At 72.9% G+C, this 55069-nt stretch carries 61 protein-coding genes and 5 pseudogenes; 36 read left to right on the plus strand and 30 right to left on the minus strand.

All coding sequences use genetic code 11. The features are described 5' to 3' along the window. From ABD946_RS13475 to ABD946_RS13490, 4 genes are all read left to right on the plus strand, one after another. Positions 1 to 651 (plus strand): M24 family metallopeptidase (locus ABD946_RS13475; RefSeq protein WP_345283285.1); only part of this gene is annotated, 651 nt, incomplete at its 5' end. 70 nt (positions 652 to 721) lie between these two features. After that, on the plus strand, positions 722 to 1282 hold the full coding sequence (efp, locus tag ABD946_RS13480) for an elongation factor P (RefSeq protein WP_345283286.1): 561 nt from the start codon (positions 722 to 724) through the stop codon (positions 1280 to 1282). A gap of 2 nt (positions 1283 to 1284) precedes the next feature. Further along, positions 1285 to 1725 carry a transcription antitermination factor NusB gene (gene nusB, locus ABD946_RS13485; RefSeq protein ID WP_345283287.1) on the plus strand — a complete coding sequence of 147 codons (441 nt, stop codon included), beginning with the start codon at positions 1285 to 1287 and terminating at the stop codon, positions 1723 to 1725. 196 nt (positions 1726 to 1921) lie between these two features. After that, entirely contained in the window at positions 1922 to 2668 is a 747-nt protein-coding gene (locus ABD946_RS13490; RefSeq protein WP_345283288.1) for a thioesterase family protein, read from the plus strand. Here the strand turns inward: ABD946_RS13490 and ABD946_RS13495 are convergent, their stop codons facing one another. After that, positions 2669 to 2812 (minus strand): hypothetical protein, encoded by a 144-nt coding sequence (locus tag ABD946_RS13495; RefSeq protein ID WP_345283289.1) that lies wholly within the window; start codon positions 2810 to 2812, stop codon positions 2669 to 2671. 131 nt (positions 2813 to 2943) lie between these two features. Here ABD946_RS13495 and ABD946_RS13500 point away from each other — a divergent pair, with 131 nt between their 5' ends. Both ABD946_RS13500 and ABD946_RS13505 read left to right on the plus strand, forming a co-directional pair. Continuing rightward, positions 2944 to 3123 (plus strand): hypothetical protein, encoded by a 180-nt coding sequence (locus ABD946_RS13500; RefSeq protein WP_345283291.1) that lies wholly within the window; start codon positions 2944 to 2946, stop codon positions 3121 to 3123. 219 nt (positions 3124 to 3342) lie between these two features. Further along, on the plus strand, positions 3343 to 4200 hold the full coding sequence (locus ABD946_RS13505; RefSeq protein ID WP_345283292.1) for a hypothetical protein: 858 nt from the start codon (positions 3343 to 3345) through the stop codon (positions 4198 to 4200). Positions 4201 to 4282: 82 nt separating this feature from the next. On the opposite strand, the gene bldD is transcribed toward ABD946_RS13505, so the two are convergent. Beyond that, complete coding sequence (gene bldD, locus ABD946_RS13510) at positions 4283 to 4786, minus strand: transcriptional regulator BldD (protein ID WP_345283293.1); 504 nt, start codon at positions 4784 to 4786, stop codon at positions 4283 to 4285. Between the two features lie 301 nt (positions 4787 to 5087). On the opposite strand from bldD, the gene pyrR reads away from it, so the two are divergent. The 15 genes and pseudogenes from pyrR to ABD946_RS13585 all read left to right on the plus strand — a co-directional run bounded on the left by pyrR (position 5088) and on the right by ABD946_RS13585 (position 22526). Beyond that, a complete protein-coding gene (pyrR, locus tag ABD946_RS13515; protein WP_345283295.1) occupies positions 5088 to 5696 on the plus strand; it encodes a bifunctional pyr operon transcriptional regulator/uracil phosphoribosyltransferase PyrR in 609 nt (202 codons plus the stop codon). 75 nt (positions 5697 to 5771) lie between these two features. Then, on the plus strand, positions 5772 to 7076 hold the full coding sequence (locus tag ABD946_RS13520) for a dihydroorotase (protein WP_345283296.1): 1305 nt from the start codon (positions 5772 to 5774) through the stop codon (positions 7074 to 7076). After that, a pseudogene (locus ABD946_RS13525) lies at positions 7076 to 7643 on the plus strand (PH-like domain-containing protein). The gene ABD946_RS13520 and the pseudogene ABD946_RS13525 overlap by 1 nt, the downstream one beginning before the upstream one ends. Next, positions 7640 to 8815, plus strand: a complete 1176-nt coding sequence (gene carA, locus ABD946_RS13530) for a glutamine-hydrolyzing carbamoyl-phosphate synthase small subunit (protein WP_345283297.1) — start codon at positions 7640 to 7642, stop codon at positions 8813 to 8815. The pseudogene ABD946_RS13525 and the gene carA overlap by 4 nt, the downstream one beginning before the upstream one ends. A 3-nt stretch (positions 8816 to 8818) precedes the next feature. After that, entirely contained in the window at positions 8819 to 12127 is a 3309-nt protein-coding gene (gene carB, locus ABD946_RS13535) for a carbamoyl-phosphate synthase large subunit (RefSeq protein ID WP_345283299.1), read from the plus strand. Between the two features lie 87 nt (positions 12128 to 12214). Beyond that, complete coding sequence (locus ABD946_RS13540; protein ID WP_345283300.1) at positions 12215 to 13312, plus strand: quinone-dependent dihydroorotate dehydrogenase; 1098 nt, start codon at positions 12215 to 12217, stop codon at positions 13310 to 13312. A gap of 158 nt (positions 13313 to 13470) precedes the next feature. Continuing rightward, a complete protein-coding gene (locus ABD946_RS13545) occupies positions 13471 to 14256 on the plus strand; it encodes a dihydroorotate dehydrogenase electron transfer subunit (RefSeq protein WP_345283302.1) in 786 nt (261 codons plus the stop codon). Next, a complete protein-coding gene (locus ABD946_RS13550; RefSeq protein ID WP_345283303.1) occupies positions 14256 to 15215 on the plus strand; it encodes a dihydroorotate dehydrogenase in 960 nt (319 codons plus the stop codon). Before ABD946_RS13545 ends, ABD946_RS13550 begins: the two co-directional genes overlap by 1 nt. Positions 15216 to 15224: 9 nt before the next feature. Continuing rightward, positions 15225 to 16058: an orotidine-5'-phosphate decarboxylase gene (gene pyrF, locus ABD946_RS13555; RefSeq protein ID WP_345283305.1), complete on the plus strand. Its 834-nt coding sequence runs from the start codon at positions 15225 to 15227 to the stop codon at positions 16056 to 16058. Positions 16059 to 16350: 292 nt separating this feature from the next. Continuing rightward, positions 16351 to 16677, plus strand: coding sequence for an integration host factor, actinobacterial type (gene mihF, locus ABD946_RS13560; RefSeq protein ID WP_345283306.1), 327 nt, complete (start codon positions 16351 to 16353; stop codon positions 16675 to 16677). Between the two features lie 60 nt (positions 16678 to 16737). Further along, entirely contained in the window at positions 16738 to 17295 is a 558-nt protein-coding gene (gmk, locus tag ABD946_RS13565) for a guanylate kinase (protein ID WP_345283307.1), read from the plus strand. 48 nt (positions 17296 to 17343) lie between these two features. Next, on the plus strand, positions 17344 to 17610 hold the full coding sequence (gene rpoZ / locus ABD946_RS13570; RefSeq protein ID WP_030056185.1) for a DNA-directed RNA polymerase subunit omega: 267 nt from the start codon (positions 17344 to 17346) through the stop codon (positions 17608 to 17610). Between the two features lie 165 nt (positions 17611 to 17775). After that, positions 17776 to 18984, plus strand: coding sequence for a bifunctional phosphopantothenoylcysteine decarboxylase/phosphopantothenate--cysteine ligase CoaBC (gene coaBC, locus ABD946_RS13575; RefSeq protein WP_345283309.1), 1209 nt, complete (start codon positions 17776 to 17778; stop codon positions 18982 to 18984). Between the two features lie 149 nt (positions 18985 to 19133). Next, positions 19134 to 20342 (plus strand): methionine adenosyltransferase, encoded by a 1209-nt coding sequence (gene metK, locus ABD946_RS13580; RefSeq protein WP_345283311.1) that lies wholly within the window; start codon positions 19134 to 19136, stop codon positions 20340 to 20342. An 87-nt stretch (positions 20343 to 20429) separates the two neighbouring features. Beyond that, positions 20430 to 22526, plus strand: coding sequence for a primosomal protein N' (locus ABD946_RS13585; protein ID WP_345283312.1), 2097 nt, complete (start codon positions 20430 to 20432; stop codon positions 22524 to 22526). Here the strand turns inward: ABD946_RS13585 and ABD946_RS13590 are convergent. Continuing rightward, a complete protein-coding gene (locus ABD946_RS13590) occupies positions 22454 to 23146 on the minus strand; it encodes a DUF4386 domain-containing protein (protein WP_345283314.1) in 693 nt (230 codons plus the stop codon). The two genes, ABD946_RS13585 and ABD946_RS13590, sit on opposite strands and share 73 nt — an antisense overlap. A 107-nt stretch (positions 23147 to 23253) precedes the next feature. Here ABD946_RS13590 and ABD946_RS13595 point away from each other — a divergent pair, with 107 nt between their 5' ends. From ABD946_RS13595 to ABD946_RS13605, 3 genes are read left to right on the plus strand one after another with little or no spacing between them, the layout of a single operon-like run. Beyond that, positions 23254 to 23919, plus strand: coding sequence for a TetR family transcriptional regulator (locus ABD946_RS13595; RefSeq protein WP_345283315.1), 666 nt, complete (start codon positions 23254 to 23256; stop codon positions 23917 to 23919). A gap of 11 nt (positions 23920 to 23930) precedes the next feature. Beyond that, the gene (locus ABD946_RS13600) at positions 23931 to 24434 is read left to right on the plus strand and encodes an NUDIX hydrolase (RefSeq protein WP_345283316.1); all 504 of its coding nucleotides are present in this window, start codon (positions 23931 to 23933) and stop codon (positions 24432 to 24434) included. Between the two features lie 8 nt (positions 24435 to 24442). Continuing rightward, entirely contained in the window at positions 24443 to 24928 is a 486-nt protein-coding gene (locus ABD946_RS13605; RefSeq protein WP_345283318.1) for a hypothetical protein, read from the plus strand. A gap of 63 nt (positions 24929 to 24991) precedes the next feature. Here the strand turns inward: ABD946_RS13605 and ABD946_RS13610 are convergent, their stop codons facing one another. The 4 genes from ABD946_RS13610 to ABD946_RS13625 form a co-directional block, all read right to left on the minus strand. Continuing rightward, the gene (locus ABD946_RS13610; RefSeq protein ID WP_345283353.1) at positions 24992 to 25360 is read right to left on the minus strand and encodes a PIN domain-containing protein; all 369 of its coding nucleotides are present in this window, start codon (positions 25358 to 25360) and stop codon (positions 24992 to 24994) included. A gap of 5 nt (positions 25361 to 25365) precedes the next feature. Continuing rightward, a complete protein-coding gene (locus ABD946_RS13615) occupies positions 25366 to 25623 on the minus strand; it encodes a hypothetical protein (protein WP_345283319.1) in 258 nt (85 codons plus the stop codon). Between the two features lie 182 nt (positions 25624 to 25805). After that, entirely contained in the window at positions 25806 to 26255 is a 450-nt protein-coding gene (locus tag ABD946_RS13620; protein ID WP_345283321.1) for a DUF3237 domain-containing protein, read from the minus strand. Between the two features lie 22 nt (positions 26256 to 26277). Beyond that, on the minus strand, positions 26278 to 27447 hold the full coding sequence (locus ABD946_RS13625; RefSeq protein WP_345283323.1) for a flavin-dependent oxidoreductase: 1170 nt from the start codon (positions 27445 to 27447) through the stop codon (positions 26278 to 26280). Between the two features lie 116 nt (positions 27448 to 27563). Between ABD946_RS13625 and ABD946_RS13630 the strand changes: the two genes are divergently transcribed. Beyond that, positions 27564 to 28175: a hypothetical protein gene (locus ABD946_RS13630; protein ID WP_345283325.1), complete on the plus strand. Its 612-nt coding sequence runs from the start codon at positions 27564 to 27566 to the stop codon at positions 28173 to 28175. Beyond that, entirely contained in the window at positions 28172 to 28699 is a 528-nt protein-coding gene (locus ABD946_RS13635) for a MarR family winged helix-turn-helix transcriptional regulator (protein WP_345283326.1), read from the plus strand. The genes ABD946_RS13630 and ABD946_RS13635 overlap by 4 nt, the downstream gene beginning before the upstream one ends. Positions 28700 to 28862: 163 nt before the next feature. On the opposite strand, the gene ABD946_RS13640 is transcribed toward ABD946_RS13635, so the two are convergent. The 4 genes from ABD946_RS13640 to ABD946_RS13655 form a co-directional block, all read right to left on the minus strand. Next, positions 28863 to 29498, minus strand: a complete 636-nt coding sequence (locus ABD946_RS13640; RefSeq protein WP_345283327.1) for a hypothetical protein — start codon at positions 29496 to 29498, stop codon at positions 28863 to 28865. 162 nt (positions 29499 to 29660) lie between these two features. Further along, positions 29661 to 30386, minus strand: a complete 726-nt coding sequence (locus tag ABD946_RS13645) for a gluzincin family metallopeptidase (RefSeq protein ID WP_345283328.1) — start codon at positions 30384 to 30386, stop codon at positions 29661 to 29663. A 139-nt stretch (positions 30387 to 30525) separates the two neighbouring features. Then, positions 30526 to 31308, minus strand: coding sequence for an aminoglycoside phosphotransferase family protein (locus ABD946_RS13650; RefSeq protein ID WP_345283329.1), 783 nt, complete (start codon positions 31306 to 31308; stop codon positions 30526 to 30528). 9 nt (positions 31309 to 31317) lie between these two features. Further along, on the minus strand, positions 31318 to 32055 hold the full coding sequence (locus ABD946_RS13655; RefSeq protein WP_345283331.1) for a hypothetical protein: 738 nt from the start codon (positions 32053 to 32055) through the stop codon (positions 31318 to 31320). A gap of 332 nt (positions 32056 to 32387) precedes the next feature. Here ABD946_RS13655 and ABD946_RS13660 point away from each other — a divergent pair, with 332 nt between their 5' ends. Both ABD946_RS13660 and ABD946_RS13665 read left to right on the plus strand, forming a co-directional pair. Then, positions 32388 to 33041, plus strand: a complete 654-nt coding sequence (locus ABD946_RS13660; RefSeq protein ID WP_345283333.1) for a TetR/AcrR family transcriptional regulator — start codon at positions 32388 to 32390, stop codon at positions 33039 to 33041. A 72-nt stretch (positions 33042 to 33113) separates the two neighbouring features. Further along, positions 33114 to 34235 (plus strand): DUF7638 domain-containing protein, encoded by a 1122-nt coding sequence (locus ABD946_RS13665; RefSeq protein ID WP_345283335.1) that lies wholly within the window; start codon positions 33114 to 33116, stop codon positions 34233 to 34235. Positions 34236 to 34257: 22 nt separating this feature from the next. On the opposite strand, the gene ABD946_RS13670 is transcribed toward ABD946_RS13665, so the two are convergent. The 3 genes from ABD946_RS13670 to ABD946_RS13680 all read right to left on the minus strand — a co-directional run bounded on the left by ABD946_RS13670 (position 34258) and on the right by ABD946_RS13680 (position 35697). Continuing rightward, the gene (locus tag ABD946_RS13670) at positions 34258 to 34935 is read right to left on the minus strand and encodes a hypothetical protein (protein ID WP_345283337.1); all 678 of its coding nucleotides are present in this window, start codon (positions 34933 to 34935) and stop codon (positions 34258 to 34260) included. Between the two features lie 11 nt (positions 34936 to 34946). After that, on the minus strand, positions 34947 to 35123 hold the full coding sequence (locus tag ABD946_RS13675; RefSeq protein ID WP_345283256.1) for a hypothetical protein: 177 nt from the start codon (positions 35121 to 35123) through the stop codon (positions 34947 to 34949). A 430-nt stretch (positions 35124 to 35553) separates the two neighbouring features. Then, positions 35554 to 35697: a hypothetical protein gene (locus ABD946_RS13680; RefSeq protein WP_345283338.1), complete on the minus strand. Its 144-nt coding sequence runs from the start codon at positions 35695 to 35697 to the stop codon at positions 35554 to 35556. Positions 35698 to 36116: 419 nt separating this feature from the next. Here ABD946_RS13680 and ABD946_RS13685 point away from each other — a divergent pair, with 419 nt between their 5' ends. Beyond that, complete coding sequence (locus tag ABD946_RS13685; protein WP_345283340.1) at positions 36117 to 36794, plus strand: hypothetical protein; 678 nt, start codon at positions 36117 to 36119, stop codon at positions 36792 to 36794. 22 nt (positions 36795 to 36816) lie between these two features. Here ABD946_RS13685 and ABD946_RS13690 read toward each other — a convergent pair whose 3' ends face one another. The 3 genes and pseudogenes from ABD946_RS13690 to ABD946_RS13695 form a co-directional block, all read right to left on the minus strand. After that, positions 36817 to 37224 carry an NADAR domain-containing protein gene (locus ABD946_RS13690; protein WP_345283354.1) on the minus strand — a complete coding sequence of 136 codons (408 nt, stop codon included), beginning with the start codon at positions 37222 to 37224 and terminating at the stop codon, positions 36817 to 36819. 166 nt (positions 37225 to 37390) lie between these two features. Next, positions 37391 to 37939 (minus strand): annotated as a pseudogene (locus tag ABD946_RS42670) (DUF7638 domain-containing protein); the annotation flags it as partial. Between the two features lie 73 nt (positions 37940 to 38012). Beyond that, positions 38013 to 38666, minus strand: coding sequence for a TetR/AcrR family transcriptional regulator (locus ABD946_RS13695; RefSeq protein WP_345283333.1), 654 nt, complete (start codon positions 38664 to 38666; stop codon positions 38013 to 38015). Positions 38667 to 38996: 330 nt separating this feature from the next. Between ABD946_RS13695 and ABD946_RS13700 the strand changes: the two genes are divergently transcribed. The 4 genes from ABD946_RS13700 to ABD946_RS13715 all read left to right on the plus strand — a co-directional run bounded on the left by ABD946_RS13700 (position 38997) and on the right by ABD946_RS13715 (position 42189). Further along, on the plus strand, positions 38997 to 39734 hold the full coding sequence (locus ABD946_RS13700; RefSeq protein ID WP_345283331.1) for a hypothetical protein: 738 nt from the start codon (positions 38997 to 38999) through the stop codon (positions 39732 to 39734). 9 nt (positions 39735 to 39743) lie between these two features. Then, positions 39744 to 40526: an aminoglycoside phosphotransferase family protein gene (locus ABD946_RS13705; RefSeq protein WP_345283329.1), complete on the plus strand. Its 783-nt coding sequence runs from the start codon at positions 39744 to 39746 to the stop codon at positions 40524 to 40526. Between the two features lie 139 nt (positions 40527 to 40665). Then, positions 40666 to 41391 carry a gluzincin family metallopeptidase gene (locus ABD946_RS13710; RefSeq protein ID WP_345283328.1) on the plus strand — a complete coding sequence of 242 codons (726 nt, stop codon included), beginning with the start codon at positions 40666 to 40668 and terminating at the stop codon, positions 41389 to 41391. A 162-nt stretch (positions 41392 to 41553) separates the two neighbouring features. Beyond that, on the plus strand, positions 41554 to 42189 hold the full coding sequence (locus ABD946_RS13715) for a hypothetical protein (protein WP_345283327.1): 636 nt from the start codon (positions 41554 to 41556) through the stop codon (positions 42187 to 42189). A 163-nt stretch (positions 42190 to 42352) separates the two neighbouring features. Here the strand turns inward: ABD946_RS13715 and ABD946_RS13720 are convergent, their stop codons facing one another. After that, on the minus strand, positions 42353 to 42880 hold the full coding sequence (locus ABD946_RS13720; RefSeq protein WP_345283326.1) for a MarR family winged helix-turn-helix transcriptional regulator: 528 nt from the start codon (positions 42878 to 42880) through the stop codon (positions 42353 to 42355). Next, entirely contained in the window at positions 42877 to 43488 is a 612-nt protein-coding gene (locus ABD946_RS13725; protein ID WP_345283325.1) for a hypothetical protein, read from the minus strand. Before ABD946_RS13725 ends, ABD946_RS13720 begins: the two co-directional genes overlap by 4 nt. 116 nt (positions 43489 to 43604) lie before the next feature. Between ABD946_RS13725 and ABD946_RS13730 the strand changes: the two genes are divergently transcribed. The 3 genes from ABD946_RS13730 (at position 43605) to ABD946_RS13740 (ending at position 46062) form a co-directional block, all read left to right on the plus strand. After that, positions 43605 to 44774, plus strand: coding sequence for a flavin-dependent oxidoreductase (locus ABD946_RS13730; RefSeq protein ID WP_345283323.1), 1170 nt, complete (start codon positions 43605 to 43607; stop codon positions 44772 to 44774). A gap of 22 nt (positions 44775 to 44796) precedes the next feature. Then, positions 44797 to 45318, plus strand: coding sequence for a DUF3237 domain-containing protein (locus tag ABD946_RS13735; RefSeq protein WP_345283341.1), 522 nt, complete (start codon positions 44797 to 44799; stop codon positions 45316 to 45318). 402 nt (positions 45319 to 45720) lie between these two features. Continuing rightward, on the plus strand, positions 45721 to 46062 hold the full coding sequence (locus tag ABD946_RS13740; RefSeq protein ID WP_345283356.1) for a PIN domain-containing protein: 342 nt from the start codon (positions 45721 to 45723) through the stop codon (positions 46060 to 46062). Positions 46063 to 46125: 63 nt separating this feature from the next. Here the strand turns inward: ABD946_RS13740 and ABD946_RS13745 are convergent, their stop codons facing one another. The 11 genes and pseudogenes from ABD946_RS13745 to mihF (ABD946_RS13780) form a co-directional block, all read right to left on the minus strand. Then, complete coding sequence (locus ABD946_RS13745) at positions 46126 to 46485, minus strand: hypothetical protein (RefSeq protein WP_345283343.1); 360 nt, start codon at positions 46483 to 46485, stop codon at positions 46126 to 46128. Between the two features lie 135 nt (positions 46486 to 46620). Then, positions 46621 to 47061: an NUDIX domain-containing protein gene (locus tag ABD946_RS13750; RefSeq protein WP_425558608.1), complete on the minus strand. Its 441-nt coding sequence runs from the start codon at positions 47059 to 47061 to the stop codon at positions 46621 to 46623. Between the two features lie 4041 nt (positions 47062 to 51102). Continuing rightward, the gene (locus ABD946_RS42675; protein ID WP_425558609.1) at positions 51103 to 51297 is read right to left on the minus strand and encodes a hypothetical protein; all 195 of its coding nucleotides are present in this window, start codon (positions 51295 to 51297) and stop codon (positions 51103 to 51105) included. A gap of 254 nt (positions 51298 to 51551) precedes the next feature. Then, positions 51552 to 51716 (minus strand): hypothetical protein, encoded by a 165-nt coding sequence (locus tag ABD946_RS42680; protein ID WP_425558610.1) that lies wholly within the window; start codon positions 51714 to 51716, stop codon positions 51552 to 51554. A gap of 172 nt (positions 51717 to 51888) precedes the next feature. After that, on the minus strand, positions 51889 to 52113 hold the full coding sequence (locus ABD946_RS42685; RefSeq protein ID WP_425558616.1) for an S-adenosylmethionine synthetase N-terminal domain-containing protein: 225 nt from the start codon (positions 52111 to 52113) through the stop codon (positions 51889 to 51891). A 242-nt stretch (positions 52114 to 52355) separates the two neighbouring features. Beyond that, on the minus strand, positions 52356 to 52637 hold the full coding sequence (locus ABD946_RS42690) for a phosphopantothenoylcysteine decarboxylase domain-containing protein (protein ID WP_425558612.1): 282 nt from the start codon (positions 52635 to 52637) through the stop codon (positions 52356 to 52358). 10 nt (positions 52638 to 52647) lie between these two features. Beyond that, positions 52648 to 52914: a phosphopantothenoylcysteine decarboxylase domain-containing protein gene (locus ABD946_RS42695; protein WP_425558613.1), complete on the minus strand. Its 267-nt coding sequence runs from the start codon at positions 52912 to 52914 to the stop codon at positions 52648 to 52650. 785 nt (positions 52915 to 53699) lie between these two features. Further along, a pseudogene (gene rpoZ / locus ABD946_RS13765) lies at positions 53700 to 53967 on the minus strand (DNA-directed RNA polymerase subunit omega); the annotation flags it as partial. A 54-nt stretch (positions 53968 to 54021) separates the two neighbouring features. Beyond that, positions 54022 to 54342: a nucleoside/nucleotide kinase family protein gene (locus ABD946_RS13770; protein WP_425558615.1), complete on the minus strand. Its 321-nt coding sequence runs from the start codon at positions 54340 to 54342 to the stop codon at positions 54022 to 54024. A 56-nt stretch (positions 54343 to 54398) separates the two neighbouring features. Further along, positions 54399 to 54560: pseudogene (locus ABD946_RS13775) on the minus strand (guanylate kinase); the annotation flags it as partial. Between the two features lie 68 nt (positions 54561 to 54628). Next, positions 54629 to 54942 (minus strand): annotated as a pseudogene (gene mihF, locus ABD946_RS13780) (integration host factor, actinobacterial type); the annotation flags it as partial. Positions 54943 to 55069 lie beyond the last annotated feature (127 nt).

Genomic DNA, 55069 nt, shown 5'->3' on the forward strand with positions numbered 1-55069 from the left:
ATCGCCGACCAGGCGCTCGGCGAGCTGCTGGAGTCGATCCTGGTCGGCCGCACCGAGCGCCACCTGGCGATGGAGCTGGAGCGCCGGATGATCGACCACGGCGCGGACCGGGCCGCCTTCCCGGTCTCGGTCGGCACCGGCAGCCACTCCGGCCAGGAGGCCCACCTGCCCACCGACCGCCGGGTGGAGGAGGGTGACTTCCTCACCGTGGTGCTCGGCGCCCAGTACCGCGGCTACCGGGTCTCCACCGCCCGCACCTTCGTGATCGGCGCCGCCCCCGCCCCCTGGCAGGTCGACCTGCACCGCCTGGTCTTCCGCGCCCAGCGGGCCGGCCGGGAGGCCCTCCAGCCGGGTGTCCCGCAGCACGCACCGGACCTGGCCGCCCGCGAGATCCTCCAGTCCGCGGGCCACGCGGGCAACGCCGTGCACCCGCTCGGTCACGGCATCGGACTCGAGATCAGGGAGGCGCCGCGTCTCGGGCCCGCGGACATGGGTAAACTGGACAATCGCGTGCCGGTCACCGTCGGCCCCGGGGTGCACATCCCCGGAAAGGGCGGAGTCCGGATCGAGGACACGCTCGTGGTGCGCCCCCTCGAAGAGGGCGGGCCCGAGCTGCTCACCATCACGACCAAGGAGCTCCTCGCGCTGTAGCCGCCCCGGCGGCCGCGGCACGCGCAATCCCTTGGTTCCTTGACAGCTATATCCAGGAGTAAGTGCGCCCGTGGCTTCCACGAACGATCTCAAGAACGGCATGGTCCTCAACATCGACGGCAAGCTGTGGTCCGTCGTCGAGTTCCAGCACGTGAAGCCCGGCAAGGGCCCGGCCTTCGTGCGCACCAAGCTCAAGGAGGTCCTCAGCGGCAAGGTCGTCGACAAGACCTTCAACGCCGGCGTCAAGGTGGAGACCGCCAACGTCGACAAGCGCACCATGCAGTTCTCGTACAAGGACGGCGAGAACTTCGTGTTCATGGACATGGACACCTACGACCAGCTCACCATCGAGCCGTCCGTGGTCGGCGACGCCGCCAAGTACCTGCTCGAGGGCTTCGAGGCCCTGGTCGCGCAGAACGACGGCTCCCCGCTGTACGTCGAGCTCCCGGCCGCCGTCGAGCTCGTGATCGCCGAGACCGAGCCGGGCGTCCAGGGCGACCGCTCCACCGGTGGCACCAAGCCGGCCACCCTGGAGACCGGCACCGAGATCCAGGTGCCGCTCTTCGTCACCACCGGCGAGAAGGTCAAGGTCGACACCCGCGACGGCAGCTACCTGGGCCGGGTCAAGTAACCGTGTCCGCTGCTCGCACCAAGGCCCGCACCCGGGCCTTCCAGATCCTCTTCGAGGCCGACCACCGCGGGGTCGACCCCCAGCGGGTGCTCGCCGACTGGATCGCGCGGGCGCGCGACCCCAAGCCGGACGAGGGCATCCCGCAGGTCGGCGAGTACACCATGCAGTTGATCGAGGGCTACGTGCAGCACGCCCGCAAGATCGACGAGCTGATCTCGACCTACGCCGTGGGCTGGACCCTCGACCGGATGCCGATCGCGGACCGCAACGTCCTGCGCCTCGGTGCCTACGAGCTGATCTGGGAGGACGGCGTCCCGGACGCGGTCGTCCTGGACGAGGCCGTCGAGATCGCCAAGGAGTACTCCACGGACGACTCCCCGGCCTTCGTCAACGGCCTGCTCGCCCGCTTCCTGGAGCTCAAGCCGACCCTGCGTCGCGACTGAGCACCGAGCCACGGAGCCGCCGGCCCCTTCGGGGGTCCGGCGGCTCTGTCGTTCCCGGGGGCGGCTGGCCTATGGTGGCTACTGACGGGTAACTGCTCTGCGAAGGCGGCTCCACCGATGACCACCGCGATCCTCAGCGAGTTCGACCAGGGCATCGCCCTCAAGACCGACGGGCCCCGGGGCGTACCGGGCGGAGTTGGGCGAGGGCTGGCAGATCGGCGGCGGGATCAACGGGGGACTGCTGCTGGCGGTGGCGGGGCACGCGCTCTCGCTCGACCACCCCGAGCACCCGGATCCGGTCTCGATCAGCGGGTACTACCTGTCGGCCTCGGTGCCCGGGCCGGCGGAGGTGCGGACGGAGTCGGTGCGGCGGGGGCGTTCGCTCTCCACCGCGACGGCCTCGCTGAGCCAGGGCGGGGAGGAGCGGCTGCGGGTACTCGCCACCTACGGGGACCTGAGCACCCATCAGGGGGAGGTGCGGACCACCGCGGTGGCGCCGCAGCTGCCGCCGGTGGAGCAGTGCATCGGCGTGGAGCACGCGCCGCCGCAGCTGATCTCGCAGGCCGCGCTGCTGGAGCGGTTCGACCTGCGGCTGGACCCGGCCAGCGTCGGCTGGGCGCTCGGGCAGCCGTCCGGGCGGGGGCTGATCCAGGGCTGGTTCAAGCTGGCCGACGGGCGCGAGCCGGACCCGCTCTCGCTGCTGCTGGTGGCCGACGCGCTGCCGCCGGTCACCTTCGACCTCGGCATGCCCGGCTGGGCGCCCACCATCGAACTGACGGTCCATCTGCGGGCCCGGCCGGTGCCCGGCTGGCTCCGGGTGGTGCACTCGACCAGGAACCTGGCGGCGGGTCACTTCGAGGAGGACTGCGAGGTCTGGGACGCCTCCGGCCGGCTGGTCGCCCAGTCCCGCCAGCTGGCCCGGGCGCCGCGGCCGCCGAAGTAGTCAGCCGAAGTAGGACGGCTCGCGGACGGCGAGGCTGGTGGCCATGGCGGCCAGGGTCCCGTCCGTCACGTGCACGCCATCGGCGGTCAGGGTGACCATCGACCCACCGTGGCGGACGAAGAACGCCACGGTGCTGGACTGCATGACGGCCCGCCAGGTGGTGTCGGTGAGCGCGGTGCAGGCCAGGGACGGTCTGCGCGGCGACGAACCAGACGACCAGCGGCGCCGTGGTGACCACCCGGACGGCGGGGCGGACGTCGAGCAGGTGCAGGGCGATGCCGGCCAGCACCGAGAGGACGGTGACGGAGCCGAGGACGCCGAGGACGATCCAGTTCAGGCAGCCCCAGCCGTCGGCCGTGCACCAGCTGCGGTCGGCCCGGGCGGTCAGCCACCCCCGCGCCGAGCAGGGCCGCGCCACCCACCGATCCCACCAGGGCCGCCCGCAGCACCCGTGATCCGAACATCCCGCTTCCCCCCCGTCGGCGTGCCATCCGCAGAGCAGTGTGGGGGGCGCGGGTGAACCGCGCATGAGCACCCGTACTCAGGCGCTCGCGGTGGCGGATGCGTCACGGACGGTTACAGGCTTGTGACGTGCGGTACGTGTGCGCCCGCCGGGGAGGGGGAGGTAGAGGGGCAGCGGCACTCCGCCGCCGACGAACCATCAGGAGCCTCCGATGAGCCGTAACGGTCGCCCGTCCCGCGCCTCCCGCTGCACCTCCCACCAGCCGGCCCGACACGAGGACCAGGCGTTCGTGACCGGCATCCTGGCCGGCCCGGAGGACTTCGAGCGGGTGCGGGAGTGGCGGCTGACGGACGCTCCGGACTACGACGCCTACCTGCTGGACACCGCGGTGCTGCTCCAGGAGGCGCGGCGCAGTTTCGGGGTGGTGCAGGCCCGGGTGTTCCACCCGCAGGACTTCGCCGAGTTCTGCCTGCTGCACGGGCTGGACCCGGCGGAGCAGACCTCCCGGGACCGCTACCTGGTCAACCCGCCGCTGCAGACCCAACTGCTGCCCTACCAGGGCGAGGAGCTCTCGGGGGACTTCCTGCCGCGCCTGGTGCGGGCCCGGGAGAACGGGCTGACCCTGCGCCACGCGGACCTGCTGCTGGACGGCGGGCTGTACGCGGCGGAGGAGGACGCCGACCCGGCGGTGCGGCGGGCCTACCAGGCGGGGGCGGAGGTGTTCCGCCGGATGCTGGTGGGGGCCGGCCCGGGCACGTACGAGTTCCGCTGCGCGGTCGGGGCGCCGGGCGGGCGGCTGACGGCGGAGGCCCGGATCCTGCACTGGGAGGACGGCGTGGTGCGGATCAACGACGAGGACCTGGACCTGGTCTGCGCGGTGCTCTGCGCCGGGCTGTACCGGGAGCTCCCGGGAGCGGCGCTGCTGCACGGGACCCAGGGCTCGGCCTGCGGGGAGTACCGGCAGACGGCCTGGGGCTGGCAGGGCGGCGGGCACGGGTACGTGCCGGCGGCGGTGGAGCTGGACGGGGTGGCGTCCGGGCCGGGGTTCAGCCTGGGGACGGTGTGCTGACCGGGGGGCCGGGACGCGCGAACGGCGGAGCGGGCCCCGCGGGGGGCCGCTCCGCCGTGACGTTTCTGCAGGTGACGTCAGGTCAGTTGACGTCCTCCTCCCGGACGGCGCGGCGCGCGTCCGGGTTGAGCACGCCCCAGCTGATCAGCTGCTCGGTGAGGATCGAGGGGGACTGGTCGTAGATGACGGCCAGGGTGCGGAGGTCGTCCTGACGGATCGACAGCACCTTCCCGTTGTAGTCGCCGCGCTGGCTCTGGATGGTGGCCGCGTAGCGCTGCAGCGGGCCGGCCTTCTCGGACGGCACCTGAGTCAGTCTCTCCAGGTCGAGCACCAGGCGCGGCGGCGGCTCGGCCGCGCCGCCGGGGGTGCCGCCGGGCAGCAGCTCCTGGACCGGCACGCCGTAGAACTCCGCCAGCTCCGCGAGGCGCTGCACCGTGACCGCGCGGTCGCCGCGCTCGTACGAGCCGACCACCACGGCCTTCCAGCGCCCCTGGGACTTCTCCTCGACGCCGTGCAGGGAGAGCCCCTGCTGAGTGCGGATCGCCCGGAGCTTGGCCCCGAGCTGCTTCGCGTAGTCGCTGGACATTGGTCTCCCCGGACGAGATTGCTTCGCGTTGAAGGGTGAGCACGAGCGGGCTGGTGGTTCAGCTGCCGGACCCGGCTGCGTTACCGGTGGGTTCGGCGGCGGTCTCGTAACTCACTGTGAGGTTACGTAGAGTGAGGTAGTTGCGTCAAGCCGAATGGTGCACTCGTGCGATTGGGCCCCTGACCAGGCAGACATGATCCCCCTGTTAGGATGGCGGCGGCTTCCGGCGCAGCCCGGGGGTCGTTCCACAGACATCCTTTAAAGCCCGTCCTGTGAGGCGGGGAAGGAGGTCGGCTTCGGCATGACCACACGCACTGACTCAGCGCGTCCACCGCACCAGGTGCTGGACGCCACCGATGTGACCCGGGTGATCACCCGGATCGCGCACGAGATCGTCGAGCGCGCCAAGGGCGCGGAGGACGTCGTGCTGCTCGGCATCCACACCCGCGGGGTGCACCTCGCCCGCCGCCTGCAGGCCAAGCTGGCCCAGATCACCGGCCGCGAGATACCCATGGGCACCCTGGACATCACGATGTACCGGGACGACCTGCGGCTGAAGCCCGCCCGGGCCGCCGAGCACACCGAGATCCCGGCCGACGGGATCGAGGGCAAGCTGGTCATCCTGGTCGACGACGTCCTCTTCTCCGGCCGCACCATCCGCGCCGCGCTCGACGCGCTGAGCGACATCGGCCGCCCGCGCGCCGTCCAGCTCGCGGTGCTGGTCGACCGGGGCCACCGCGAACTGCCGATCCGTGCCGACTACGTGGGCAAGAACCTGCCGACCTCGCTGCGCGAGGCGGTCCAGGTCCGGCTCGCCGACGTGGACGGCCGGGACGCCGTGCTGGTCGGGGACCGCGACTACGCGGCCCGTTCCTCGCAGGCCTTCGCCTCCGAGCCCTCCGGGGAGTAGCGGCCGGGCGGTGCTCCGTGCCCGCCCCGCCGTGCTGCCTCGTACCCCCGTACCGAAGACCCCCGGAGCACAGTCATGACCACGTACCTGATCCGCAACGCCCAGATCCTGGGCGGCGCCCCGCAGGACCTCCTCCTCGCCGAGGGCGTCATCCAGCAGATCGGCACCGACCTGGACGCCACCGCCGACGTCGAGATCGACGCCCGCGGCCTGCTGGTGCTGCCCGGCCTGGTGGACCTGCACACCCACCTGCGCCAGCCCGGCAAGGAGGAGGCCGAGACCGTCCTGACGGGCACTCAGGCCGCCGCCATGGGCGGCTTCACCGCCGTGCACGCGATGGCCAACACCACCCCGACCGCCGACACCGCCGAGGTGGTCGAGCAGGTCCACCGCCTGGCCCTGGAGGCCGGCTACTGCGACGTGCACCCCGTCGGCGCCGTCACCGTCGGCCTGGAGGGCAAGGAGGCGGCCGACTGGGACGGCATGCACCGCTCCGCCGCCGCCGTCCGGGTCTTCTCCGACGACGGCAAGTGCGTGGACGACGCCGTGATGATGCGCGCCGCGCTGGAGTACGCCAAGAGCATCGACGGCGTGGTCGCCCAGCACGCCCAGGAGCCCCGCCTGACCGAGGGCGCCCAGATGAACGAGGGCACCGTCTCGGCCGAGCTCGGCATGCCCGGCTGGCCCGCCGTCGCCGAGGAGGCGGTCATCGCCCGCGACGTCGCGCTGGCCGCGGCCACCGGCGGCCGGCTGCACGTCTGCCACCTCTCGACCAAGGGTTCGGTGGAGATCGTCCGCTGGGCCAAGTCCCGCGGCCTGGACGTGACCGCCGAGGTGACGCCGCACCACCTGCTGCTCACCGACGAGCTGGTCCGCACGGGCGAGGCGGTCTACAAGGTCAACCCGCCGCTGCGCACCGAGGAGGACGTGCTCGCGCTGCGCGCCGCGCTGGCCGACGGCACCATCGACGCGGTCGGCACCGACCACGCGCCGCACCCCGAGGCGGACAAGACCTGCGCCTGGGCGGTGGCTGCGATGGGCATGGTCGGCCTGGAGACCGCGCTCTCGGTGGTCCAGCAGACCATGGTGGACACCGGCCTGATGAACTGGCAGGGCGTGGCGGACCGGATGTCGCACCGCCCCGCGCGGATCGGCCGTCTCACCGGGCAGGGCCGCCCGATCTCGGTCGGTGAGCCCGCCAACCTGGTGCTGTTCGATCCCGCGTACCGTGGGACCGTGACCCCCGACGCCTTCGCCACCCGCAGCCGGAACACCCCCTTCAAGGGCCTCGACCTGCCCGGGAAGGTGCACGCCACCTTCCTGCGCGGCACCGCCACGGTGCTCGCCGGGGCCCTGACCGAGCTGGGTGAGGACGCGTGATGCTCCTTCAGCTGGCCCAGGAGAAGGCGAAGATCACCGACTGGACCCCGTACCTGGGGTGGATGGCCGGCCTGGCGATCCTGGTCGGGCTCGTCTACTGGCTGATGCGCCAGGGCTGGAACTGGCGCCGCACGCTCCAGTCCGACCTGCCCCCCGCTGCCGGAGGTGCCCGCCGACCCGGGTGCGCCGCTGCTGGAGGCGAAGGGCCGCTACCACGGCTCGACCACCGCCGGGAACTGGCTGGACCGGGTCGTCGCGCACGGCCTCGGCACCCGCAGCCTGGCCGAACTCACGCTCACCGAGCGGGGCCTGCTGGTCCGCCGGCCCGGTGACGTGGACCTCTGGATCCCTGCGGGCAGCCTGACGGCCGCCCGGACGGACTCCGGGATCGCGGGCAAGGTCGTGCCCGCCGGACTCCTCGTCATCACCTGGGACAACCAGGGTGTCGCGCTGGATTCCGGCTTCCGGGCCGACCACCCTGAGGAGCACACCGCCTGGGTCGAGGCGGTCGAGGCTCTCGTGACACGACGTACGACGAAGAAGACGGAAGAAGAGGCCGCCAAATGACCGCACCTGCCCCCACCACCACGCGCCACAGGCGGGAGCGCATCCCCGCCGTGCTCGTCCTGGAGGACGGCCGGGTGTTCCGCGGCCAGGCCTACGGCGCGGTCGGCGAGACCTTCGGCGAGGCCGTCTTCAACACCGGCATGTCCGGCTACCAGGAGACCCTGACCGACCCGTCCTACCACCGCCAGGTGGTCGTCATGACGGCCCCTCAGATCGGCAACACCGGCTGGAACGACGAGGACGACGAGTCCTCGCAGATCTGGGTGGCCGGCTACGTGGTCCGCGACCCCTCCCGGGTCACCTCCAACTGGCGCTCCGAGCGCTCGCTGGACGAGGAGCTGGTCCGCCAGGGCGTCGTCGGCATCAGCGGCGTGGACACCCGCGCCCTGACCCGGCACCTGCGCGAGCGCGGGGCGATGCGGGTCGGCATCTTCTCCGGCGAGGCGCTGGCCGACGAGGCCGAGCTGCTGGCCCGGGTCGGCCGCGCGCCCGAGATGAAGGGCGCCGACCTGTGCGCCGAGGTCGCCACCAAGGAGACCTACGTCGTCCCGGCGATCGGTGAGAAGAAGTACACCGTCGCCGCGCTGGACCTCGGCATCAAGGGCATGACCCCGCACCGGATGGCCGAGCGCGGCATCGAGGTGCACGTCTTCCCGGCGAACTCCACCGCCGAGGAGCTGTACGCGGTGAACCCGGACGGCGTGTTCTTCTCCAACGGCCCCGGCGACCCGGCCACCGCCGACCACCAGGTCGCGGTCGCCCGCGAGGTGCTGGCCAAGAAGACCCCGTTCTTCGGCATCTGCTTCGGCAACCAGATCCTCGGCCGGGCGCTCGGCTTCGGCACCTACAAGCTGAAGTACGGCCACCGCGGCATCAACCAGCCGGTGCAGGACCGCACCACCGGCAAGGTCGAGGTCACCGCGCACAACCACGGCTTCGCCGTGCAGGCCCCGCTGGACAAGGTGAGCGACACCCCGTTCGGCCGCGCCGAGGTCTCCCACGTCTGCCTGAACGACGACGTGGTCGAGGGCCTCCAGTGCCTGGACACCCCGGCCTTCTCGGTCCAGTACCACCCCGAAGCGGCAGCGGGCCCGCACGACGCGGCCTACCTCTTCGATCGCTTTGTCGACCTGATGGCCGGTGCCCCGGCCCGCACCACCGCAGGGAGCTGACCCGTGCCGAAGCGCACTGACATCAAGTCCGTCCTGGTGATCGGCTCCGGCCCGATCGTCATCGGCCAGGCCGCCGAGTTCGACTACTCCGGCACCCAGGCCTGCCGGGTGCTCCGCTCGGAGGGCCTGCGGGTCGTCCTGGTGAACTCCAACCCGGCCACGATCATGACCGACCCGGAGATCGCCGACGCCACCTACGTCGAGCCGATCACCCCGGAGTTCGTCGAGAAGATCATCGCCAAGGAGCGCCCCGACGTGCTCCTGCCGACCCTCGGCGGGCAGACCGCGCTCAACACCGCGATCTCGCTGCACGAGAACGGCACCCTCGCCAAGTACGGCGTCGAGCTGATCGGCGCCAACGTCGAGGCGATCCACAAGGGCGAGGACCGCCAGCTGTTCAAGGGCGTGGTCGAGGCCGTCAACGCCAAGATCGGCCACGGCGAGTCCGCCCGCTCGGTCATCTGCCACTCGATGGACGACGTCCTCAAGGGCGTGGAGACGCTCGGCGGCTACCCCGTCGTCGTGCGCCCCTCCTTCACCATGGGCGGCGCCGGCTCCGGCTTCGCCCACGACGAGGAGGACCTGCGCCGCATCGCCGGCCAGGGCCTGACCCTCTCGCCGACCACCGAGGTGCTCCTGGAGGAGTCCATCCTCGGCTGGAAGGAGTACGAGCTCGAGCTGATGCGCGACAAGAACGACAACGTCGTGGTCGTCTGCTCGATCGAGAACTTCGACCCGATGGGCGTGCACACCGGTGACTCGATCACCGTCGCCCCGGCGATGACCCTGACGGACCGTGAGTACCAGACGCTCCGTGACATCGGCATCGCGATCATCCGCGAGGTCGGCGTCGACACCGGCGGCTGCAACATCCAGTTCGCGATCAACCCGGTCGACGGCCGGATCATCGTGATCGAGATGAACCCGCGCGTCTCCCGCTCCTCGGCGCTGGCCTCCAAGGCCACCGGCTTCCCGATCGCCAAGATCGCGGCCAAGCTGGCGGTCGGCTACACCCTGGACGAGATCCCCAACGACATCACCGAGAAGACCCCGGCCTCCTTCGAGCCCTCGCTCGACTACGTCGTGGTCAAGGTGCCCCGCTTCGCGTTCGAGAAGTTCCCGAGCGCCGACGCCACGCTGACCACGACCATGAAGTCGGTCGGCGAGGCGATGGCCATGGGCCGCAACTTCCCCGAGGCGCTGAACAAGGCGCTGCGCTCGCTGGAGAAGAAGGGCTCGCAGTTCAGCTGGACCGGCGAGCTCGGCGACAAGGCCGAGCTGCTGACGAAGAGCCAGGTCCCGACCGACGGCCGGATCAACACCGTCATGGACGCCATCCGGGCCGGCGCCACCCCGGAGGAGGTCTTCGACAACACGAAGATCGACCCGTGGTTCGTCGACCAGCTCTTCCTGATCAACGAGATCGCCGAGGAGCTCGCCGAGGCCGAGAAGCTCGACCCCGAGCTGCTCCGCCACGCCAAGCGGCACGGCTTCTCCGACCAGCAGATCGGCGAGATCCGCGGCCTGCGCTCCGACGTGGTCCGCGAGGTGCGGCACGCGCTGGGCATCCGCCCGGTCTTCAAGACCGTGGACACCTGCGCCGCCGAGTTCGCCGCCAAGACCCCGTACTTCTACTCGTCCTACGACGAGGAGACCGAGGTCGCCCCGCGCTCCAAGCCCGCCGTGATCATCCTGGGCTCCGGCCCGAACCGCATCGGCCAGGGCATCGAGTTCGACTACTCCTGCGTGCACGCCTCCTTCGCGCTCGCCGAGGCCGGGTACGAGACCGTCATGGTCAACTGCAACCCGGAGACCGTCTCCACCGACTACGACACCTCCGACCGGCTCTACTTCGAGCCGCTCACCCTGGAGGACGTGCTGGAGATCGTCCACGCCGAGCAGCAGGCCGGCCCGGTGGCCGGCGTGCTGGTCCAGCTCGGCGGGCAGACCCCGCTCGGCCTGGCCCAGGCGCTCAAGGACAACGGCGTGCCGATCGTCGGCACCCAGCCCGAGGCCATCGACCTGGCCGAGGAGCGCGGCGCCTTCGGCCGCGTGCTGCGCGACGCCGGCCTGCCGGCCCCCAAGCACGGCACCGCCTTCTCCTTCGAGGAGGCCAAGGCGATCGCCGACGAGATCGGCTACCCCGTGCTGGCGCGCCCCTCGTACGTGCTCGGCGGCCGCGGCATGGAGATCGTCTACGACGAGGCCTCGCTGGCCTCCTACCTGGAGCGGCACGCCGGTCTGATCTCCGAGCACCCGGTGCTGATCGACCGCTTCCTGGACGACGCGGTCGAGATCGACGTGGACGCCCTCTACGACGGCCACGAGCTCTACCTCGGCGGCGTGATGGAGCACATCGAGGAGGCCGGCATCCACTCCGGCGACTCGGCCTGCGCCCTGCCCCCGATCACCCTGGGCGGCTACGACATCAAGCGCCTGCGGGTCTCCACCGAGGCCATCGCCAAGGGCGTCGGCGTCCGCGGTCTGATCAACATCCAGTTCGCGCTGGCCGGGGACATCCTGTACGTCCTGGAGGCCAACCCGCGCGCCTCGCGCACCGTGCCCTTCACCTCGAAGGCCACCGCGGTGCCGCTGGCCAAGGCGGCGGCCCGGGTCTCGCTCGGCGCCACCATCGCCGAGCTGCGCGCCGAGGGCCTGCTGCCGAGCGAGGGCGACGGCGGCACGCTGCCGGCCGACTGCCCGATCTCGGTCAAGGAGGCCGTGATGCCGTGGAGCCGCTTCCGCGACATCCACGGCCGCGGCGTGGACACCGTGCTCGGCCCGGAGATGCGCTCGACCGGTGAGGTCATGGGCATCGACAAGGTGTTCGGCACCGCCTACGCCAAGGCCCAGGCCGGCGCCTACGGCGCCCTGCCCACCAAGGGCAAGGTCTTCGTCTCGGTCGCCAACCGCGACAAGCGCAACCTGGTCTTCCCGGCCCGCGCGCTGGTCGAGATGGGCTTCGAGGTGCTCGCCACCTCCGGCACCGCCGAGGTGCTGCAGCGCGGCGGCATCCCGTCCACCGTGGTGCGCAAGCACAGCGAGGGCGAGGGCCCGAACGGCGAGAAGACCATCGTCCAGCTGATCCACGAGGGTGAGGTCGACCTCATCATCAACACCCCGTACGGCACCGGCGGCCGTCTGGACGGCTACGAGATCCGCACCGCTGCGGTGTCGCGCGGCGTCCCGTGCCTGACGACCGTTCAGGCGATGGGCGCGGCGGTGCAGGGCTCCGACGCGCTGCTGCGCGGCGAGGTCGGCGTGATGTCGCTCCAGGAGCACGCGGCCCTGATCAACGCCGGGCGCAAGTAGCTCATCCCCGTGGGGGGCACACCGCAGGTTGGGGTGCCCCCCACACCCATGTCCGCTTTCTGTTCCGAGGAAGGGTGCGACCCCGTCGTGTACAAGCTGCTGTTCGATCTGGTCTTCAAGAAGATGGACCCGGAGAAGGCGCACCACCTGGCGTTCTTCTGGATCCGGCTGGCCGCTTCGGTGCCCGGGCTGCGGCAGCTGGTGAAGCTGGTGCTGGCGCCGCGTCACGCCTCGCTGCGCACCACCGCCTTGGGGCTGGACCTGCCCGGGCCGTTCGGGCTGGGGGCCGGCTTCGACAAGAACGGGATCGGGATCGACGGGCTGTCGATGCTGGGCTTCGACTACGTCGAGATCGGCACCGTGACCGGTGAGCCGCAGCCGGGGAACCCGGCGCCGCGGCTGTTCCGGCTGGTCGAGGACCGGGCGCTGATCAACCGGATGGGCTTCAACAACCAGGGCTCGGCGCGGGTCGCGGCGCGGCTGGCCGGACGGGCCCGGACCGGGCTCACGCCGGTGGTGGGCGTGAACATCGGCAAGACCAAGGTGGTGGAGGAGGCCGACGCCACCGCCGACTACGTGAAGAGCACGGAGCGCCTGGCCGAGCACGCGGACTACCTGGTGGTGAACGTGAGTTCGCCGAACACGCCGGGGCTGCGCAACCTGCAGACGGTGTCGACGCTGGCACCGCTGCTGGTCGACGTGCGGCGGGCGGCGGACCGGTCGGTGCCGCACCACGTGCCGCTGCTGGTGAAGATCGCGCCCGACCTGGCGGACGAGGACATCGACGCGATCGCCGACATGGCGATGGAGATCGGGCTGGACGGGATCATCGCGACCAACACCACCATCGGGCGGGAGGGGCTCAAGGAGTCCGCGGCCCGGGTGGAGGAGATCGGGATGGGCGGGCTGTCCGGGGCTCCGCTGAAGGCGCGGTCGCTGGAGGTGCTGCAGCGGCTCCGGGCGCGGACGGAGGGTCGGCTGGTGCTGGTCGCCGTGGGCGGCATCGAGACGGCGGACGACGCGTGGGAGCGGATCACGCACGGGGCCGATCTGGTGCAGGGGTACAGCGCGTTCATCTACGAGGGGCCGTTCTGGATGCGGAAGGTGCACCGGGGGCTGGCGGCGCGGTTGAAGGCGAGCGGGTACAAGAGCATCGCGGAGGCGGTCGGGACGGCGAAGGCCTGAGCGCCGGTCCGTGGGCGGGGGTGACTGCGCGGCGCGGAGTGCGGCAAGTGCCGTTCCCCTTCGCGCAGTTCCTCGCGCCCCTGCTGTCGCTGACCCTGGTTGCCGAATGGTCCGAGGCTCGTTCTTGGTTCTGGACGTTCCCGAGAAAGTGAGAACCGATGGCTCATCCAGTGGTGACCGAGGCGGAGCTGGTGGAGTCGGCGCCGGCCGGGGCGTACCGGCGGTTGGTGCTGCGGGCTCCGGAGGTGGCGCGGCGGGTCGGGCCGGGGCACTTCGTGATGCTGCGGGGGCGGGCGTTCTGGATCCACCGGGCGGATGTCGGGGGCGGGACGGTCGAGCTGGTGGTGGCCGAACGCGGGCCGGGGACACGGGAGTTGGTGCGCAGTCGGGTGGGGGACCGGTTGAGCCTGATCGCTCCGCTGGGGACGCCGTTCCCGGTGCCGGAGGGGCCGGTGAGTGCGTTGCTGGTGGCCGACGGGTACGGGAGCGCGGCGCTGTTCGGGCTGGCGGAGGGGATCCGGCGGCGGGGCGGGCAGGTCGGGTTCATCCTGGGGGCGGCGAGCGAGGAGCGGCTGTTCGGGACGGAGGCGGCCCGGGAGCTGACGCAGGACGTGCTGGTGGTGACGGAGGACGGTTCGGCGGGGCTGGCCGGGGTGGTGACCGAGGTGGTCGCGCAGGCGGTGAAGGCGATCGACGCCACCGTGGTGTACGCCTGCGGGCCGACCCCGATGCTGGCCGAAGTCGCGGCTGTCGCAGGTGAGTTGGGCGCACGGTGCTGGACGGCGGTGGAGGAGGCGATGGCGTGCGGGACGGGGCTCTGCGCGGCCTGCCTGCTGCCGGTGATCGGGGCCGACGGGGTGAGCCGGTCGGTGCGTTCCTGTACGGACGGGCCGGTGTTCGACGGGGCGCGGGTGCGCTGGGCGGAGACGGGGAAGGCGGCCTGATGGACCCTCGGGAGATCGACCTGACCGCCCCGCTGGGGCACCGTACGCTGCCGAACCCGCTGACCACCGCCTCGGGCTGCGCCGGGTACGGCCGGGAGCTGGCCAAGTTCGTGCCGTTGGACGCGCTGGGCTCGGTCACCACCAAGACGGTCATGCGGGAGCCGCGCACCGGCGGGCCCGCGCCGCGGACGGCCCGGACGCCCTCGGGGATGCTCAACGGCGTCGGCCTGCAGGGCGTCGGCGTCGCGCACCTGGTCCGGACCGAGCTGCCCTGGCTGGCCGAGCGCGGCGCCCGGGTGGTGGTCTCGGTCGCGGGGGAGCGCTTGGAGGAGTTCGCCGAGGTCACCGCCGCGCTGGACGGGCAGCCCGGGGTGGTCGGCGTCGAGGTCAACCTGTCCTGCCCGAACGCCGCCGACCGCGGCCAGGTCTTCGCCTGCAACCCCGCCACCTCCTACGACGTGGTCCGGGCGGTGCGCCGCGCGGCCGATGCCCAGCTGCCGGTCTACGCCAAGCTCTCCCCGGACGTCACCTCGGTCACCGAGATCGCCGCCGCCTGCGTGCAGGCCGGCGCCGACGGACTGTCCCTGATCAACACCCCCCTCGGGATGGCCATCGACCCCGTCACCCTGCGCCCGGTGCCGGGCGGCGCGGCCGGCGGGCTGTCCGGCCCGGCGATCCGGCCGCTGGCCGTGCGCTGCGTGCACCAGGTGCACGCGGAGATGCTGGCCGGACGGATCCCGAGGGTGCCGATCCTCGCCATGGGCGGGCTCCGGACCGGGCTGGACGCCCTGGAGTTCACCCTGGCCGGTGCCGCCGGCGTCGCCGTCGGCACCGCGCTGTTCCACGACCCCACCGCCCCGCTGCGCATCCTCGACGAGCTGCGCACCGAGCTGGCGGCGAGGGGCTTCGCCTCGTACACGGACGCGGTGGGGTACGCCCACCGCGCGGAATCCACCTGAAAGGCCGTCATGACGCTCGCTCCCTTCGGTACCCGCCTCGCCGCCTCCCTGGAGGCCCGGGGCCGGCTCTGCGTGGGCATCGACCCGCACGCCTCGCTGCTCACCGCCTGGGGCCTGAACGACGACATCGCCGGCCTGGAGACCTTCAGCCGCACGGTGGTCGAGGCGCTGGCCGGTGAGGTGGCGGTGCTCAAGCCGCAGGCCGCGTTCTTCGAGCGGTTCGGCTCCCGGGGCATCGCGGTGCTGGAGCGGACCGTCACCGAGGCCCGCGAGGCCGGCGCGCTGGTGCTGATGGACGCCAAGCGCGGCGACATCGGCTCCACCATGGCCGCCTACGCGGAGACCTTCCTGTCGCCGGACCGGGCGCTGTTCTCGGACGCGCTGACCGTCTCGCCGTACCTGGGCTTCGGCTCGCTGCAGCCGGCCGTGGACCTGGCGAAGGCGAACGGCTGCGGCCTGTTCGCGCTGGCGCTCACCTCCAACCCCGAGGGCCACGAGGTCCAGCGGGCCGTCGGCGCCGACGGGCTGACGGTGGCCCAGGGCGTGCTGAACCGGCTGAAGGCGGAGAACGCGGGCGCCGAGCCGCTCGGATCCTTCGGCGCGGTGGTCGGCGCCACCCTGGCCGAGGCCGGGGCGGACCTGGCGATCAACGGCGCGCTGCTGGCCCCCGGGGTCGGCGCCCAGGGGGCGACGGCGGCCGACCTGCCGCGGGTGTTCGGCGACTCGGTCGGGAACGTCCTGCCCAGCGTGAGCCGGGACGTGCTCAAGCACGGGCCCTCGGTGGCGGCCCTGCGGGCGGCCTCGGAGCGCTTCGTCGAGGAGATCGCCGCCGTGGTGAAGTGACGCAGTTCATGACGGGCGCCCTGTGAGGCGCGTCACAGCGGCCCGGCGGATGGGTCGTCAGGGCGGCTGATTTGCCCGGAAAAGTCCTGGTCGACCTTGGCTGACCAGGACTTTTCGTGTTCTTTTCCTGACGTGCGGCCTCAAGTTGGGTAGTGTCCGGCGAGAGGTCACCGAGGGGCGGCGGAACCGTTGCTCTCGCAGGTCAGAGCCGTGAGGTTCTGCGCTCGGTGCGCTTCGAAGGCACCACCCAGTCATAGCTCATTTCCTTCCATCTACACCTGAGGTGAACGGCGTGGCTCTTCCGCCCCTTACCCCTGAACAGCGCACCGCCGCGCTCGCGAAGGCTGCCGAAGCCCGTCGGAAGCGCGCCGATGTGAAGAACAAGCTGAAGCACTCCGGTGCCTCGCTGCACGACGTGATCAAGGCGGGCAAGGCCGACGACGAGGTCATCGGCAAGATGAAGGTCTCCGCACTGCTGGAGTCCATGCCCGGCGTCGGCAAGGTCCGCGCCAAGCAGATCATGGAGCGCCTGGGGATCTCCGAGAGCCGCCGCGTCCGCGGGCTCGGAACGAACCAGATCGCTTCGCTGGAGCGGGAGTTCGGCTCCACCGCCTCCTGACCTCGGCCGAAAGCCGACCCGGTGGTCCCCGGATCGTCCGCGATCCGGGATAATCGGTGCATGAGTGAACGTCCGCGGCTGACCGTGCTCTCCGGCCCTTCGGGGGTCGGCAAGAGCACGGTCGTCGCTCATCTGAGGAAGCAGCACCCCGAGCTCTGGCTCTCGGTGTCGGTCACCACCCGGCACCCGCGGCCCGGCGAGAAGAACGGGGTCCACTACTACTTCGTCGACAACGACGAGTTCGAGAAGCTGGTCGCCAACGGCGAACTGCTGGAGTGGGCCGTGTTCGCCGGGAACCGCTACGGCACCCCGCGCGCGGCCGTGCTGGAGAAGCTGGCGAGCGGGAAGCCGGTCCTGCTGGAGATCGACCTCCAGGGCGCCCGGCAGGTCCGGGAGTCGATGCCCGAGGCCCAGCTGGTCTTCCTCGGCCCGCCGAGCTGGGAGGAGCTGGTCCGCCGGCTCACCGGCCGCGGCACCGAGCCGCAGGACGTGATCGACCGCCGGCTGGAGGCCGCCAAGGTCGAGCTCGCGGCCGAGCCGGAGTTCGACACCACGCTGGTCAACCACTCCGTCGAGCAGGTCTCGGCCGAACTGCTACGGTTGCTCGGTGTAGCCTGAGCAGACAGTTCTGCTCAGGATTTGTTTCTTCTTTCGGAAGGTTTTCGCGTGTCCTCTTCCATGACCGCGCCCGAGGGCATCATCAACCCGCCGATCGACGAGCTGCTCGAGGCGACCGACTCGAAGTACAGCCTGGTCATCTACGCCGCCAAGCGCGCGCGTCAGATCAACGCGTACTACTCGCAGCTCGGTGAGGGCCTGCTCGAGTACGTCGGCCCGCTCGTCGACACCCACGTGCACGAGAAGCCGCTGTCGATCGCGCTGCGCGAGATCAACGCGGGCATGCTGACGGCCGAGGCCGTCGAGGCCGCCTGAGTCTCCCGGTACGTCACCGCAGGGCCCGTCGGAGCTGATGCTCCGACGGGCCCTGCGGCGTTCCCGGGGGCTCGCGCGGTGTGTCGCGGGCCATGGTGCGACGGGCTTCTGATGGGTCGTAGGGTGGGGCTCGTCCCCGCCCGACCGGCAGAGAGAGCCACCGCGATGAACGCCAGCCCGCCCAGTGTCGTCCTCGGCGTGAGCGGCGGCATCGCCGCGTACAAGGCGTGCGAGCTGCTGCGCCGGTTCACCGAGTCCGGCCACGCCGTGACCGTGGTGCCGACCGCCGCCGCGCTGCACTTCGTCGGCGAGGCCACCTGGGCCGCCCTCTCCGGCCGGCCGGCCGCCACCGAGACCTGGGAGCGGGTGCACGAGGTCCCGCACGTGCGGATCGGCCAGCAGGCCGACCTGGTGGTGGTGGCCCCGGCCACCGCCGACCTGATGGCCAAGGCCGCCCACGGCCTGGCCGACGACCTGCTCACCAACACCCTGCTCACCGCCCGCTGCCCGGTGGTGCTGGCCCCCGCCATGCACACCGAGATGTGGGAGCACCCGGCCACCCAGGAGAACGTGGCCACCCTGCGCCGCCGCGGCGTCATCGTGCTGGAGCCCGCCGTCGGCCGGCTCACCGGCAAGGACACCGGCAAGGGCCGGCTGCCCGAGCCGGCCGCGATCTTCGAGGCCTGTCGCCGGGTGCTGGAGCGCGGCGGCCTGGAGGCCGACCTGACCGGCCGTCACGTGGTGGTCTCGGCCGGCGGCACCCGCGAGCCGCTGGACCCGGTGCGCTACCTGGGCAACCTCTCCTCCGGCAAGCAGGGCTACGCGCTGGCCACCACCGCCGCCGCCCGCGGCGCCCGGGTCACCCTGCTCTCCGCCAACGCCACCCTGCCGGACCCGGCGGGGGTGGACGTGGTGCACGTCTCCACCGCGCTGGAGCTGCGGGACGCGGCGCTGAAGGCGGTGGCCGACGCCGACGCCGTGGTGATGGCGGCCGCGGTGGCCGACTTCCGCCCGGCCGAGTACGCCACCGGGAAGATCAAGAAGGTGGACGGGCAGGACCCCGCGCCGGTCGCCCTGGTGCGCAACCCCGACATCCTGGCCGAGCTCTCCGCCCACCGGGCCCGCCCGGGCCAGGTGGTGGTCGGCTTCGCCGCCGAGACCGACGACGTGCTCGCCAACGGGCGGGCCAAGCTGGCGCGCAAGGGCTGCGACCTCCTGGTCGTCAACGAAGTGGGCGGCGGTAAGGCTTTCGGTCAGGACACCAATGCGGCGGTTCTGCTGAGCGCGGACGGAACCGAGACCGAGATCGCCGACGGGCCCAAGGAATCGCTGGCCGACGCGGTCTGGGACGCGGTCGGGGCCCGCTTGGGCTGAGCTGGAGGCGTGGTCGAATACGTCTCAATCTTTGAGGGGGGAGTGCCGCCACCTGGTAGCGGACCGTTACACTCGCGGAATCAAAGTCTTTCCGGATGTCCGGACACCCGGGCATTCAGTCAGCAGCCGCTGCAACCCCAGGGAGCGCTGTGTCTCGCCGCCTGTTCACCTCGGAGTCCGTCACCGAGGGGCACCCCGACAAGATCGCTGACCAGATCAGCGACACCATCCTGGACGCGCTCCTCGCGGCCGACCCCACCTCGCGGGTCGCCGTCGAGACGCTGATCACCACCGGCCTCGTGCACATCGCCGGTGAGGTCACCACCAAGGCGTACGCGCCGATCGCGCAGCTCGTCCGGGAGAAGATCCTGGAGATCGGCTACGACTCCTCGAAGAAGGGCTTCGACGGCGCCTCCTGCGGCGTCTCGGTCTCGATCGGCGCGCAGTCGCCCGACATCGCGCAGGGCGTCGACACCGCGTACGAGGCCCGCGTCGAGGGCGACGAGGACGACCTCGACAAGCAGGGCGCCGGCGACCAGGGTCTGATGTTCGGCTACGCGAGCGACGAGACCCCCGAGCTGATGCCGCTGCCGATCACCCTGGCGCACCGCCTCTCCAAGCGGCTGTCCGAGGTGCGCAAGAACGGCCAGATCCCGTACCTGCGCCCCGACGGCAAGACCCAGGTCACCATCGAGTACGACGGTGACAAGGCCGTCCGCCTCGACACCGTGGTGGTCTCCTCGCAGCACGCCAGCGACATCGACCTGGACTCGCTGCTGACCCCGGACATCCGCGAGTTCGTCGTGGAGCCGGAGCTCAAGCGCCTGGCCGACGACGGCATCAAGCTGGTGACCGACGGCTACCGCCTGCTGGTGAACCCGACCGGCCGCTTCGAGATCGGCGGCCCGATGGGCGACGCCGGCCTCACCGGCCGCAAGATCATCATCGACACCTACGGCGGCATGGCCCGCCACGGTGGCGGCGCCTTCTCGGGCAAGGACCCGTCCAAGGTGGACCGTTCGGCCGCCTACGCGATGCGCTGGGTCGCCAAGAACATCGTCGCCGCGGGCCTGGCCTCGCGCGCCGAGGTCCAGGTCGCCTACGCGATCGGCAAGGCCGAGCCGGTCGGCCTGTTCGTGGAGACCTTCGGCACCGAGACCGTCCCGGTGCTGAAGATCCAGGCCGCGGTCTCCGAGGTCTTCGACCTCCGCCCGGCCGCGATCATCCGCGACCTCGACCTGCTCCGCCCGATCTACGCGAAGACCGCCGCGTACGGCCACTTCGGCCGCGACGACGCTGACTTCACCTGGGAGCGGACCGACCGGGTCGAGCAGCTGAAGAAGGCCGTCAGCGCCTGACGCTTCTCCTCGGAGCGGCGGTCACCCCTCGCGGGGTGGCCGCCGCTTCGTCGTGTCGTCGGTGCGGTCTGGTAGATGTGGGGAACGATGAGCAGCACAGACGACGGCAGCACAGACAACGGCGCTGTGGCCGGCACCGGGGAGCAGCTGGCCTTCATCCGGGACACGGTCCGCAGGGCCAAGCCCCGGACGTGGCGCGGCGCGCAGCTGGCCGAGCAGCTGCCGGTGGCCCGGGTGGTGGTGGACAAGGGGCTGCTCAGCCTGGACAAGTTCTTCGACTACGCGGTGCCCGCCAACCTGGCGGACGAGGCCCAGCCCGGCGTCCGGGTCCGGGTCCGCTTCGGCGCCCGGGTCGGGACCAACGGGCGGCGCGAGGGCGGTGAGCTCCACGACGGCTTCGTGGTGGCCCGGCTGGAGCACTCCGACTTCCCCGGCGTGCTGGCCCCGCTGGCCCAGGTGCTGTCCCCGGAGCGGGTGCTGACGCCCGCGCTGCTACGGCTGTGCCGCACCGTCGCCGACCGCTACGCGGGCTCGCTGGCCGACGTGCTCCAGCTGGCGGTGCCGCCGCGGCACGCCCAGGCCGAGGCGGAGGCCTCGCCGGAGCCGCTCCCCGCACCGCCGTTCCCCTCGGCGGAGAGCTGGGCCCGGTACGAGGAGGGCCCGGAGTACCTGACGGCCCTTCGGGACGGGGTGGCCCCGCGCGCGGTCTGGACGGCGCTGCCCGGGCCCGACTGGCCGGGGGAGATCGCCCGCGCGGTGGCCGCCACCCTGGCCGGGGGCCGCGGTGCGCTGGTGGTGCTGCCCGAGGGCCGCTCGGTGGCCCGGGTAGACGAGGCGCTCACGGCGCTGCTCGGCGAGGGCCGGCACGTCGCGCTGGCCGCCGACCTCGGGCCGCGCGAGCGGTACCGGCGCTGGCTGTCCGTCAGCCGGGGCTCGGTGCGGGCGGTGATCGGGACCAGGGCCGCGATGTTCGCCCCGGTGCGTGACCTCGGGCTGGTGGTGGTGTGGAACGACGGCGACGGCAACCACAGCGACCAGCGCGCCCCGCACCCGCACGTGCGCGAGGTGGCGCTGCTGCGGGCGGCGGAGGAGAAGGCCGGGGTGCTGCTCGGCGGGCTGTCGATGACGGTGGAGGCGGCGCAGCTGCTCTCCACCGGGTGGGCCCGGCCGCTGGCGGCGCCGCGGGCGGTGGTGCGTGCGACGGCTCCGCGGGTGCGGACCGTGACCGACCAGGACCAGGGGCGGGACGAGGCCGCGCAGTTCGCCCGGCTGCCGAGGCCGGCCTGGGAGGCGGCCCGGGACGCGCTGGCGCACGGGCCGGTGCTGATCCAGGTGCCCCGGCGCGGCTACGTGCCCAGGCTGGCCTGCGGGCGGTGCCGGACTCCCGCGCGCTGCCGGACGTGTGAGGGACCGTTGGCGGCGGGCGCGGCCGGGGCGGTGCTGAGCTGTGCCTGGTGCGGGCGGGAGGAGCCGGACTGGCACTGCGTGGAGTGCGGCTCGTTCCGGCTGCGGGCGCAGGTGGTCGGGGCGGGGCGGACGGCGGAGGAGCTGGGCAAGGCCTTCCCCCGGGTGCCGGTGCGCACGTCCGGGCGGGATTCGGTGCTGTCGGTGGTGTCGGGGGAGCCCGCGCTGGTGATCTCCACGCCGGGGGCCGAGCCGGTGGCCGAGGGCGGGTACGCGGCGGCGCTGCTGCTGGACGGCTGGGCGCTGCTCGGCCGTCCCGACCTGCGGGCGGGCGAGGAGGCGCTGCGGCTGTGGATGGCGGCGGCGGGGCTGGTGCGGCCGGCGGAGGAGGGCGGTGCCGTGGTGGTGGTCGCCGAGCCGACCGCCCGGCCGGTGCAGGCGCTGGTGCGCTGGGACCCGGCCGGGCACGCGGGGTTGGAGCTGGCGGAACGGGCCCAGCTGCACTTCCCGCCCGTCTCCCGGATGGCCTCGGTGACCGGCTCCGCGCAGGCGGTCGAGGACCTGCTCGGGCTGATCCGCCTGCCGGAGGGCGCGGACGTGCTGGGGCCCGTACCGGCTTCGGGCGGGCGGGGCGTCGAGCTGGAGCGGGCGCTGCTGCGGGTGGCGCCCGGTCAGGGGGCCGCGCTGGCGGCCGCGCTGAAGGCGGCTCAGATCGCCCGGGTGGCGCTGCGGCCGCCGGACTCGGTGAAGATCCGGGTGGATCCGCTCGACATCGGCTGAGGCTCCTTGAACCCTCGGGCGAGCAGGTGGACGGCGAGGGCGAGCTCCCAGGCGAGGACCGGGAGGGCGGCGAGCGAGCCGGCGGCCGAGACCTGCTGGTACGCGCCGAACAGGACGGCGACGGCGGAGGCGAGGATCAGCGGGCCGCCGAGCAGGCCGAGGACGGTGATCGGGCGGGGGAGCAGCCGGGCCCGGTGGAGCGCGTACGCCAGCACGGTGGTGTTGAGGCCGAGGGCGACGTTCGGACCGAGCAGGAAGGTCCTGGCGTGGAGGGCGGTGAGCAGCTCGCGGGCGGGGCCGGGCTGCTGAGGGAGCGTCACCAGGGTGAGCACGGCCAGGATGCCGACGGCGATCACCGCGCCTTCGAGCAGCCGTCCGGCCAGGTAGGCGTGGGCGGCCGCCGCGCTGCGCCTGCTGAGCACCGGGTGGAGCGCGGTGGCGGTGCCGACCACGGCGGTGACCAGGACGATCTCGGCGAGGGCGCCGGACAGCGCGCGCTGTCCGGCGCCCTCCCGGCCGTCCAGCAGCGGTTGGTAGAGCAACAGGCCCGCGACGGCGGCGACTTCGGTGAGCAGGAACAGTGCGCCGGTGATGACGGCGGTCTTCCGGTCTTGGTGCATGACGGCCCCCTCGACGAGGTGTACGGCGTACACCTGCTGATGGCCCGCCACGGTAGGCGTACGCCGTACACTCGGTCAAGCGGCGCTGATGAGAGGGGTGGTGCGGGGTGGCCGGTGCGGGGCGGCGGGAGCCGTTGAACCGGGGGCGGGTGCTGGCGGCGGCGGTCGAGCTGGCGGACGCGATCGGGATCGACGCGCTGAGCATGCGGCGGCTGGCCCAGGAGCTGGGCGTGGTGCCGATGGCGCTCTACAAGCACGTCGCCAACAAGGAGCAGCTGCTGGACGGCATGGTCGACGCGGTGCTCGCCGAGATCGACCCGGTGGGGGAGGGGCCTTGGCGGGGGGTGGTGCGGGCGCGGGTGCTCTCGGCCCGGGCGGCGCTGCTGCGGCACCCCTGGGCGGCGCGGGTGATCGAGACCCGGCCGGTGCCGACGGCGGCCGTGCTGGCGTACCTCGACGCGATGGCGGGCGCGTTCCGGGGCGGGGGGCTGTCGGTGCAGCTGACGCACCATGTGATGCACGCGATGGGGAGCCGGCTGCTGGGCTTCAGTCAGGAGCTGTTCGAGGCGCCCGGGGGCTCCGGGTCGCCACCGGCCGCGTTCGTCGAGGCCTTCCCCCGGCTCGCGGAGCTGGCGGAGGGCGGTCATGACGAAGCGTCGGTGGTCGGCGGCGGGTGCGACGACCAGTTCGAGTTCGAGTTCGCGCTGGACCTGCTGCTGGAGGGCTTCGCCCGGCTGCACGAGGCGGGCTGGGCTCCGCCGGTGCGGGGGTAGGGTCGGTGGCCGTGGAGCTGCGCAGGCGCGAGGCGTCGAGGGTGCTGCTGGTCGACGAGGCCGAGCGGCTGTTGCTGCTGTGCGGGGGCGACCCCCGCCGGGCGGGCCACCGGTGGTGGTTCACCGTCGGCGGCGGGGTGGGCCGGGGAGAGGACCATCTCGGCGCCGCCGTGCGGGAGTTGCGGGAGGAGACCACACTGGCGCTGCCCGCCGGGCGGTTCGGCCCGGTGGCCTGGACCCGGCGGGCGTTCTTCACCTACGACGGGCAGGCCTACGACCAGCGCGAGGAGTACCGGCTGGTGAGGATCACCGCCGCCGAGGCCGGGCGGATCCGCGTCGACTCGACGGAGGCCACCCACGGCCACCACTGGTGGACCCTCGACGAGCTCGCGGCCACCGAGGAGACCGTCTACCCCGAGCGGATGGCCGTGCCGCTCGCCGAGCTGCTCCGCGCGGGGCCGCCCGAACTGCCCTTGCACCTGGGCGACTTCACCGAAGGGGTCGATCCGGAGTGACCGGGAACATGCACTGGACCGACGCCGTCAAGGCCTTCACCCGAATCCTCCGGACCCACGGGCTCGACCCGGACGCGGTGGTGGACGTGGGGCGGGCGTGGGAGGCGTTCCGGGAGTTCGTCCAGCTGCCACTGGGTGGGGTCGCGCCGGTGGAGGAGGACGGCGACGGCTTCATCGTCCAGTGGGGGCGGTGGAGTTGGGACGACGGACAGCCGTCGCTGGGCTTCACCCGGCAGGTGGGGGTCTGGGAGGAGGGCGAGGTGGAGCTCTGGGGCGTGGAGCTCACGCTGTACTACGGCGAGGACCCGGCCTGGGCTGGTCTCGGGTCCCTTGCCTGGAACGACAGCATGGGGTTCGACTTCGACCCGATCGGCCCCGAGCGATCCGTGGCACTGGACGGGATCGCGGCGTTCGTCGCGACGATCCCGGAGGTCCGTGCGCTCTGGCAGGCCGTCCCGGTGTCGAGCGCGCTCAAGATGGAGCGGGCCGGCTGAGGGCGCTGCCGGGCGACCTCGGAAGTCTGATCCGGCCCATCCACGCACGAGGAGGCGTTGCGTTCAGGGGGTCAGGTCGATGACTCGGACGGGCTCCCCCTTCCAGCGGGACGGGTCCACGGTGGCGACGACCGCGCCGTCGGGACGGTCCGGCGTGGGGGATGCGGCGTAGCGGGTGTGGGCCTGCGCCCACGTCGTGTCCGTGGCGACGGCCATGGCGGCGGGGAGGTCCAGCTCGAGGACGGTGACGGCCGGAAGGGCCGCGAGGTGAGCGGCGGTGCCGGGGCGTTCGCGGTCCGCCTCGACCAGTGCGCAGGCAGGTGCGTAGAGGTACCAGCCCGGCTCGGTGTGCGCGCGGTGGATCAGGCGTGACGCGAGGAGGTTCCCGCGGCCGGCGGCGACCATGGCCGTGTCGTCGAGGACGACGTGCAGGCCGGTCACCGGAGCTCGGCCTGCGCCAGGCGGCGGTCGAGCTCGGCGTCGAGGCGATCGGTGTCGGTGGTGTCGGGGTCGTAGCCGTTCCAGGCCTGGAGCTGTTGCCGGGCCTGCTCGGCGCGCTCGGCGCGCTCGGCGGGGGTCAGAACGGTTTCGGCCAGGCGGGCGAGGTAGGCCCGTAGGGAGAGGTGCTCGGCGGCGGCGACCTCGGCAAGACGGTCGCGAGCCTCGGCGGGGATGCGGACGTTGGCGTCGGCCATGGGGCCTCCTCGGGATCGACTCCGGGACGGCGGTGCGTACCTGTGGGCCATTGTAGCGGGTACGGCTGCGTACCCGTACCCGGCTGAGAGGCTGCGGTGTTGATGGCGGTGTCAGGTGGCGAGGCACAGGGCAGCGGCGACCGGGGTGGTCGTGCGTTGGTCGCCGCAGGTGCATCGGGTGCTCAGGTGAGGGCGTAGGCCGTGTAGTGGACGGCCTCCGGGGTGCGGGCGGCGGTGGCGACGGCGAGGGTGCGGGTCAGCCACCGGTAGCGGGGGTCGCCGGACTCGAAGCGGCAGAAGAGGCGGAAGTAGTAGGCGGTGGAGGGGACTTGGTGGCCGGCGGCGAGGGCGGCGAGGATCTCGGGTGGGCCGGTGCGCAGGCCGGTGGTGGTGAGGTGGAGGTGGGCGCCGTCGTCGGTGTGCAGGGTGTAGCGGGTGTCGATGGCGATGGTGCCGTCCGGGTGGAGGAGCTGCCAGTCCGCGCCGCCGGGGAGGATCTCGCCGCGCAGGCCGGGGCCGGTGAAGCGGCCGCCGGTGATCGGGACGATGCGGCGGTGGCCCTGGGGGGAGGGGCCGAGGTCGAGCGGGGTGGCGACCTGGACGGTGAAGTCGGCGAGGGGTTCGAGGTTCATGCTGAGGTGCTCCGGGTGAGGGCTACTGCGGGACGGTCCAGGAGGGGCGGGAGTTGAGGACGGCCGGGTCGAAGCCGGCGGTGCGCTTGTAGGCCTCGGCGATGGCGGTGCGTTCGGCGAGCGGGACGACGGCCTCGATGTCCTCGAAGCCGAGCGGTGCGCGTTCGTGGGCGAGTCGCATGACCACCTCGGGGCCCTGCTGCCGGTTGGCGAGCTGGAGGGCGGTGGTGGCGGGGCGCCGGTTCTCCTCGTACGCGGTGGTGGAGCCGGTGGTGGCGAGGGAGTGGGCGAGGGCGCGGGCGTCCAGGATGGCCTGGGAGGCGCCGTTGGAGCCCACCGGGTACATCGCGTGGGCGGCGTCGCCGAGCAGGACGACGCCGTCCGCGCTCCAGGAGGCGAGCGGCTCGCGGTCGACCATGGGGTACTCGTAGACGGCCTCGGCGCCGGTGATCAGGGCGGGGACGTCCAGCCAGTCGAAGCGCCAGTCGGCGAAGTGGGCGGCGACGGCGGCCGGTTCTGCCGGGCGGTTCCAGTTGCCGCGGTCGGGGGCCTCGCCAGCCAGGGGCTGTTCGGCGATCCAGTTGACGCGGGTGCCGTCGCCGATCGGGTACGCGACGAACTTCTGGGTGCCGTCGCCCGCCATGATCATCGAACGGCCCGTCAGGAAGGGCGGGGCGACGGTGGTGCCGCGCCAGAGGACCAGGCCGTTCCACGGGGGCGCGCCCTCGCCGGGGTTGAGGGCGGCCCGGACCGTGGAGTGGATGCCGTCGGCGCCGATGAGGAGGTCGGAGTCGTGGTCGAGGGTGGCGATGCGGCTGCCGGTGCGGACGGCGTCGGCGCCGAGGCGTTCCCGGACGGCGTCGAGGAGGAGCATCTGGAGCTCGCCCCGGTGGACGGAGTACTGCGGCCAGCGGTAGCCGGCGGCGAGGCCGCGGGGCTCGGACCAGACGGGCCGCCCGAAGCGGTTGAAGTAGGCGAGTTCGGCGGTCGGGACCGCCATCGCGGCGAGGCGGTCGGCGAGGCCGAGTTCGGTCAACTCGCGGACGGCGTGCGGCAGGAGGTTGATGCCGACGCCGAGCGGGCGGATCTCGGGGGCGGCCTCGTGGACGGTGAGGTCGGTGAGGCCGGCGGCGTGCAGGCTGAGGGCGGTGGCGAGGCCGCCGATGCCGGCGCCGGCGATGGTGATGCGCACGTGCTTCGCTCCTTCGGAGAATGTTATGGCCGTAACAATCTCCTGTCGGAGCCGTCCGCGCAAGACCTGTCGGCTGTCGGAGGGCTGCTGCATGATCGGTGGCGGAGGTGGCAGGCGTGGATGGTGGCGCTGATGAGGTGGAGGGCCTGGTCTCCGACGGGCTCGCGGTCCTGCGGGCGCTCGAACGAGCCCTCGGCCGGAGGTACTCGGACCGGACCCCGGTGTGGGCGGAGCTCGGCTTCCCGGTGGTCGAGCGGGGGAGGTACGCGATCTTCCCCCTGGCGGTGGTTCCGTCGGCGGGGAGTGGCGAGCGGGCGGCGCTGCGGCTGGCGGAGCTGAGGCACGGTCTGCAACGCGCCTGCGTGCACTTCTACGGCGGCGACGACTTCCACGCGGAGCTGGAGCTCGACGTCGGGGAGGGGTACGGGCGCAAGCTCGTCGAGGCCGGAGCCGTCGCCGCCGGGCCGTGCCTGTGGCGCATCGAGCGGTTCGGGGTGGTGCTCGCGCACGTGGTCGACCGGGGGCGGGCACGGGAGACCCTGGCCCTGCACATCGTCCCCGTCGACTGGGTCCACTACCGCCCGATCGGTACGGGGACGAAGCGCGAGGCGTCGCGCCACCGACGGACCGTCAGAGAGCGGGACGCCGCCGACGTGGTGTGGTCGTGGCCGCCCGTCGGCCCGGGGAGTGAGGCCATGGGGGCCGGTGGATCACCGGAGCCGGGATGAGCGAGACTCGGGGCGTGGAGAGCACTGATCGTCCGGACCTCAGGTACGCCGAGTTCGCCCGGGAGCGGTTGGCGGGGATGCCGCCGCCGGCCGATCCGGAGGCGTTCGCGCTGGCGCACCACCTGCTGCACCTGTCGTACCTGGTGGTGGCCGACCTGGAGAGCCGGATCCACCGGCCGCGGGGGTGGACGCTGCCGGGGTTCCGGCTGATGTTCAAGCTGTGGCTGCTCGGGCCGACGCAGCCCGCCCGGCTGGCGGAGCTGTCGGCGATGTCGCGGTCGGCGGTGACCAACGCCGTCAACACGCTGGAGCGGGACGGGCTGGTGGAGCGGCGGCCGCTGCCGGAGGACAGGCGGGCGGTCACGGTGGCGCTGACGGAGGCGGGGGAGGCGGCGGTCCAGGAGGCCTTCGGCGAGCAGACCCGGCGGGAGCAGGAGTGGTTCGCCGGGCTGGACGACGATGAACGGGCCGTGCTCACACGGCTGTTGGGCCGGATCCTGGCCGCCCGGCCCGAGGGGGCCTGAGCCTGCGGGGATGGGCCGGGACCTCGGGCCTGGCGACCGGACCTCCGGGCTCCGTCACCCGACGGGCGGGCAGGCCGAGCCGTTCTCGGCGCCGGGCCGGGCCGGACCGCGATCGGCTGGATCGGCCGGGAGGGGTGTGCCGCGCCGCCGGGCACGGTTGGTGTCACTCGTCGAACCAGACGACCAGGCGGACGGCGTCCTCGCCGTGGACGTCCGCGAGGGTGCGCATGGTTGACCAGACGGGTTGCCAGGGGCCGTCGGTGGGGACGGCGTCGCGGCGGAGGGCGCGTTCGGCGCGGAAGAGGGTGCGGCCGGTGTCCCATTCGGTGCCCTCGGGCCAGAGGTCGGGGATGCGCGCCGGGTCGGTGGTGAGGGTGTCGATGCCGCTGACGTGGGCGAAGCCTCGGCTCCAGTCGTCGCGGTGGCGGCGTTCGAGGGTGCCGTCGGGGAGGCGGCGGTAGCGGGTGATGTGGGTGGCGCGGGGGAGGGCGGGCTCGTCCCAGTCGATGGCGAGGACCTCGGGCCAGGTGAGCCAGGTGGCGCCGAAGGCGGCTTCGCCCCAGGCGGCGTGGGCGGTGCGGGTGGTCTCCGAGGCGTCGGCGGGCAGGCCGCGGCCGGCGGCGACCGGGCGCCAGTGGTGGCCGATGTCGCGGACGCCGAAGAGGCAGGGGAAGCCCGCGTAGTCCCTGGTCATGCCGAGCATGGAGAGCTCGATGGCGGTGAACCAGGCCCGCTGGTCGTAGGCGAGGCCCGGGCCCCAGGTGCGGCACTCCAGGTAGCCGTGAATGTCTGTTCCCACGGCTACGACCCTGCCCGGGCGGGCGGCGGGTCGGCAAGCGGATTGCCGTTCGCGGCCGAGCCGGCGTCGCGCTCGCGTCGCGTTCGCGGGTGATGTCCATCGCTTCGCGAGGCGTGCACGATCCGGCGCGGGACCACCAGCCCTGCCGGGACGGCCGCCCTCTCAGGACGTGGCGCGCAGGTAGCGGAGGCTCTGCCGGAGGTAGCCGCGGGGGTTGGTGTCGAGGTGGCGGGCCCAGGCCGGGGACGGGTCGCCGCGGAGGAGTGTCCAGCGGGCGAGGGCGTAGCCGTACTGCTCCTGGGAGAGGTAGCCGAGGCGGCTCCTGGTCAGGCGGTCGCCGTCGGTGACGCGCGTGAAGACGGAGTTGGCGTTGAAGACGCCGAAGCCGAAGTACACCGTGAGCAGGTCGGTGAGCTCCTCCCCGTCCGGGGCGTCCCAACTCAGGCGGCCGGTGTCGAGCAGGGCGACGTGGCCGAGCTCGTGCGCGATGGTGGCCACCAGGGAGACCGGGCGGCGGGCCTGGGCGCGGTCGATGCTCACCACCGGGCGGCCGGTGGCGTCCCGGCGGAAGTGTCCCGCTGCGCCGCGGCTTTCGAAGGTGGCCCCGATGGCCGCCGCCAACTGGCGCTCGGCGTCCGCCTCTTCGCTGTCCTCCACCTCGACGACCAGTCGCTCCGGATCGACCTCGAAGCGGTCGCAGAACCGCCGCACCAGCCCCCGGATCTCCTCCGGCGTCCCGCCGAACGTCCCCGGAAACTCCTCGGCCGTCGGCAGGACCGGTGCGCGCCGTGCCGGCGCCGTGCCGAACTCCGCTTCCAACCAGGCCAACGACCGGTCCAGCCAGGCCCGTTCGGTCTCCCCGACCGGGCACTTCACTCGTCCGAACATCCGCTCCCCCGTTGCGTGTGCCGTGCCTCCCAGAATGGCCCGGTGGAGAGGCACCGGCGATGCGGAGCGCTCCCTGAAGGCACTGAACATGCTGCCGTTCCTGAACAGGAGGCGCCGGCGGTGTGGACCCGGCCGGTGGTCAGGGGTGGGTGAGGAGGGCGGTGCGGCGGGACAGGGCCCAGGTGCGTTCGGCTTCGATGTCGGGGACGAAGTCGCGGTGCAGGAAGGTGGCCCAGGGGTCGGTGCCGGTGGGGCCGAGGCGGGTGATGCGGGTGGTCTCCTCGCGCTGGAGGTCGGCAAGGGTGTCGAGGACGGTGGCCGGGGTGGCGCCGTAGGCGGTGCAGAGGAGGTGGAGACGGCGGGCGAGGGGTGCGCCGGTGGGGCCGAAGCCGGCCCGGCGTTGGCGTTCTGGGGAGCGCAACGGGACGGTGTACCAGGCGAGTTGGGCGAGGTCCTGGAGGGGTGTGCCGGGGAGGGCGAGGTCCCAGTCGATGACGCCGGTGAGACGGCCGTCGGACCAGACCGTGTTCCAGGGGGTGAGGTCGCCGTGACGGATGATCAGGCCGGGGCGCCACCGGGCGCCGGGGTCGCACCAGACGGCGTCCGGCGGGGGACGGAAGTCGCGGACGGCCTCGTGGTAGTCGCGGAGCCAGTGGCCGAGGGCGGTGATGCCCTCGTCGGTGCGGAGGGCCTCCGGCCAGGGGGCGAGGCCGACCTCGCCGGGGAGGAAGGAGAGCACCTCCTCGCCGAAGTCGGCGCTGCCGCCGAGGACGCGCGGGGCGCCGGTGAAGCCGGCGTTCTCCAGGTGGCGGAGCAGCTCGTGCACGGCGGGGGTCCAGTCCCGCCAGGGGCGGCGGATGGTGTCGCCCTGGCGCCGGACGAGGGAGAGGCCGCCCTGCATCGATTCGCCGTCCTGGATCACGGTGGGAGCCTACGCCGTGCGGGCGCCGCCATGGACGGAGGGCTGACGGGCCGTCGCGGTGCCGAGTTCGTGGATGAGGCGGCGGTAGGTCGCGAAGGCGGGCTTGGGGGAGTAGTCGTCGTGGAGCAGGCCGAAGTGGTGGAAGAGGCCGCCCGCGTGGCTGTCGGCGTCGCGCAGGGAGAAGAGGGAGTAGCCGTCGACGTTGAGGGTGGCGGCGGAGGCGGCGACGGTGCGGATGACGGTTTCGAGGGTGGCGGCCTGCTGGGCTTCGTTGCGGCCGGGGCCGGTGGGCCAGCCGTTCTCGCAGACGCGGATCGGGACGGTGTCGGGGATGCCCGCCTGCGGGAGGCTGGTGCGGCGGAAGCCGGTGAGCACGGCGCCCACGGCGGCGGCGAGTTGGCCGGCCGGGATCGGGCGGAAGACGTCGGGGAAGAAGTCCAGGCCGACGTAGTCGAGGCTCGGCCGGAAGCGCGGCTCGGTGTCGGTGAGGGCGCCGAGGTCGGGCCAGAAGGTGTCGGCCGGGTCGAAGGTCGGGACGGCGTTGAAGCCGACGGCGACGGGGTGGTCGAGGGCGTCGGCCTCCTGGCGGGCGGCGAGGACGCCTTGGACGAGGGCGTTCAGGACGTTGGGCCGGCTGCCGTCGACGGTGGGGAGGTCGAGGTTGGGCTCCTCGCAGATCTGGACGGAGGCCAGGTGCGGGCCGCCGGTGCGGACGGCGTCGCGGACGAACTCCGCCCAGCCGTCCAACTCGCCGGAGGGTTCGCGGAATTGGAGGACCAGGTCGAGGGTGCGGCCGTCGCCGAGGTAGCGGTGCGGGTCGGCCGGGGTGGGGGACCGTCTCGGGGGTCGTGGTGGCGGCGAAGGAGCGGTAGGCCCGGACGGAGAGGGTGCGGGCGTCGCCCTGTAGTTCGGCCAGGGCGGCGGCGATGTGCTCGGGGGAGTCCGGGGTGGCCGGGTGGATGATGCCGCGCTCGTCACCGAGCATCCCGCCGGGGTAGATGCCGAAGGTCAGGGTCGTCATGGAGGCCTCCAGAATTTTGGTGTCACACCAAATTTGTGGTGACACTACCATGGGGGCCATGGGCCTTCGAGAGACCAAGAAGCGGCAGACCCGGACGGCCATCGCCGACGCGGCGCTGGGGCTGTTCCTGGAGCGCGGCTTCGACCGGGTGACGGTGGCGGAGGTGGCGCGGCAGGCGGGGGTGTCCACCAACACGGTGTTCAACTACTTCCCGGCCAAGGAGGACCTCTTCTTCGACCGGCAGGAGGAGGTGGAGGGCCGGCTCGCCGCGCTGGTGCGCGACCGGGCGCCGGGCGCGTGTCCGGTGGCCGTCGTCCGGGACGACCTGCTCGAGGCGCTGCGGCGGGACGATCCGATGCTCGGACTCCAGTCCGGTGCGGCCGCGTTCTGGGAGGTGGTGCTGGAGAGTCCGGCGCTGCGCGCCCGGGAGCGGGAGATCGGCGAGCACGTCGAGGCGGCACTGGCGCGGGCCCTGACGGAGCGTCCGGTGGGGGCGCCGTACCGGGAGGGCGCAACGGCGGCGGCCGTCCTGGCGGGCGCGGTGGCCGGGGTGCACCGGGCGGCACTGGGGGAGCTACGGCGGATGGTCATGGCGGGAGAGGCGCCCGGGCGGGCGCGGGACGAGGTGTTGGGCGTGGCGCGGCAGGGGTTCGACCTGCTCTGCACCGGGCTGCACGGCGAAGGTGACCCGGCGTCACACGGACACGGGTAGGGGCGCAGTGATCACCGGCGGGCCCTGCGGAAACCGGTGGTCCGCCGGTGATCACTGCGCCAGACTCCCGGGATGAGCGGCAACCGGATCATCCATCGCACCGCGGACGGCGTCCGCATCCCCGGCACCTGGCGGCACGTCTTCATCTGCAACGGCGGCCAGTACTTCCTCACCGACCTCTTCGTCTACGCGGACGGGCTCGTCGACTGCTGGGGCCTGGTCACGTTCGAGGAGTTCGAGGAGAAGCTGCGCACCGGCTGGGTGGCCACCACCCTCCCGGAGGGTGGCGAGGCGTCCGCGCACGAGCTGGCCGACTGGACGTTCGGCGAGCCGGAGAGCTGGCTCACGCCCGAGGAGCTCGCCGCCGAAGTCCGGGACACCATCGAGGAGTTGAACGGGCGGCCCGACTCGACCGGCCGCTGCCTGGCCGCCGTCGACGCCTTCCTCGCCGACCGGACCGAGGAGAACCGGGCCGTGGCCCGCGCCGCGTACCTGGCGATCCCGGAGACGCAGCGCCACTTCGCCCTGGGCGACATGGACGCCAAGGACTGGCCGCTGCGCGTCCTGGTGGCCGGGCCCGGCGGCCGGGTCTTCGTGGAGTCCGGCGAGGTGATCACGAAGGAGGGCTACGACGAGGCCGTCGCGTACTTCGAGGACCGGGCCCGCCGGCGGGCCGAACGGGCGCAGGCCCTCCCCGCGGACGGACCGGTGCGGTCTTACGCGCCGGCCGTCCAGCTCGGCCACTGGTTCCCGCGCGAGCCGCAGGCCGATCCCGGCAAGCTCGGCCTGCGCCACGACTACCCCGCCCCGATCACGGTCGCGGACGCGGTCCACCCGTCCGCCGCGCACGCCTACTGGGCGCTGTCGGCCGCCGAGCCCGACGACCGTCGGGCGATCTCGGCTGCGGGGAGCGCCGCCGCCGCACGCACGCTCGCGGGCGGGGTGGCCCGTCGCGAGGGCTGGGAGGGTGTCCGAACCGCCGTCATGACGAGCCTGCTGCGCGCCAAGTACGACCAGCACCCCGGGCTGGCCGAGATCCTGCTGGCGACGGGCGACGCCACGGTGATCTACGACGACATGGACTCGGAGTACTGGGGTGACAACACCGGCCGGGGCCGCAACTGGTCGGGGCGGCTCCTCGAACTCGTGCGCTCGGAGCTCCGGTTGCGGCGTTCGGGGATCCTCGCGGAGTGAGGCCGGGAGGCCTGGCCGGACCTCACCACCGTACGGGGATGCTCCGGGCGACGAGGCGGCGGTAGGCGCGGGCTGCGGGGGTGGTGGGCTCGGTGAGGTGGTGGGGGTCGGGGAAGGCCTGGCTGCCCGCGGTCGGGGGGTGGGGGCCCGGGCCGAAGGCGTTGCCCTGGAGGCGGCCGGTGACCAGGCGGTGGCGGTGATGGGGGAGCGGCCTGGGGCAGCCTGCGAGGGCCGGGCCGCGGTTGACCTGGAACCACACCTCGCGGCCGTCGGCGAAGCGCAGGACGCTCTCGCGGAGGTCGTTCCGGTCGGTGTACACGGTCCAGGCCCGGCCGCCGGGGGCGTGGTGCGTGCGGAGGCGGTGCAGGAAGCGCGCCAGGTCGACGGCGGCGCCGAAGGGGATCAGCGCGTCGGCGTAGGGCTCGCCGCCGAGGAAGTGGAGCCGGAACTCCAGGCCGTACGGCCGCCCGTGGACCGTGCGGCGGACGGGGAGGGAGAAGGTGTCCGCGTCCTCGTGGCGCCAGTGGTGCTCGGGGCGGACGTGCCGGAGCAGGTGCTCGTAGGAGAGTCCGCCCTGACCGGCCGTCAGGCCCGGGATGCGGTCGGCCGAGCCGTGCAGCAGGTAGAGGCACATCAGGTCGACCGGATGGGTCTCGTGGGCCGGCCGGCCGAGGAGCCCGTCGGAGAAGGCGTCGCGCACGGGGCGCCGCCTCAGAAGCTGCGGACGATGAACCAGATGGCGGTCCCCGTGACCGCCAGGCCCCCGCCGATCGTGACGGTGCGGCCGAGGCCTTCGTGGACGTACTCGGCGAGGAGGTTGCCGGTCAACGCGATCAACGGCGTGCCGATGACGAGCAGAGCGATGCCGATCACGTGGTAGATCATCATGGGAGCCCCCCGGAACGATCACCCGAGTGGTGATCCGGAGGCAAGATCGTAGAGCGGTGCGGCACGCGGGGAAAGCGGGTTGCCGAGGGGGTCGGCGGAACCGTGCGGCGGGGGCGGGGCGTCTCCGGGCGGAACAGGTGATCAAGGTCGGACGGTGGGAGTGCCCGTGGCGGGTGTGGTGACGGAGACGGTGGCGGCGGGAGGCGGCGCGGGGCGTGGCGGCGGGTGGGATACGTGCTCTGCGGGCTGGCGGCGCTGCCGGCGCTGGTGCTGGCGGCGGTGCGGCTCGGGGGCTTCGACGACGGGACGTACTGGGCGGTGCCGATGGCCACGCTGCCGTACGCGGCGCTCGGGGCGGTGCTGGGGGCGGCCGGGCTGCTGGGGCTGCGGGCGTGGCGGACGGCGGTGCCGGCGGTGCTGCTGGTGGCGGTCAAGTGCCCGGCGCACAGCACCGCCCGAGCGCCGCGTACGGCAGCGTGGCCATCGGCACCGCCCAGTACGTCCCGTCGTCGAAGCCCCCGAGCCGCACCGCCGCCAGCACCAGCGCCGGCAGCGCCGCCAGCCCGCAGAGCACGTATCCCACCCGCCGCCACGCCCGCGCCGCTCTCCGGCCGCCACCGTCTCCGTCACCACACCCGCCACGGGCACTCCCACCGTCGACCTTGATCACATGTTCCGCCCGGAGACGCCCCGCCCCCGCCGCACGGTTCCGCCGACCCCTCGGCAACCCGCTTTCCCCGCGTGCCGCACCGCTCTACGATCTTGCCTCCGGATCACCACTCGGGTGATCGTTCCGGGGGGCTCCCATGATGATCTACCACGTGATCGGCATCGCTCTGCTCGTCATCGGCACGCCGTTGATCGCGTTGACCGGCAACCTCCTCGCCGAGTACGTCCACGAAGGCCTCGGCCGCACCGTCACGATCGGCGGGGGCCTGGCGGTCACGGGGACCGCCATCTGTTCATCGTCCGCAGCTTCTGAGGCGGCGCCCCGTGCGCGACGCCTTCTCCGACGGGCTCCTCGGCCGGCCGGCCCACGAGACCCATCCGGTCGACCTGATGTGCCTCTACCTGCTGCACGGCTCGGCCGACCGCATCCCGGGCCTGACGGCCGGTCAGGGCGGACTCTCCTACGAGCACCTGCTCCGGCACGTCCGCCCCGAGCACCACTGGCGCCACGAGGACGCGGACACCTTCTCCCTCCCCGTCCGCCGCACGGTCCACGGGCGGCCGTACGGCCTGGAGTTCCGGCTCCAACTTCCTCGCGGCGAGCCCTACGCCGACGCGCTGATCCCCTTCGGCGCCGCCGTCGACCTGGCGCGCTTCCTGCACCGCCTCCGCACGCACCACGCCCCCGGCGGCCGGGCCTGGACCGTGTACACCGACCGGAACGACCTCCGCGAGAGCGTCCTGCGCTTCGCCGACGGCCGCGAGGTGTGGTTCCAGGTCAACCGCGGCCCGGCCCTCGCAGGCTGCCCCAGGCCGCTCCCCCATCACCGCCACCGCCTGGTCACCGGCCGCCTCCAGGGCAACGCCTTCGGCCCGGGCCCCCACCCCCCGACCGCGGGCAGCCAGGCCTTCCCCGACCCCCACCACCTCACCGAGCCCACCACCCCCGCAGCCCGCGCCTACCGCCGCCTCGTCGCCCGGAGCATCCCCGTACGGTGGTGAGGTCCGGCCAGGCCTCCCGGCCTCACTCCGCGAGGATCCCCGAACGCCGCAACCGGAGCTCCGAGCGCACGAGTTCGAGGAGCCGCCCCGACCAGTTGCGGCCCCGGCCGGTGTTGTCACCCCAGTACTCCGAGTCCATGTCGTCGTAGATCACCGTGGCGTCGCCCGTCGCCAGCAGGATCTCGGCCAGCCCGGGGTGCTGGTCGTACTTGGCGCGCAGCAGGCTCGTCATGACGGCGGTTCGGACACCCTCCCAGCCCTCGCGACGGGCCACCCCGCCCGCGAGCGTGCGTGCGGCGGCGGCGCTCCCCGCAGCCGAGATCGCCCGACGGTCGTCGGGCTCGGCGGCCGACAGCGCCCAGTAGGCGTGCGCGGCGGACGGGTGGACCGCGTCCGCGACCGTGATCGGGGCGGGGTAGTCGTGGCGCAGGCCGAGCTTGCCGGGATCGGCCTGCGGCTCGCGCGGGGAACCAGTGGCCGAGCTGGACGGCCGGCGCGTAAGACCGCACCGGTCCGTCCGCGGGGAGGGCCTGCGCCCGTTCGGCCCGCCGGCGGGCCCGGTCCTCGAAGTACGCGACGGCCTCGTCGTAGCCCTCCTTCGTGATCACCTCGCCGGACTCCACGAAGACCCGGCCGCCGGGCCCGGCCACCAGGACGCGCAGCGGCCAGTCCTTGGCGTCCATGTCGCCCAGGGCGAAGTGGCGCTGCGTCTCCGGGATCGCCAGGTACGCGGCGCGGGCCACGGCCCGGTTCTCCTCGGTCCGGTCGGCGAGGAAGGCGTCGACGGCGGCCAGGCAGCGGCCGGTCGAGTCGGGCCGCCCGTTCAACTCCTCGATGGTGTCCCGGACTTCGGCGGCGAGCTCCTCGGGCGTGAGCCAGCTCTCCGGCTCGCCGAACGTCCAGTCGGCCAGCTCGTGCGCGGACGCCTCGCCACCCTCCGGGAGGGTGGTGGCCACCCAGCCGGTGCGCAGCTTCTCCTCGAACTCCTCGAACGTGACCAGGCCCCAGCAGTCGACGAGCCCGTCCGCGTAGACGAAGAGGTCGGTGAGGAAGTACTGGCCGCCGTTGCAGATGAAGACGTGCCGCCAGGTGCCGGGGATGCGGACGCCGTCCGCGGTGCGATGGATGATCCGGTTGCCGCTCATCCCGGGAGTCTGGCGCAGTGATCACCGGCGGACCACCGGTTTCCGCAGGGCCCGCCCGGTGATCACTGCGCCCCTACCCGTGTCCGTGTGACGCCGGGTCACCTTCGCCGTGCAGCCCGGTGCAGAGCAGGTCGAACCCCTGCCGCGCCACGCCCAACACCTCGTCCCGCGCCCGCCCGGGCGCCTCTCCCGCCATGACCATCCGCCGTAGCTCCCCCAGTGCCGCCCGGTGCACCCCGGCCACCGCGCCCGCCAGGACGGCCGCCGCCGTTGCGCCCTCCCGGTACGGCGCCCCCACCGGACGCTCCGTCAGGGCCCGCGCCAGTGCCGCCTCGACGTGCTCGCCGATCTCCCGCTCCCGGGCGCGCAGCGCCGGACTCTCCAGCACCACCTCCCAGAACGCGGCCGCACCGGACTGGAGTCCGAGCATCGGATCGTCCCGCCGCAGCGCCTCGAGCAGGTCGTCCCGGACGACGGCCACCGGACACGCGCCCGGCGCCCGGTCGCGCACCAGCGCGGCGAGCCGGCCCTCCACCTCCTCCTGCCGGTCGAAGAAGAGGTCCTCCTTGGCCGGGAAGTAGTTGAACACCGTGTTGGTGGACACCCCCGCCTGCCGCGCCACCTCCGCCACCGTCACCCGGTCGAAGCCGCGCTCCAGGAACAGCCCCAGCGCCGCGTCGGCGATGGCCGTCCGGGTCTGCCGCTTCTTGGTCTCTCGAAGGCCCATGGCCCCCATGGTAGTGTCACCACAAATTTGGTGTGACACCAAAATTCTGGAGGCCTCCATGACGACCCTGACCTTCGGCATCTACCCCGGCGGGATGCTCGGTGACGAGCGCGGCATCATCCACCCGGCCACCCCGGACTCCCCGAGCACATCGCCGCCGCCCTGGCCGAACTACAGGGCGACGCCCGCACCCTCTCCGTCCGGGCCTACCGCTCCTTCGCCGCCACCACGACCCCCGAGACGGTCCCCACCCCGGCCGACCCGCACCGCTACCTCGGCGACGGCCGCACCCTCGACCTGGTCCTCCAATTCCGCGAACCCTCCGGCGAGTTGGACGGCTGGGCGGAGTTCGTCCGCGACGCCGTCCGCACCGGCGGCCCGCACCTGGCCTCCGTCCAGATCTGCGAGGAGCCCAACCTCGACCTCCCCACCGTCGACGGCAGCCGGCCCAACGTCCTGAACGCCCTCGTCCAAGGCGTCCTCGCCGCCCGCCAGGAGGCCGACGCCCTCGACCACCCCGTCGCCGTCGGCTTCAACGCCGTCCCGACCTTCGACCCGGCCGACACCTTCTGGCCCGACCTCGGCGCCCTCACCGACACCGAGCCGCGCTTCCGGCCGAGCCTCGACTACGTCGGCCTGGACTTCTTCCCCGACGTCTTCCGCCCGATCCCGGCCGGCCAACTCGCCGCCGCCGTGGGCGCCGTGCTCACCGGCTTCCGCCGCACCAGCCTCCCGCAGGCGGGCATCCCCGACACCGTCCCGATCCGCGTCTGCGAGAACGGCTGGCCCACCGGCCCCGGCCGCAACGAAGCCCAGCAGGCCGCCACCCTCGAAACCGTCATCCGCACCGTCGCCGCCTCCGCCGCCACCCTCAACGTCGACGGCTACTCCCTCTTCTCCCTGCGCGACGCCGACAGCCACGCGGGCGGCCTCTTCCACCACTTCGGCCTGCTCCACGACGACTACTCCCCCAAGCCCGCCTTCGCGACCTACCGCCGCCTCATCCACGAACTCGGCACCGCGACGGCCCGTCAGCCCTCCGTCCATGGCGGCGCCCGCACGGCGTAGGCTCCCACCGTGATCCAGGACGGCGAATCGATGCAGGGCGGCCTCTCCCTCGTCCGGCGCCAGGGCGACACCATCCGCCGCCCCTGGCGGGACTGGACCCCCGCCGTGCACGAGCTGCTCCGCCACCTGGAGAACGCCGGCTTCACCGGCGCCCCGCGCGTCCTCGGCGGCAGCGCCGACTTCGGCGAGGAGGTGCTCTCCTTCCTCCCCGGCGAGGTCGGCCTCGCCCCCTGGCCGGAGGCCCTCCGCACCGACGAGGGCATCACCGCCCTCGGCCACTGGCTCCGCGACTACCACGAGGCCGTCCGCGACTTCCGTCCCCCGCCGGACGCCGTCTGGTGCGACCCCGGCGCCCGGTGGCGCCCCGGCCTGATCATCCGTCACGGCGACCTCACCCCCTGGAACACGGTCTGGTCCGACGGCCGTCTCACCGGCGTCATCGACTGGGACCTCGCCCTCCCCGGCACACCCCTCCAGGACCTCGCCCAACTCGCCTGGTACACCGTCCCGTTGCGCTCCCCAGAACGCCAACGCCGGGCCGGCTTCGGCCCCACCGGCGCACCCCTCGCCCGCCGTCTCCACCTCCTCTGCACCGCCTACGGCGCCACCCCGGCCACCGTCCTCGACACCCTTGCCGACCTCCAGCGCGAGGAGACCACCCGCATCACCCGCCTCGGCCCCACCGGCACCGACCCCTGGGCCACCTTCCTGCACCGCGACTTCGTCCCCGACATCGAAGCCGAACGCACCTGGGCCCTGTCCCGCCGCACCGCCCTCCTCACCCACCCCTGACCACCGGCCGGGTCCACACCGCCGGCGCCTCCTGTTCAGGAACGGCAGCATGTTCAGTGCCTTCAGGGAGCGCTCCGCATCGCCGGTGCCTCTCCACCGGGCCATTCTGGGAGGCACGGCACACGCAACGGGGGAGCGGATGTTCGGACGAGTGAAGTGCCCGGTCGGGGAGACCGAACGGGCCTGGCTGGACCGGTCGTTGGCCTGGTTGGAAGCGGAGTTCGGCACGGCGCCGGCACGGCGCGCACCGGTCCTGCCGACGGCCGAGGAGTTTCCGGGGACGTTCGGCGGGACGCCGGAGGAGATCCGGGGGCTGGTGCGGCGGTTCTGCGACCGCTTCGAGGTCGATCCGGAGCGACTGGTCGTCGAGGTGGAGGACAGCGAAGAGGCGGACGCCGAGCGCCAGTTGGCGGCGGCCATCGGGGCCACCTTCGAAAGCCGCGGCGCAGCGGGACACTTCCGCCGGGACGCCACCGGCCGCCCGGTGGTGAGCATCGACCGCGCCCAGGCCCGCCGCCCGGTCTCCCTGGTGGCCACCATCGCGCACGAGCTCGGCCACGTCGCCCTGCTCGACACCGGCCGCCTGAGTTGGGACGCCCCGGACGGGGAGGAGCTCACCGACCTGCTCACGGTGTACTTCGGCTTCGGCGTCTTCAACGCCAACTCCGTCTTCACGCGCGTCACCGACGGCGACCGCCTGACCAGGAGCCGCCTCGGCTACCTCTCCCAGGAGCAGTACGGCTACGCCCTCGCCCGCTGGACACTCCTCCGCGGCGACCCGTCCCCGGCCTGGGCCCGCCACCTCGACACCAACCCCCGCGGCTACCTCCGGCAGAGCCTCCGCTACCTGCGCGCCACGTCCTGAGAGGGCGGCCGTCCCGGCAGGGCTGGTGGTCCCGCGCCGGATCGTGCACGCCTCGCGAAGCGATGGACATCACCCGCGAACGCGACGCGAGCGCGACGCCGGCTCGGCCGCGAACGGCAATCCGCTTGCCGACCCGCCGCCCGCCCGGGCAGGGTCGTAGCCGTGGGAACAGACATTCACGGCTACCTGGAGTGCCGCACCTGGGGCCCGGGCCTCGCCTACGACCAGCGGGCCTGGTTCACCGCCATCGAGCTCTCCATGCTCGGCATGACCAGGGACTACGCGGGCTTCCCCTGCCTCTTCGGCGTCCGCGACATCGGCCACCACTGGCGCCCGGTCGCCGCCGGCCGCGGCCTGCCCGCCGACGCCTCGGAGACCACCCGCACCGCCCACGCCGCCTGGGGCGAAGCCGCCTTCGGCGCCACCTGGCTCACCTGGCCCGAGGTCCTCGCCATCGACTGGGACGAGCCCGCCCTCCCCCGCGCCACCCACATCACCCGCTACCGCCGCCTCCCCGACGGCACCCTCGAACGCCGCCACCGCGACGACTGGAGCCGAGGCTTCGCCCACGTCAGCGGCATCGACACCCTCACCACCGACCCGGCGCGCATCCCCGACCTCTGGCCCGAGGGCACCGAATGGGACACCGGCCGCACCCTCTTCCGCGCCGAACGCGCCCTCCGCCGCGACGCCGTCCCCACCGACGGCCCCTGGCAACCCGTCTGGTCAACCATGCGCACCCTCGCGGACGTCCACGGCGAGGACGCCGTCCGCCTGGTCGTCTGGTTCGACGAGTGACACCAACCGTGCCCGGCGGCGCGGCACACCCCTCCCGGCCGATCCAGCCGATCGCGGTCCGGCCCGGCCCGGCGCCGAGAACGGCTCGGCCTGCCCGCCCGTCGGGTGACGGAGCCCGGAGGTCCGGTCGCCAGGCCCGAGGTCCCGGCCCATCCCCGCAGGCTCAGGCCCCCTCGGGCCGGGCGGCCAGGATCCGGCCCAACAGCCGTGTGAGCACGGCCCGTTCATCGTCGTCCAGCCCGGCGAACCACTCCTGCTCCCGCCGGGTCTGCTCGCCGAAGGCCTCCTGGACCGCCGCCTCCCCCGCCTCCGTCAGCGCCACCGTGACCGCCCGCCTGTCCTCCGGCAGCGGCCGCCGCTCCACCAGCCCGTCCCGCTCCAGCGTGTTGACGGCGTTGGTCACCGCCGACCGCGACATCGCCGACAGCTCCGCCAGCCGGGCGGGCTGCGTCGGCCCGAGCAGCCACAGCTTGAACATCAGCCGGAACCCCGGCAGCGTCCACCCCCGCGGCCGGTGGATCCGGCTCTCCAGGTCGGCCACCACCAGGTACGACAGGTGCAGCAGGTGGTGCGCCAGCGCGAACGCCTCCGGATCGGCCGGCGGCGGCATCCCCGCCAACCGCTCCCGGGCGAACTCGGCGTACCTGAGGTCCGGACGATCAGTGCTCTCCACGCCCCGAGTCTCGCTCATCCCGGCTCCGGTGATCCACCGGCCCCCATGGCCTCACTCCCCGGGCCGACGGGCGGCCACGACCACACCACGTCGGCGGCGTCCCGCTCTCTGACGGTCCGTCGGTGGCGCGACGCCTCGCGCTTCGTCCCCGTACCGATCGGGCGGTAGTGGACCCAGTCGACGGGGACGATGTGCAGGGCCAGGGTCTCCCGTGCCCGCCCCCGGTCGACCACGTGCGCGAGCACCACCCCGAACCGCTCGATGCGCCACAGGCACGGCCCGGCGGCGACGGCTCCGGCCTCGACGAGCTTGCGCCCGTACCCCTCCCCGACGTCGAGCTCCAGCTCCGCGTGGAAGTCGTCGCCGCCGTAGAAGTGCACGCAGGCGCGTTGCAGACCGTGCCTCAGCTCCGCCAGCCGCAGCGCCGCCCGCTCGCCACTCCCCGCCGACGGAACCACCGCCAGGGGGAAGATCGCGTACCTCCCCCGCTCGACCACCGGGAAGCCGAGCTCCGCCCACACCGGGGTCCGGTCCGAGTACCTCCGGCCGAGGGCTCGTTCGAGCGCCCGCAGGACCGCGAGCCCGTCGGAGACCAGGCCCTCCACCTCATCAGCGCCACCATCCACGCCTGCCACCTCCGCCACCGATCATGCAGCAGCCCTCCGACAGCCGACAGGTCTTGCGCGGACGGCTCCGACAGGAGATTGTTACGGCCATAACATTCTCCGAAGGAGCGAAGCACGTGCGCATCACCATCGCCGGCGCCGGCATCGGCGGCCTCGCCACCGCCCTCAGCCTGCACGCCGCCGGCCTCACCGACCTCACCGTCCACGAGGCCGCCCCCGAGATCCGCCCGCTCGGCGTCGGCATCAACCTCCTGCCGCACGCCGTCCGCGAGTTGACCGAACTCGGCCTCGCCGACCGCCTCGCCGCGATGGCGGTCCCGACCGCCGAACTCGCCTACTTCAACCGCTTCGGGCGGCCCGTCTGGTCCGAGCCCCGCGGCCTCGCCGCCGGCTACCGCTGGCCGCAGTACTCCGTCCACCGGGGCGAGCTCCAGATGCTCCTCCTCGACGCCGTCCGGGAACGCCTCGGCGCCGACGCCGTCCGCACCGGCAGCCGCATCGCCACCCTCGACCACGACTCCGACCTCCTCATCGGCGCCGACGGCATCCACTCCACGGTCCGGGCCGCCCTCAACCCCGGCGAGGGCGCGCCCCCGTGGAACGGCCTGGTCCTCTGGCGCGGCACCACCGTCGCCCCGCCCTTCCTGACGGGCCGTTCGATGATCATGGCGGGCGACGGCACCCAGAAGTTCGTCGCGTACCCGATCGGCGACGGCACCCGCGTCAACTGGATCGCCGAACAGCCCCTGGCTGGCGAGGCCCCCGACCGCGGCAACTGGAACCGCCCGGCAGAACCGGCCGCCGTCGCCGCCCACTTCGCCGACTGGCGCTTCGACTGGCTGGACGTCCCCGCCCTGATCACCGGCGCCGAGGCCGTCTACGAGTACCCCATGGTCGACCGCGAGCCGCTCGCCTCCTGGAGCGCGGACGGCGTCGTCCTGCTCGGCGACGCCGCCCACGCGATGTACCCGGTGGGCTCCAACGGCGCCTCCCAGGCCATCCTGGACGCCCGCGCCCTCGCCCACTCCCTCGCCACCACCGGCTCCACCACCGCGTACGAGGAGAACCGGCGCCCCGCCACCACCGCCCTCCAGCTCGCCAACCGGCAGCAGGGCCCCGAGGTGGTCATGCGACTCGCCCACGAACGCGCACCGCTCGGCTTCGAGGACATCGAGGCCGTCGTCCCGCTCGCCGAACGCACCGCCATCGCCGAGGCCTACAAGCGCACCGCCGGCTTCGACCCGGCCGTCCTCAACTCCCGCCCCTCCTGGACCGTCCCGCAGTAGCCCTCACCCGGAGCACCTCAGCATGAACCTCGAACCCCTCGCCGACTTCACCGTCCAGGTCGCCACCCCGCTCGACCTCGGCCCCTCCCCCCAGGGCCACCGCCGCATCGTCCCGATCACCGGCGGCCGCTTCACCGGCCCCGGCCTGCGCGGCGAGATCCTCCCCGGCGGCGCGGACTGGCAGCTCCTCCACCCGGACGGCACCATCGCCATCGACACCCGCTACACCCTGCACACCGACGACGGCGCCCACCTCCACCTCACCACCACCGGCCTGCGCACCGGCCCACCCGAGATCCTCGCCGCCCTCGCCGCCGGCCACCAAGTCCCCTCCACCGCCTACTACTTCCGCCTCTTCTGCCGCTTCGAGTCCGGCGACCCCCGCTACCGGTGGCTGACCCGCACCCTCGCCGTCGCCACCGCCGCCCGCACCCCCGGAGGCCGTCCACTACACGGCCTACGCCCTCACCTGAGCACCCGATGCACCTGCGGCGACCAACGCACGACCACCCCGGTCGCCGCTGCCCTGTGCCTCGCCACCTGACACCGCCATCAACACCGCAGCCTCTCAGCCGGGTACGGGTACGCAGCCGTACCCGCTACAATGGCCCACAGGTACGCACCGCCGTCCCGGAGTCGATCCCGAGGAGGCCCCATGGCCGACGCCAACGTCCGCATCCCCGCCGAGGCTCGCGACCGTCTTGCCGAGGTCGCCGCCGCCGAGCACCTCTCCCTACGGGCCTACCTCGCCCGCCTGGCCGAAACCGTTCTGACCCCCGCCGAGCGCGCCGAGCGCGCCGAGCAGGCCCGGCAACAGCTCCAGGCCTGGAACGGCTACGACCACCGACACCACCGACACCGATCGCCTCGACGCCGAGCTCGACCGCCGCCTGGCGCAGGCCGAGCTCCGGTGACCGGCCTGCACGTCGTCCTCGACGACACGGCCATGGTCGCCGCCGGCCGCGGGAACCTCCTCGCGTCACGCCTGATCCACCGCGCGCACACCGAGCCGGGCTGGTACCTCTACGCACCTGCCTGCGCACTGGTCGAGGCGGACCGCGAACGCCCCGGCACCGCCGCTCACCTCGCGGCCCTTCCGGCCGTCACCGTCCTCGAGCTGGACCTCCCCGCCGCCATGGCCGTCGCCACGGACACGACGTGGGCGCAGGCCCACACCCGCTACGCCGCATCCCCCACGCCGGACCGTCCCGACGGCGCGGTCGTCGCCACCGTGGACCCGTCCCGCTGGAAGGGGGAGCCCGTCCGAGTCATCGACCTGACCCCCTGAACGCAACGCCTCCTCGTGCGTGGATGGGCCGGATCAGACTTCCGAGGTCGCCCGGCAGCGCCCTCAGCCGGCCCGCTCCATCTTGAGCGCGCTCGACACCGGGACGGCCTGCCAGAGCGCACGGACCTCCGGGATCGTCGCGACGAACGCCGCGATCCCGTCCAGTGCCACGGATCGCTCGGGGCCGATCGGGTCGAAGTCGAACCCCATGCTGTCGTTCCAGGCAAGGGACCCGAGACCAGCCCAGGCCGGGTCCTCGCCGTAGTACAGCGTGAGCTCCACGCCCCAGAGCTCCACCTCGCCCTCCTCCCAGACCCCCACCTGCCGGGTGAAGCCCAGCGACGGCTGTCCGTCGTCCCAACTCCACCGCCCCCACTGGACGATGAAGCCGTCGCCGTCCTCCTCCACCGGCGCGACCCCCACCCAGTGGCAGCTGGACGAACTCCCGGAACGCCTCCCACGCCCGCCCCACGTCCACCACCGCGTCCGGGTCGAGCCCGTGGGTCCGGAGGATTCGGGTGAAGGCCTTGACGGCGTCGGTCCAGTGCATGTTCCCGGTCACGTCCGGATCGACCCCTTCGGTGAAGTCGCCCAGGTGCAAGGGCAGTTCGGGCGGCCCCGCGCGGAGCAGCTCGGCGAGCGGCACGGCCATCCGCTCGGGTAGACGGTCTCCTCGGTGGCCGCGAGCTCGTCGAGGGTCCACCAGTGGTGGCCGTGGGTGGCCTCCGTCGAGTCGACGCGGATCCGCCCGGCCTCGGCGGCGGTGATCCTCACCAGCCGGTACTCCTCGCGCTGGTCGTAGGCCTGCCCGTCGTAGGTGAAGAACGCCCGCCGGGTCCAGGCCACCGTGCCGAACCGCCCGGCGGGCAGCGCCAGTGTGGTCTCCTCCCGCAACTCCCGCACGGCGGCGCCGAGATGGTCCTCGTCCCCGGCCCACCCCCGCGCCGCCGACGGTGAACCACACACCGGTGGCCCGCCCGGCGGGGGTCGCCCCCGCACAGCAGCAACAAGCCGCTCGCCTCGTCGACCAGCAGCACCCTCGACGCCTCGCGCCTGCGCAGCTCCACGGCCACCGACCCTACCCCCGCACCGGCGGAGCCCAGCCCGCCTCGTGCAGCCGGGCGAAGCCCTCCAGCAGCAGGTCCAGCGCGAACTCGAACTCGAACTGGTCGTCGCACCCGCCGCCGACCACCGACGCTTCGTCATGACCGCCCTCCGCCAGCTCCGCGAGCCGGGGGAAGGCCTCGACGAACGCGGGCCGGTGGCGACCCGGAGCCCCCGGGCGCCTCGAACAGCTCCTGACTGAAGCCCAGCAGCCGGCTCCCCATCGCGTGCATCACATGGTGCGTCAGCTGCACCGACAGCCCCCCCGCCCCGGAACGCGCCCGCCATCGCGTCGAGGGTACGGCCAGACGGCCGCCGTCGGCACGGCCGGGTCTCGATCACCGCGCCGCCCAGGGGTGCCGCAGCAGCGCCGCCCGGGCCGAGAGCACCCGCGCCCGCACCACCCCGCCAAGGCCCCTCCCCACCGGGTCGATCTCGGCGAGCACCGCGTCGACCATGCCGTCAGCAGCTGCTCCTTGTTGGCGACGTGCTTTTGTAGAGCGCCATCGGCACCCACCGCCCAGCTCCTGGCCAGCCGCCGCATGCTCAGCGCGTCGATCCCGATCGCGTCCGCCCCAAGCTCGACCGCCGCCGCAGCACCCGCCCCCGAGTTCAACGGCTCCCGCCGCCCCCCACGGCCACCCGCACCCACCCCCTACTCAATCAGCGCCGCTTGACCGAGTGTCGCGTATACGCCTACCGTGGCGGGCCACAATCAGCAGGTGTACGCCGCTACACATCGTCGAGGGGCTGGCCGTCATGCACCAAGACCGGAAGACCGCCGTCAATCACCGGCGCACTGTTCCTTGGCTCACCGAAGCTAGCCGCCGCCCGTTCGCGGGCCTGTTGCTCTACCAACACGCTGGCTGGACGGGCCGGGAGGGCGCCGGACAGTCGCACGCGCTGTCCGGCCCCTCGGCCGAGATCCGTTCCCTGGTCACCGCCCGTGGTCTGCCTGGATCGGCACCGCGCACCGCGGTCCACACTCGGGCCGCCGCCACCACGCCTACCTGGCGCCGGACGGCTAGCTCGAAGGCGCGGTGATCGCCGAGCCCGGCCCGCGCCCGCGAGTTGCTCACCGCCCATCCCACGCCAGGACCTCTGCTGGTACCGAACGTCGCCCCTCGGCCCTAACACAACACCCCGTGCTCGGCGTTACGCGTCACACCGGCTGCCGGCCTGCTCCCCCGCCCGTCACCGATCCTCGGCCTGCTCGCGGCCGACTGATCCTCGCCTCCGCGCCGTCGCCGTCTGTCGGCGCGTACCAGCAGTCTCGGCCTCGTGCTCGCTCGCCGCCCTCCCTGCAGTCTCGCCTGGGAGCTCGCCTCCCCTTTTGCCGTACCACCGTGCTCGACCCCGAGGGTTCAAGGAGCCTCAGCTCGATGCCGAGCGATGCACGATCTGCACTGAGATCCGGCGGCCGCAGACGCCACTCCGGGCGATCTGATGCCGCCTTCATGCGCAGGCCGCCAGCGCGGCCCCTGACCGGGCGCCACCGCAGCAGCGCCGCTCCAGCTCGCCGTCGCCCGCCAGAGCACGGTACGGGCCCCAGCTGACGTCCGCGCCCTCCAGGCATGGCGGATCAGCCCAAGAGCAGGTCCTCGATCGCGCCTGGCAGCGGAGCGCGTCACCGAGGCCATCCGGTCGGCTTGAGACGTGCGGGACGTGCAGCTGTGTGCCCGTTCACGCCATGCTCATACCCCGCGTACGTGCCGGCCGTGGTCACCAGCGCAACCAGCGCTTGCTGCACCGGCCGGCGCGGTCGCTCGGCGACCACCACACCTGGCTACCAGGCGCTCTCCTCCGCCCGCGGCCGCACCAGCCCCGCCGCGCCATCCACAGCGCAGCGCGTCCTCGCCCCCGCAGGTTCGGGACGGCCGAGCAGCGCCCAGCCTCCGTCCAGCCAGCAGCGCGCCGCGCGTACCCGCCCTCGCCACCGCTACGGCCCACCGGCGTGGAGATCACCAGCGCGGCTCCCCGACACACCGACAGCACACGTAATCCCGCCGGACGTGCGCACCAGCGCAGCCGCAAGACCATTGCCAGCTCCTCCGCCGTCCGCCCGCATCTCTGACACCTGCGCCCGACGCCGCGAACGAGCCGCACTCCACGCAGTGCCAGTGCCGGCTCCGCTCCGCCCGCACCAGGCACAGTTCAGCACGCGCCCCGCCGCGCCCGCCGCCGAACGGTCCCTCACACGTCCGGCAGCGCGCGGGAGTCCGGCACCGCCACCGCAAGCCAGCCTGGGCAGCGTAGCCGCGCCTGGCCGGCACCTGGATCAGCACCGGACGCGCGTGCGCCAGCGCGTCCGGGCGCGCCCAGGCCGGACTCGGCACGCCGCGCGAACATTTGGTTGCGCGGCCTATTCTCGTCCCGCCCCTGGTCCTCGGTCGTCACGGTCCGCACCCGCGGAGCACCGTCGCAGCGCACCACCGCACCGCGGGCGCCGCCAGCGGCGGGAGCCACTCGGTGTGAGAGCAGCTGCGCGCACGCCTCCACCGTCATCGACAGACCCCGACGAGGTCAGCACCCGCGCCTTCTCCTCCGCGCCCGCAGCTCGCGCCACCTCGCGCACGTTGCGGCGTGACGGGTGCGCGCTCAAAACGGTCGCTGTGGTTGCCGTCGCCGTACGTTCCACACCACCACCAGGCCCAAAAAACGAAGAGGTCACGCACGGGGCGAACATCGCACGGCCCTTGGTCCGATCACCGCCGCGATACGAGGCCCCGCTGACGGACACGCAGCGACCGGTACGCTCGCGCGGCCGAGGTCGCGCCAGCGCGACGTGGCCGCGCCTCGCTCGAGCAGCGCCAGTGAGCGCCTCGTCTCGTCTACCCGGGTCCACGACGCGGCCCTCGGGCAGCACCACCAGCGCACCGTCTCGGCCCTCCGGCCAGGGTGGCGGCACCGGCACGACGGCGATACTCCCCGCCAGTCGGCTCGCGTGTCAGCGCGCGCGTCCAGACCGCGCGCGCGGGCGTCCCGAAGGTGCCGTCCCCATGGTACTCGGGCGCCTCCTCGTACCGGGCCCAGCTCTCCGCCGAGACGGCGGTGCGTCGGGGAGCGGTCGTCCTGGCAGGAGGCTCCGCCTCGCCTGACGTGGCGTGCGCGGCGGCACCGCCGCTGGAGCACGTCGCCGAGCGATGGCCGCGCGTAGCGGGTCGCGACGGTCGCGCACAGCGTGTAGCAGCGCGTGGGCGTCAGCACCCGCTCCCGGGACAGCACTCTGGTGCCAGCCTTTGTGGGGCCAGCACGACGCGGGGAGAGTCGGACGTGCGGCTCGCAGCCGGGCAACACCACTGTGAAGCCAAACGATTACGTGTGAGAACAGACGACTCACAACCGCCCTCAGCGACCGCACCGTTATGGTCCCGACCGGGCTGCCGGAAGCGGACCCGGACCCGGACGCCGGGCTGGGCCCGTCCGCCAGGTTGGCGGGCACCGCGTAGTCGAAGAACTTGTCCAGCTGAGCAGCCCCTTGTCCACCACCACCGGGACCACCGGCAGCTGCTCGGCCAGCTGCGCGCCGCGCCACGTCCGGGCTTGGCCCTGCGGACCTGTCCCGGATGAAGGCCAGCTGCTCCCGGTGCGGCCAAAGCGCCGTTGTCTGTGCGCCGTCGTCTGTGCCTGCTCATCGTTCCCCACATCTACCAGACGCACGACGACACGACGAAGCGGCGGCCACCCCGCGAGGGGTGACCGCCGCTCGAGGAGAAGCGTCAGGCGCTTGACGGCCTATCTTCAGCTGCTCGACCCCGGTCGGTCCGCTCCCAGGTGAAGTCAGCGTCGTCCGCGCGACCTGAACGTGGGACCGCTACCACGCGGCGGTCTTCGCGTAGATACGGAGCGAGCAGGTCGAGGTCGCGGATGATCGCGGCCGCGGAGGTCGGAAGACCTCGGAGACCGCGGCCTCGGATCTTCAGCACCGGGACGGTCTCAGTGCCGAAGGTTACTCCACGACAGGCCGACCGGCTCGGCCTTGCCGATCGCGTAGGCGACCTGGACCTCGGCGCGCGAGGCCAGGCCGCCCGGCGACCGATGTTCTTGGCGACCCAGCGCATAGCGCGTAGGCGGCCGAACGGTCACCTTGGACGGGTCCTTGCCGAGAAGGCGCGCCACCGTGGCGGCCATGCCGCCACGTAGGTGTCGATGATGATCTTGCGGCCGGTGAGGCCGGCGTCGCCATCGGGCCGCCGATCTCGAGCGGCCGGTCGGGCTCACAGCAGGCGTTAGCCGCGGTCACCAGCTTGATGCCGTCGTCGGCCAGGCGCTGAGCTCCGGCTCACGACGAACTACGCGGATGTCCGGGTCAGCAGCGAGTCCAGGTCCGATGTCGCTGCGTGCTGCGAGGAGACCACCACGCTCTGTCGAGGCGGACGGCCTTGTCACCGTCGTACTCGATGGTGAACCTGGGTCTTGCCGTCAGGGGCTGCGAGTACGGGATCTGGCCGTTCTTGCGCACCTCGGACAGCCGCTTGGAGAGGCGGTGCGCCAGGGTGATCGGCCAGCGGCATCAGCTCGGGGGTCTCGTCGCTCGCGTAGCCGAACATCAGACCCTGGTCGCCGGCGCTGCGTTGTCGAGTCGTCCTCGTCGCCCTCGACGCGGCCCTCGTACGCGCGGTGTCGACGCACCTGCGCGATGTCGGGCGACTGCGCGCCGATCGAGACCGAGACGCCGCAGGAGGCGCCGTCGAAGCCCTTCTTCGAGAGTCGTAGCCGATCTCAGGATCTTCTCCGACGAGCTGCGCGATCGGCGCAGTACGCCTTGGTGTGTGACCTCACCGGCGATGTGCACGAGCCGGTGGTGATCAGCGTCTCGACGGCGACCCGCGAGGTGGGGTCGGCCGCGAGGAGCGCGTCCAGGATGGTGTCGCTGATCTGGGTCAGCGATCTTGTCGGGGGGCCCTCGGTGACGGACTCCGAGGTGAACAGGCGGCCGAGACACAGCGCTCCCTAGGGGTGGCAGCGGCTGCTGACTGAATGCCCGTGTCCGGACATCCGGAAAGACGCTTGATTCCGCGCGAGTGTAACGGTCGCGCTACCAGGTGGCGGGCACTCCCCCTCAAAGATGAGAGCTATTCGACCACGCCTCCAGCTCAGGCACAAGCGGGCCCCGACCGCGTCCCAGACCCGCGTCGGCCAGCGATTCCTGGGCCCGTCGGCGATCTCGGTCTCGGTTCCGTCCGCGCTCAGCAGAACCGCCGCATTGTGTCCTGACGAAAGCTTACCGCCGCCCACTTCGTTGACGACCAGGAGGTCGCAGCCCTTGCGCGCCAGCTTGGCCGCCCGTGGCCGAGCACGTCGTCGGTCTCGGCGGCGAAGCCGACCACCACCTGCGCCACGGCGGGCCCGGTGTGCGAGAGAGCTCGGCCAGGATGTCGGGGTTGCGCACCAGGGCGACCGGCGCGGTCCTGCCCGTCCACCTTCTTGATCTTCCCGGTGGCGTACTCGGCCGGGCGGAAGTCGGCCACGCGGCCGCCATCACCACGGCGTCGGCGTCGGCCACCGCCTCAGCGCCGCGTCCCGCAGCTCCAGCGCGGTGGAGACGTGCACCACGTCCACCCCCGCCGGGTCCGGCAGGGTGGCGTTGGCGGAGAGCAGGGTGACCCGGGCGCCGCCGGCGGCGGCGGTGGTTCGGCCAGCGCGTAGCCCTGCTTCGCGGAGGAGAGTTGACCGATAGAAACATGGGGAAAAGTGTGTAGCGCACGGGTCGCAGCGGTCTCGCGGTGCCGCACGCCGAGACCACACGTGACGCGGTCAGTCGGCCTCCAGGCCGCCGCGCTCCAGCACCCGGCGACAGCCTCGAAGATCGCGGCGCGGCTCGGGCTAGCCGGCCCTGCCACGGGTCCTTGCGGTGAGCCGGCCGACGGCGGGCCTCCAGCACGATGACGCCGCGGCGGCGCAGGGTGGCACACGTTCTCCCTGGTGGCCGGTAGCTCCAACATCTCGGTTCTGTGCATGGCGGGGGCCTAGCACCACCGGGCAGCGGGCGGTGAGCAGGGTAGGTTGGTGAGCAGTGTCGTCCGTGGCCAGGCCGTGGGCGGCCGTTGCGCCATCAGGCTCAGGGTCGGTGGCGGGGCCACCACCACCAGGTCGGCCTGCTGGCTCGATCCGCCGTGCGGGACCTCGTGCAGCCCGTCTCCTCAGGTCTCGTGGCGGCCGCCGGCCGGATAGAGGGCGGCCCAGAGTGGCCTCACGCGACGATACGTGCAGCGCGCGCGGCGGTCGGCACCCACGGTCACGGCGTGGACACGTACTCGGTGCAACCGGCGCAGCAGCATCGCACGCCTTGTACGCGGGCAGCACGATGCCGCCGCTCACGCCGAGTGACTGACACTGGGCGGGCTGAGCGTTCATCGCGGTGCTCTCTCTGCCGAGTCGGGCGGGGACGAGCCCGCACCTACGACCGCAGTCAGAAGACCCGTCGCGACCATGGCTCCGCGACACATCGCGCGAGCTCCCCGGGAACCGCTGCAGGCCCGGCGTGATGCGATGTCAGCTCCGACGGGGCCCTGCGGTGACGTACCGGGAGACTCAGGCACGGCCTCGACGGCCTCGGCCGTCAGCATGCCCGCGTTGACTCGCGCGCAGCGCATCGACAGCGGCTTCTCGTGCACGTGGGTGTCGACGAGCGGCCGACGTACTCGAGCAGGCCCTCACCGAGCTGCGAGTAGTACGCGTTGATCTGACGCGCGCGCTTGGCGGCGTAGATGACCAGGCTGTACTTCGAGTCGGTCGCCTCGAGCAGCTCGTCGATCGGCGGTTTGATGATGCCCCGGGCGCGGTCATGGAAGAGGACACGCGAAAACCTTCCGAAAGAAGAAACACAATCCTGAGCAGAACTGTCTGCTCAGGCTACACCGAGCACGTACATTCGGCCGAGACCTGCTCGACGGAGTGGTTGACCAGCGTGTTGTCGAACTCCGGCTCGGCCGCGAGCTCGACCTTGGCGCCTCCAGCCGGCTCGATCACGTCCTGCGGCTCGGTGCCGCGGCCGGTGAGCCGGCGGACCAGCTCTCCCCAGCTCGCGGGCCGAGGAGACCAGCTGGGCCTCGGGCATCGACTCCCGGACCTGCCGGGCGCCTGGAGGTCGATCTCCAGCAGGACCGGCTTCCCGCTCGCCAGCTTCTCCAGCACGGCCGCGCGCGGGGTGCCGTAGCGGTTCCCGGCGAACACGCCCACTCCAGCAGTTCGCCGTTGGCGACCAGCTTCTCGAACTCGTCGTTGTCGACGGTAGTAGTGGACCCCGTTCTTCTCGCCGGGCCGCGGGTGCGGGTGGTGACCGACACCGAGAGCCAGAGCTCGGGGTGCTGCTTCCTCAGATGAGCGACGACCGTGCTCTTGCCGACCCCCGAAGGGCCGGAGAGCACGGTCAGCCGCGGACGTTCACTCATGCACCGATTATCCCGGATCGCGGACGATCCGGGGACCACCGGGTCGGCTTTCGGCCGAGGTCAGGAGGCGTGGAGCCGAACTCCCGCTCCAGCGAAGCGATCTGGTTCGTTCCGAGCCCGCGGACGCGGCGGCTCTCGGAATCCCAGGCGCTCCATGATCTGCTTGGCGCGGACCTTGCCGACGCCGGGCATGGACTCCAGCAGTGCGGAGACCTTCATCTTGCGATGACCTCGTCGTCGGCCTTGCCCGCCTTGATCACGTCGTGCAGCGAGGCACCGGAGTGCTTCAGCTTGTTCTTCACATCGGCGCGCTTCCGACGGCTTCGGCAGCCTTCGCGAGCGCGGCGGTGCGCTGGTTCAGGGTAAGGGGCGGAAGAGCCACGCCGTTCACCTCAGTGTAGATGAAGGAAATGAGCTATGACTGGGTGGTGCTTCGAAGCGCACCGAGCGCAGAACCTCACGGCTCTGACCTGCGAGAGCAACGTTCCGCCGCCCCTCGGTGACCTCTC

The organism is Kitasatospora albolonga (assembly GCF_039535905.1).
Classification (GTDB): domain Bacteria; phylum Actinomycetota; class Actinomycetes; order Streptomycetales; family Streptomycetaceae; genus Kitasatospora; species Kitasatospora albolonga.

Bases quoted from the DNA above. Each gene is read 5' to 3' on its own strand.
- ABD946_RS13495 (WP_345283289.1), bottom strand. From the start codon at position 2,812: ATGCAGTCCAGCACCGTGGCGTTCTTCGTCCGCCACGGTGGGTCGATG.
- ABD946_RS13500 (WP_345283291.1), top strand. From the start codon at position 2,944: ATGCCGGCCAGCACCGAGAGGACGGTGACGGAGCCGAGGACGCCGAGG.
- ABD946_RS13505 (WP_345283292.1), top strand. From the start codon at position 3,343: ATGAGCCGTAACGGTCGCCCGTCCCGCGCCTCCCGCTGCACCTCCCAC.
- bldD (WP_345283293.1), bottom strand. From the start codon at position 4,786: ATGTCCAGCGACTACGCGAAGCAGCTCGGGGCCAAGCTCCGGGCGATC.
- pyrR (WP_345283295.1), top strand. From the start codon at position 5,088: ATGACCACACGCACTGACTCAGCGCGTCCACCGCACCAGGTGCTGGAC.
- ABD946_RS13520 (WP_345283296.1), top strand. From the start codon at position 5,772: ATGACCACGTACCTGATCCGCAACGCCCAGATCCTGGGCGGCGCCCCG.
- carA (WP_345283297.1), top strand. From the start codon at position 7,640: ATGACCGCACCTGCCCCCACCACCACGCGCCACAGGCGGGAGCGCATC.
- ABD946_RS13545 (WP_345283302.1), top strand. From the start codon at position 13,471: ATGGCTCATCCAGTGGTGACCGAGGCGGAGCTGGTGGAGTCGGCGCCG.
- ABD946_RS13550 (WP_345283303.1), top strand. From the start codon at position 14,256: ATGGACCCTCGGGAGATCGACCTGACCGCCCCGCTGGGGCACCGTACG.
- pyrF (WP_345283305.1), top strand. From the start codon at position 15,225: ATGACGCTCGCTCCCTTCGGTACCCGCCTCGCCGCCTCCCTGGAGGCC.
- gmk (WP_345283307.1), top strand. From the start codon at position 16,738: ATGAGTGAACGTCCGCGGCTGACCGTGCTCTCCGGCCCTTCGGGGGTC.
- coaBC (WP_345283309.1), top strand. From the start codon at position 17,776: ATGAACGCCAGCCCGCCCAGTGTCGTCCTCGGCGTGAGCGGCGGCATC.
- ABD946_RS13585 (WP_345283312.1), top strand. From the start codon at position 20,430: ATGAGCAGCACAGACGACGGCAGCACAGACAACGGCGCTGTGGCCGGC.
- ABD946_RS13590 (WP_345283314.1), bottom strand. From the start codon at position 23,146: ATGCACCAAGACCGGAAGACCGCCGTCATCACCGGCGCACTGTTCCTG.
- ABD946_RS13605 (WP_345283318.1), top strand. From the start codon at position 24,443: ATGCACTGGACCGACGCCGTCAAGGCCTTCACCCGAATCCTCCGGACC.
- ABD946_RS13615 (WP_345283319.1), bottom strand. From the start codon at position 25,623: ATGGCCGACGCCAACGTCCGCATCCCCGCCGAGGCTCGCGACCGTCTT.
- ABD946_RS13620 (WP_345283321.1), bottom strand. From the start codon at position 26,255: ATGAACCTCGAACCCCTCGCCGACTTCACCGTCCAGGTCGCCACCCCG.
- ABD946_RS13635 (WP_345283326.1), top strand. From the start codon at position 28,172: ATGAGCGAGACTCGGGGCGTGGAGAGCACTGATCGTCCGGACCTCAGG.
- ABD946_RS13645 (WP_345283328.1), bottom strand. From the start codon at position 30,386: ATGTTCGGACGAGTGAAGTGCCCGGTCGGGGAGACCGAACGGGCCTGG.
- ABD946_RS13660 (WP_345283333.1), top strand. From the start codon at position 32,388: ATGGGCCTTCGAGAGACCAAGAAGCGGCAGACCCGGACGGCCATCGCC.
- ABD946_RS13665 (WP_345283335.1), top strand. From the start codon at position 33,114: ATGAGCGGCAACCGGATCATCCATCGCACCGCGGACGGCGTCCGCATC.
- ABD946_RS13675 (WP_345283256.1), bottom strand. From the start codon at position 35,123: ATGATGATCTACCACGTGATCGGCATCGCTCTGCTCGTCATCGGCACG.
- ABD946_RS13695 (WP_345283333.1), bottom strand. From the start codon at position 38,666: ATGGGCCTTCGAGAGACCAAGAAGCGGCAGACCCGGACGGCCATCGCC.
- ABD946_RS13710 (WP_345283328.1), top strand. From the start codon at position 40,666: ATGTTCGGACGAGTGAAGTGCCCGGTCGGGGAGACCGAACGGGCCTGG.
- ABD946_RS13720 (WP_345283326.1), bottom strand. From the start codon at position 42,880: ATGAGCGAGACTCGGGGCGTGGAGAGCACTGATCGTCCGGACCTCAGG.
- ABD946_RS13735 (WP_345283341.1), top strand. From the start codon at position 44,797: ATGAACCTCGAACCCCTCGCCGACTTCACCGTCCAGGTCGCCACCCCG.
- ABD946_RS13740 (WP_345283356.1), top strand. From the start codon at position 45,721: ATGGTCGCCGCCGGCCGCGGGAACCTCCTCGCGTCACGCCTGATCCAC.
- ABD946_RS42675 (WP_425558609.1), bottom strand. From the start codon at position 51,297: ATGGCCGCCACGGTGGCGCGCCTTCTCGGCAAGGACCCGTCCAAGGTG.
- ABD946_RS42680 (WP_425558610.1), bottom strand. From the start codon at position 51,716: ATGTTCGGCTACGCGAGCGACGAGACCCCCGAGCTGATGCCGCTGGCC.